General features: G+C 50.3%; 56 protein-coding genes (2 of these 56 only partly in view). 6 read left to right on the top strand and 50 right to left on the bottom strand.

Annotated elements, in window-relative coordinates:
- The 14 genes from GI364_RS15185 to rpsU form a co-directional block, all read right to left on the bottom strand.
- Positions 1-445, bottom strand: the 5' portion of a protein-coding gene (locus GI364_RS15185; RefSeq protein ID WP_198850100.1) for a pyruvate, water dikinase regulatory protein. It extends 380 nt beyond the left edge of the window; 445 of the gene's 825 nt are visible here — the first part of the coding sequence; the start codon lies at positions 443-445; its stop codon lies beyond the left edge, outside the window.
- A 51-nt stretch (positions 446-496) separates the two neighbouring features.
- Positions 497-1,126, bottom strand: coding sequence for a transcriptional regulator CcpN (locus GI364_RS15190; protein WP_198854047.1), 630 nt, complete (start codon positions 1,124-1,126; stop codon positions 497-499).
- 100 nt (positions 1,127-1,226) lie between these two features.
- Complete coding sequence (gene recO / locus GI364_RS15195; RefSeq protein ID WP_198850101.1) at positions 1,227-2,090, bottom strand: DNA repair protein RecO; 864 nt, start codon at positions 2,088-2,090, stop codon at positions 1,227-1,229.
- A gap of 15 nt (positions 2,091-2,105) precedes the next feature.
- Positions 2,106-2,261, bottom strand: coding sequence for a YqzL family protein (locus GI364_RS15200; RefSeq protein ID WP_198850102.1), 156 nt, complete (start codon positions 2,259-2,261; stop codon positions 2,106-2,108).
- A gap of 167 nt (positions 2,262-2,428) precedes the next feature.
- Entirely contained in the window at positions 2,429-3,331 is a 903-nt protein-coding gene (era, locus tag GI364_RS15205) for a GTPase Era (RefSeq protein ID WP_198850103.1), read from the bottom strand.
- Positions 3,324-3,851, bottom strand: a complete 528-nt coding sequence (locus tag GI364_RS15210; protein WP_198850104.1) for a diacylglycerol kinase — start codon at positions 3,849-3,851, stop codon at positions 3,324-3,326. Before GI364_RS15210 ends, era begins: the two co-directional genes overlap by 8 nt.
- A gap of 3 nt (positions 3,852-3,854) precedes the next feature.
- The gene (gene ybeY, locus GI364_RS15215; protein ID WP_198850105.1) at positions 3,855-4,367 is read right to left on the bottom strand and encodes an rRNA maturation RNase YbeY; all 513 of its coding nucleotides are present in this window, start codon (positions 4,365-4,367) and stop codon (positions 3,855-3,857) included.
- Positions 4,367-6,487, bottom strand: coding sequence for an HD family phosphohydrolase (locus GI364_RS15220; protein ID WP_198850106.1), 2,121 nt, complete (start codon positions 6,485-6,487; stop codon positions 4,367-4,369). The genes ybeY and GI364_RS15220 overlap by 1 nt, the downstream gene beginning before the upstream one ends.
- A gap of 50 nt (positions 6,488-6,537) precedes the next feature.
- The gene (locus GI364_RS15225; RefSeq protein ID WP_198854048.1) at positions 6,538-7,515 is read right to left on the bottom strand and encodes a PhoH family protein; all 978 of its coding nucleotides are present in this window, start codon (positions 7,513-7,515) and stop codon (positions 6,538-6,540) included.
- A 172-nt stretch (positions 7,516-7,687) separates the two neighbouring features.
- Positions 7,688-8,929, bottom strand: a complete 1,242-nt coding sequence (gene yqfD, locus GI364_RS15230; protein WP_198850107.1) for a sporulation protein YqfD — start codon at positions 8,927-8,929, stop codon at positions 7,688-7,690.
- Positions 8,926-9,219 carry a YabP/YqfC family sporulation protein gene (locus GI364_RS15235; protein WP_198850108.1) on the bottom strand — a complete coding sequence of 98 codons (294 nt, stop codon included), beginning with the start codon at positions 9,217-9,219 and terminating at the stop codon, positions 8,926-8,928. Before GI364_RS15235 ends, yqfD begins: the two co-directional genes overlap by 4 nt.
- Positions 9,220-10,217: 998 nt before the next feature.
- Positions 10,218-11,885: an IS1182 family transposase gene (locus GI364_RS15240; protein ID WP_198850109.1), complete on the bottom strand. Its 1,668-nt coding sequence runs from the start codon at positions 11,883-11,885 to the stop codon at positions 10,218-10,220.
- Positions 11,886-12,939: 1,054 nt separating this feature from the next.
- A complete protein-coding gene (locus tag GI364_RS15245) occupies positions 12,940-13,380 on the bottom strand; it encodes a GatB/YqeY domain-containing protein (RefSeq protein WP_198850110.1) in 441 nt (146 codons plus the stop codon).
- Positions 13,381-13,450: 70 nt separating this feature from the next.
- On the bottom strand, positions 13,451-13,630 hold the full coding sequence (rpsU, locus tag GI364_RS15250; protein ID WP_198850111.1) for a 30S ribosomal protein S21: 180 nt from the start codon (positions 13,628-13,630) through the stop codon (positions 13,451-13,453).
- Between the two features lie 125 nt (positions 13,631-13,755).
- On the opposite strand from rpsU, the gene GI364_RS15255 reads away from it, so the two are divergent.
- A complete protein-coding gene (locus GI364_RS15255; protein ID WP_198850112.1) occupies positions 13,756-14,691 on the top strand; it encodes a Na/Pi cotransporter family protein in 936 nt (311 codons plus the stop codon).
- Here GI364_RS15255 and deoC read toward each other — a convergent pair.
- The 11 genes from deoC to GI364_RS15310 all read right to left on the bottom strand — a co-directional run bounded on the left by deoC (position 14,668) and on the right by GI364_RS15310 (position 28,109).
- Positions 14,668-15,954, bottom strand: a complete 1,287-nt coding sequence (deoC, locus tag GI364_RS15260) for a deoxyribose-phosphate aldolase (RefSeq protein ID WP_198850113.1) — start codon at positions 15,952-15,954, stop codon at positions 14,668-14,670. The two genes, GI364_RS15255 and deoC, sit on opposite strands and share 24 nt — an antisense overlap.
- Positions 15,954-17,405 carry a tRNA (N(6)-L-threonylcarbamoyladenosine(37)-C(2))-methylthiotransferase MtaB gene (gene mtaB, locus GI364_RS15265; protein ID WP_198850114.1) on the bottom strand — a complete coding sequence of 484 codons (1,452 nt, stop codon included), beginning with the start codon at positions 17,403-17,405 and terminating at the stop codon, positions 15,954-15,956. Before mtaB ends, deoC begins: the two co-directional genes overlap by 1 nt.
- Before the next feature lie 7 nt (positions 17,406-17,412).
- Complete coding sequence (locus tag GI364_RS15270) at positions 17,413-18,324, bottom strand: RsmE family RNA methyltransferase (protein WP_198850115.1); 912 nt, start codon at positions 18,322-18,324, stop codon at positions 17,413-17,415.
- Positions 18,291-19,235 carry a 50S ribosomal protein L11 methyltransferase gene (prmA, locus tag GI364_RS15275; protein WP_198850116.1) on the bottom strand — a complete coding sequence of 315 codons (945 nt, stop codon included), beginning with the start codon at positions 19,233-19,235 and terminating at the stop codon, positions 18,291-18,293. The genes GI364_RS15270 and prmA overlap by 34 nt, the downstream gene beginning before the upstream one ends.
- Before the next feature lie 113 nt (positions 19,236-19,348).
- Positions 19,349-20,476 carry a molecular chaperone DnaJ gene (gene dnaJ, locus GI364_RS15280; protein ID WP_198850117.1) on the bottom strand — a complete coding sequence of 376 codons (1,128 nt, stop codon included), beginning with the start codon at positions 20,474-20,476 and terminating at the stop codon, positions 19,349-19,351.
- Between the two features lie 104 nt (positions 20,477-20,580).
- On the bottom strand, positions 20,581-22,428 hold the full coding sequence (dnaK, locus tag GI364_RS15285) for a molecular chaperone DnaK (RefSeq protein WP_198850118.1): 1,848 nt from the start codon (positions 22,426-22,428) through the stop codon (positions 20,581-20,583).
- Positions 22,429-22,490: 62 nt separating this feature from the next.
- On the bottom strand, positions 22,491-23,186 hold the full coding sequence (gene grpE, locus GI364_RS15290) for a nucleotide exchange factor GrpE (RefSeq protein WP_198850119.1): 696 nt from the start codon (positions 23,184-23,186) through the stop codon (positions 22,491-22,493).
- A 62-nt stretch (positions 23,187-23,248) separates the two neighbouring features.
- Positions 23,249-24,271, bottom strand: coding sequence for a heat-inducible transcriptional repressor HrcA (gene hrcA / locus GI364_RS15295; protein ID WP_198850120.1), 1,023 nt, complete (start codon positions 24,269-24,271; stop codon positions 23,249-23,251).
- 104 nt (positions 24,272-24,375) lie between these two features.
- Positions 24,376-25,587, bottom strand: a complete 1,212-nt coding sequence (gene hemW, locus GI364_RS15300) for a radical SAM family heme chaperone HemW (RefSeq protein WP_198850121.1) — start codon at positions 25,585-25,587, stop codon at positions 24,376-24,378.
- Between the two features lie 9 nt (positions 25,588-25,596).
- Positions 25,597-27,399: a translation elongation factor 4 gene (gene lepA, locus GI364_RS15305; RefSeq protein WP_370541786.1), complete on the bottom strand. Its 1,803-nt coding sequence runs from the start codon at positions 27,397-27,399 to the stop codon at positions 25,597-25,599.
- Between the two features lie 146 nt (positions 27,400-27,545).
- Positions 27,546-28,109 (bottom strand): hypothetical protein, encoded by a 564-nt coding sequence (locus GI364_RS15310; protein ID WP_198850123.1) that lies wholly within the window; start codon positions 28,107-28,109, stop codon positions 27,546-27,548.
- Positions 28,110-28,420: 311 nt separating this feature from the next.
- On the opposite strand from GI364_RS15310, the gene GI364_RS15315 reads away from it, so the two are divergent.
- Positions 28,421-29,329: a lytic transglycosylase domain-containing protein gene (locus tag GI364_RS15315; RefSeq protein ID WP_233095813.1), complete on the top strand. Its 909-nt coding sequence runs from the start codon at positions 28,421-28,423 to the stop codon at positions 29,327-29,329.
- A 48-nt stretch (positions 29,330-29,377) separates the two neighbouring features.
- Here the strand turns inward: GI364_RS15315 and gpr are convergent, their stop codons facing one another.
- A complete protein-coding gene (gene gpr, locus GI364_RS15320) occupies positions 29,378-30,436 on the bottom strand; it encodes a GPR endopeptidase (protein WP_233095814.1) in 1,059 nt (352 codons plus the stop codon).
- A gap of 364 nt (positions 30,437-30,800) precedes the next feature.
- On the opposite strand from gpr, the gene rpsT reads away from it, so the two are divergent.
- The gene (rpsT, locus tag GI364_RS15325; protein ID WP_198850124.1) at positions 30,801-31,070 is read left to right on the top strand and encodes a 30S ribosomal protein S20; all 270 of its coding nucleotides are present in this window, start codon (positions 30,801-30,803) and stop codon (positions 31,068-31,070) included.
- An 873-nt stretch (positions 31,071-31,943) separates the two neighbouring features.
- Here rpsT and holA read toward each other — a convergent pair.
- The 5 genes from holA to GI364_RS15350 all read right to left on the bottom strand — a co-directional run bounded on the left by holA (position 31,944) and on the right by GI364_RS15350 (position 38,614).
- Positions 31,944-32,981: a DNA polymerase III subunit delta gene (gene holA, locus GI364_RS15330; RefSeq protein WP_198850125.1), complete on the bottom strand. Its 1,038-nt coding sequence runs from the start codon at positions 32,979-32,981 to the stop codon at positions 31,944-31,946.
- A 282-nt stretch (positions 32,982-33,263) separates the two neighbouring features.
- Positions 33,264-34,445 (bottom strand): NAD(P)/FAD-dependent oxidoreductase, encoded by a 1,182-nt coding sequence (locus tag GI364_RS15335; protein WP_198850126.1) that lies wholly within the window; start codon positions 34,443-34,445, stop codon positions 33,264-33,266.
- Between the two features lie 165 nt (positions 34,446-34,610).
- Positions 34,611-36,302, bottom strand: a complete 1,692-nt coding sequence (locus GI364_RS15340) for a ComEC/Rec2 family competence protein (protein ID WP_198850127.1) — start codon at positions 36,300-36,302, stop codon at positions 34,611-34,613.
- A gap of 113 nt (positions 36,303-36,415) precedes the next feature.
- On the bottom strand, positions 36,416-37,534 hold the full coding sequence (locus GI364_RS15345) for a transglutaminase domain-containing protein (RefSeq protein ID WP_198850128.1): 1,119 nt from the start codon (positions 37,532-37,534) through the stop codon (positions 36,416-36,418).
- Positions 37,535-37,828: 294 nt separating this feature from the next.
- A complete protein-coding gene (locus GI364_RS15350; RefSeq protein ID WP_198850129.1) occupies positions 37,829-38,614 on the bottom strand; it encodes a ComEA family DNA-binding protein in 786 nt (261 codons plus the stop codon).
- Between the two features lie 336 nt (positions 38,615-38,950).
- Between GI364_RS15350 and mntR the strand changes: the two genes are divergently transcribed.
- A complete protein-coding gene (mntR, locus tag GI364_RS15355; RefSeq protein WP_198854051.1) occupies positions 38,951-39,352 on the top strand; it encodes a transcriptional regulator MntR in 402 nt (133 codons plus the stop codon).
- A 166-nt stretch (positions 39,353-39,518) separates the two neighbouring features.
- Here mntR and GI364_RS15360 read toward each other — a convergent pair whose 3' ends face one another.
- The 15 genes from GI364_RS15360 to GI364_RS15430 form a co-directional block, all read right to left on the bottom strand.
- Complete coding sequence (locus GI364_RS15360; protein WP_198850130.1) at positions 39,519-40,265, bottom strand: class I SAM-dependent DNA methyltransferase; 747 nt, start codon at positions 40,263-40,265, stop codon at positions 39,519-39,521.
- Positions 40,262-40,609 carry a ribosome silencing factor gene (gene rsfS, locus GI364_RS15365; protein ID WP_198850131.1) on the bottom strand — a complete coding sequence of 116 codons (348 nt, stop codon included), beginning with the start codon at positions 40,607-40,609 and terminating at the stop codon, positions 40,262-40,264. The genes GI364_RS15360 and rsfS overlap by 4 nt, the downstream gene beginning before the upstream one ends.
- Positions 40,610-40,677: 68 nt before the next feature.
- Positions 40,678-41,253, bottom strand: a complete 576-nt coding sequence (gene yqeK / locus GI364_RS15370; RefSeq protein ID WP_198850132.1) for a bis(5'-nucleosyl)-tetraphosphatase (symmetrical) YqeK — start codon at positions 41,251-41,253, stop codon at positions 40,678-40,680.
- Complete coding sequence (gene nadD / locus GI364_RS15375; protein ID WP_198850133.1) at positions 41,243-41,881, bottom strand: nicotinate (nicotinamide) nucleotide adenylyltransferase; 639 nt, start codon at positions 41,879-41,881, stop codon at positions 41,243-41,245. Before nadD ends, yqeK begins: the two co-directional genes overlap by 11 nt.
- Before the next feature lie 60 nt (positions 41,882-41,941).
- Complete coding sequence (locus GI364_RS15380; RefSeq protein ID WP_198850134.1) at positions 41,942-42,793, bottom strand: shikimate dehydrogenase family protein; 852 nt, start codon at positions 42,791-42,793, stop codon at positions 41,942-41,944.
- Between the two features lie 31 nt (positions 42,794-42,824).
- A complete protein-coding gene (yqeH, locus tag GI364_RS15385) occupies positions 42,825-44,123 on the bottom strand; it encodes a ribosome biogenesis GTPase YqeH (protein WP_198850135.1) in 1,299 nt (432 codons plus the stop codon).
- Positions 44,116-44,682 carry a YqeG family HAD IIIA-type phosphatase gene (locus tag GI364_RS15390; RefSeq protein WP_198850136.1) on the bottom strand — a complete coding sequence of 189 codons (567 nt, stop codon included), beginning with the start codon at positions 44,680-44,682 and terminating at the stop codon, positions 44,116-44,118. Before GI364_RS15390 ends, yqeH begins: the two co-directional genes overlap by 8 nt.
- 60 nt (positions 44,683-44,742) lie before the next feature.
- Positions 44,743-45,447, bottom strand: a complete 705-nt coding sequence (gene sigK, locus GI364_RS15395) for an RNA polymerase sporulation sigma factor SigK (RefSeq protein ID WP_198854052.1) — start codon at positions 45,445-45,447, stop codon at positions 44,743-44,745.
- A gap of 130 nt (positions 45,448-45,577) precedes the next feature.
- Complete coding sequence (locus GI364_RS15400; RefSeq protein WP_198850137.1) at positions 45,578-47,239, bottom strand: penicillin-binding transpeptidase domain-containing protein; 1,662 nt, start codon at positions 47,237-47,239, stop codon at positions 45,578-45,580.
- A gap of 90 nt (positions 47,240-47,329) precedes the next feature.
- On the bottom strand, positions 47,330-48,430 hold the full coding sequence (gene mltG / locus GI364_RS15405; protein WP_198850138.1) for an endolytic transglycosylase MltG: 1,101 nt from the start codon (positions 48,428-48,430) through the stop codon (positions 47,330-47,332).
- A 129-nt stretch (positions 48,431-48,559) separates the two neighbouring features.
- Positions 48,560-48,991, bottom strand: coding sequence for a Holliday junction resolvase RuvX (gene ruvX, locus GI364_RS15410; RefSeq protein ID WP_198854053.1), 432 nt, complete (start codon positions 48,989-48,991; stop codon positions 48,560-48,562).
- Positions 48,957-49,229 carry an IreB family regulatory phosphoprotein gene (locus GI364_RS15415; protein WP_198850139.1) on the bottom strand — a complete coding sequence of 91 codons (273 nt, stop codon included), beginning with the start codon at positions 49,227-49,229 and terminating at the stop codon, positions 48,957-48,959. The genes ruvX and GI364_RS15415 overlap by 35 nt, the downstream gene beginning before the upstream one ends.
- Before the next feature lie 139 nt (positions 49,230-49,368).
- Positions 49,369-51,999 carry an alanine--tRNA ligase gene (gene alaS / locus GI364_RS15420; protein WP_198850140.1) on the bottom strand — a complete coding sequence of 877 codons (2,631 nt, stop codon included), beginning with the start codon at positions 51,997-51,999 and terminating at the stop codon, positions 49,369-49,371.
- Positions 52,000-52,464: 465 nt separating this feature from the next.
- Positions 52,465-52,752, bottom strand: coding sequence for a hypothetical protein (locus tag GI364_RS15425; protein WP_198850141.1), 288 nt, complete (start codon positions 52,750-52,752; stop codon positions 52,465-52,467).
- A 147-nt stretch (positions 52,753-52,899) separates the two neighbouring features.
- The gene (locus GI364_RS15430) at positions 52,900-53,973 is read right to left on the bottom strand and encodes an AI-2E family transporter (RefSeq protein WP_233095815.1); all 1,074 of its coding nucleotides are present in this window, start codon (positions 53,971-53,973) and stop codon (positions 52,900-52,902) included.
- A 155-nt stretch (positions 53,974-54,128) separates the two neighbouring features.
- Here GI364_RS15430 and crcB (GI364_RS15435) point away from each other — a divergent pair, with 155 nt between their 5' ends.
- Together crcB (GI364_RS15435) and crcB (GI364_RS15440) are read left to right on the top strand one after the other, a co-directional pair.
- Positions 54,129-54,533, top strand: coding sequence for a fluoride efflux transporter CrcB (gene crcB / locus GI364_RS15435; RefSeq protein ID WP_198850142.1), 405 nt, complete (start codon positions 54,129-54,131; stop codon positions 54,531-54,533).
- A gap of 3 nt (positions 54,534-54,536) precedes the next feature.
- Entirely contained in the window at positions 54,537-54,908 is a 372-nt protein-coding gene (gene crcB / locus GI364_RS15440; protein ID WP_198850143.1) for a fluoride efflux transporter CrcB, read from the top strand.
- A 91-nt stretch (positions 54,909-54,999) separates the two neighbouring features.
- Here the strand turns inward: crcB (GI364_RS15440) and GI364_RS15445 are convergent, their stop codons facing one another.
- From GI364_RS15445 to GI364_RS15460, 4 genes are all read right to left on the bottom strand, one after another.
- A complete protein-coding gene (locus tag GI364_RS15445; protein ID WP_198850144.1) occupies positions 55,000-55,191 on the bottom strand; it encodes a hypothetical protein in 192 nt (63 codons plus the stop codon).
- 222 nt (positions 55,192-55,413) lie between these two features.
- Complete coding sequence (locus GI364_RS15450; protein ID WP_198850145.1) at positions 55,414-56,547, bottom strand: cysteine desulfurase family protein; 1,134 nt, start codon at positions 56,545-56,547, stop codon at positions 55,414-55,416.
- Positions 56,548-56,632: 85 nt separating this feature from the next.
- On the bottom strand, positions 56,633-57,043 hold the full coding sequence (locus tag GI364_RS15455; RefSeq protein ID WP_198850146.1) for an RrF2 family transcriptional regulator: 411 nt from the start codon (positions 57,041-57,043) through the stop codon (positions 56,633-56,635).
- Positions 57,040-57,671 carry the 3' portion of a replication-associated recombination protein A gene (locus GI364_RS15460; protein WP_198850147.1) on the bottom strand. 661 nt of this gene lie beyond the right edge of the window, so the window shows 632 of its 1,293 coding nt (coding positions 662-1,293); its start codon lies off the right edge, out of view; the stop codon is at positions 57,040-57,042. Before GI364_RS15460 ends, GI364_RS15455 begins: the two co-directional genes overlap by 4 nt.

Raw genomic sequence — 57,671 nt, forward strand, 5'->3', positions numbered from 1 at the left:
AAATAATGTCCGCTCTTTCCAGTCCCCTGGCATCTCGTCCGTCGTCGTATTTGACGGCGAACTCAACGGCGTCTACCCGACGGAAGTAGTCTTCGTCCAATTGATGAACCAACCCGGCCTGACGGATAGGGGGTTCACCGACAACACTTTCAAATGCATCAAGCATCGGGCCCATGATGTCAACGGTTTGAAGACCAGCTGTTTGTGCTTCCGTCATCAAGTATTCACGCAGACTCGGCAGCACAATGGTAAAGGCAATCATCGCATTATCATCGACTGCAGATTGAACGACTTCATCAATGACACCTTTGTCCTGCACATGGGAGACCCGCCGCAAATCACAGTGTCCACCGTCAAACTGACTAGCGGCCGCACGCACGACAAATTCTGCAGTTTCTCCTACTGAGTCGGATACAACATAAACTATTGGGGTTTCGTCTGTCATGAACAACTCTCCTCTGTCCATCGTCACCATAAGCAGTCAAGCTTCAGGTGATCATACTTCTCGATAGTCGCCGAGTTCTGCAAATGCCCGCGTGATAGTGGTTTTCGAGACACGCCCCACAATCTCTTGTTCGTCAGAGCTTTCTCCTCGGACAACCGGCAAAGCATCCACTTCGTGCCGATTCATCCGATTGGCCGCCTCAATCAACGTGTCTTCCGGACCTACCGTAATGACATGGGGTACACGCGTCATGGCCATATTCACCGGTATTTCGTGAATATCCCCGCCGCCCACAGCAACTTTAAGCAGGTCTTTTCTGGAAATCACACCGACGAGCACCTTGTCTCTGGCTGCGAACAATGTCCCGACATCCTCCATAAACATCATGACAATGGCGTTATAGACAGATTCGGTCTCGGAAATGACAGCTGGTATGGATTTGTAGTCTTTGACCTTCATTCGACGCAACGAATCTCCAAACAAGTCTGCATTTCTTTTGCCGCTGTAGTAATAACCCACGCGGGGTCTTGCGTCAATAAAGCCTGCCATTGTAAGAATTGATAAGTCTGCACGCAGTGTGGCACGGGTCAACGAAAGCTTTTCTGCGATTTGTTCACCTGTGATAGGACCGTTACTCTTGACGATTTCCAGAATCGTCTGTTGCCGCTTTGTTAGTTCGATTGTCTCTCACCACCAAAAATGTGCCATACTAATTCGTTTCATACCACAAATAATATACACTATTCAAACGATGTTTGCACAGTATAACCAAAATTTAAGGTCAATTTTTGTCGTCACATTTTTCCTGTACGCCACGCTTTGATACCTTGGACGCCTTTGACACCCTGTCCGAACTGACAGGAGTTTTTTCGGTAGATAAAAATTCTTCAAGTAAGTTGTCTGATTCTAAGTCATCGAGGAATTTTTGCGACTTCAGATGAATTCCGCCGTACTCCTGCAACTGCATCCGAAGCACCAATGCTGCGGCTTTCGTCACTTCTTCGGATAGACGGATAGAGCCAATTCTCTGTGCGGGAACCTTGCGGAGGTTTTCTAAGACATTGGGCAATTTAGCCGGGGTAACAATACTATGTTCAGACTTGGTTGCAAAACAAGACTCACAGAGCAATCCACCCTCGCTGGGACTGTATGCCACTAGTGTGTTATCCTCATGGCCGCAATGGATACATTTCGTCCATTGCGGACTTGCTCCGACCTGCATAAGAACTTTTACTTCCCACAAGATACGCGTGGTGAGGGCTTCGTCAGGTAGGTTCGTGAGCCTGTCCAAAACTGTTTCAAAAGTGCGGTACAGACCTTCACTGCCATCCGGCCTGTCAGCGGCAACCGCCAGCACCAGCTCACAAAAATAGGAAGCGTACGCAGCCAAAAAAAGGTGCTCGCGCAGACCTCTGCGCGAGTTGGTGACTTCCGCTTGTTGTAAAGTGCCCATACCTGTATTTTGATATATGGAATACTTACCTTGTGCGCAAAGCTGAATAGAGGCAGCCAAACGGCTTTGCGGCTTCTTTGCACCTCGGGCCATCGCAGCGACCAAACCAGTCGGTGTCAATAGGTTCACAATGGCGTGAGTTTCTCCATAAGTGAGATTCCGAACTACAATCGCATCTGTGTTGTAGAGCATTGACTCCACTCCGATTCATATCTGCGTCGAATCAATCAACGCCTGTACTACCTCTGTATCCTCCTCTTCATTGTGAACAGCGTGCGGTTGCACTTCGGCTTGTCTGCGATACAGTAAATACGCTTCGATATTACCGGTTAATGTGAAGTAACGCCATGAAAACTCGCGCACTCAAATCACCCCTTAGAGTTTTGACTTGAGCTGCGTGGTTCGTCGGGTGCCTCACTTATATAGTGCCGCCGTCCCGTTGCTGTATACTATGAAGAAGTTGGGAAAGAGGTGCTTAAACCTCTACTCTATGATGCAGACTATATAAAAGTGTCTACACAAGCGCCCAACTACATGTCGTCAAAGCCAAACTTGTGCAAAAGCCCTTGCTGATTGCGCCAGTCCTTCTTCACTTTCACCCATAAATCCAGGTATACTTTGCTCCCAAACAGAGCCTCCAAGTCCTGGCGAGCCAGTTGTCCCACTCGCCGAAGTACGTCTCCGCGTTTTCCAATGAGAATGCCTTTTTGGCTCTCCCGTTCGCAGTAAATCACAGCATTCGCATAGACAACACCGTTGGAGCGATACTCCAATTGTTCAATATCAACCATGACGGAATGAGGAACCTCTTCTCTTGTCAGCCGCAAAACCTTTTCGCGCACAAATTCCGCAATTACGAACTGCTCAGGGTGGTCCGTGACCATGTCGTCCGGATAGTATTTTGGGCCTTCCGGCAGAGCACCCGCAATCAGATGTTTGAGTTCCTCAAGTTGGGTTCCGTCTTTCGCCGAAACAGGAATAATTTCCTTGAACAAGTGTTGTTGATTCATTTTATCAATCATCGTCAAAACTGCCGTTTTGGGCACAGCATCCACTTTGTTGATAATTAGAAAGGCCGGAGTTTTGGTCTTTTTCAGTCGTTCAAGAATAGCCTTGTCGCCTGGATGGTTCGGTTCTGTAGCATCACATACAAACAGCACCAAGTCGACCTCGTTCAGGGTGGATTCGGCAGCCAGCACCATGTACTGCCCCAACTGATGCTTCGGTTCGTGAATACCTGGTGTATCAATGAACACAATCTGTACTTCATCTGTCGTCAATACGCCCCGGATACGATTTCGTGTTGTTTGCGGGCGATTAGACATAATTGCAACCTTTTGTCCGACCAAAGCATTTAGCAAGGTCGATTTCCCCACATTTGGTCTCCCAATCAATGCAGCAAACCCGGAGTGGTAAACCGATTTTTCACTCACCTAAATTTCCTCCCTTGCTCTTGTCACCATCTATTCCGTATTTCCTGTACTCTCTATATTGCCTCTCCGACAACACAATTGTCGTCAGCGTCGTACAGGCAATGACTACATTAATCAATGCCCCGCCCAGATGGCGGAGTGATAACATGCGAAACTGCCACGGCCACATCTGCACGAGGAACAAAATGCCAACCATGACGGCCGCAAAGGACGCAACCAAGGTTGCACCAGCGGCTGCATCTTTCGCCGCTTTGGCAAGGGGATGGTACTGCTGCCCAATCATTAAATCAACGGCATTTTCAATTGCAGTGTTCATCACTTCAGCAGCAATGACAAACGAACTGGCACCAATAACCATAACCACAGTAGACAGTGTCGGGCGCAACACAATCTCAAGTATGGATACCACTGTCAGCATCCACAAGTGAATTCTCATATTGCGCTCATGACATACTGTTCCCCAGATGCCCGCTAGCGCGAAGTGGGCAGCCTGGGGCCAGGTGGAATGGGTTCTACTCATAAATCAGTCTGACGTCCTCTGCTCTGCAGTTCGTCCAGCATCCGCCGAACGAGTAAGGCCTAAATCGGTAAGTACTTGTTCCTGAATTGCGAACATCTCTGTTTCATCTTCGACAGTCTGATGATCATATCCGACTAAATGCAGAAAACCGTGCACCAACAGGAAGGCAAGTTCCCGTTTCACACTGTGGCCGTATTCTTCTGCCTGCCTGAGTGCCGCAGGCCAGCTAATCACAATGTCTCCCAGCATCTGGGCAGCAGGTATGCCGACATCTACATCATTACCCTCCAGCATAGAAAATGAGAGCACATCTGTGGGGCGATTGACATCTCTGTAGTCCCGATTCAAAGTATGAATCTCTTCGTCAGACACCAAAGAGACTGAGACTTCACCAAACTGTTGAACGGACTCAGCCGCCGCGGATAGCACCTGCTCTACAAAAACACTATCAAAACCCGTATCTGCAGGAAGTGGATAGCGAACATCCAAATCTGCGGTTAAGGTTCCTTCACTCATTATTTCGCTACTTCCTTCCTTATCTTATCCATATCTGGATACTCAATCCGTGAGTGATATATACCTTTGAGCGTCTTCATGAAGGCACCCACCATCACATCCAGGTCTTGCAAGGTCAAATCGCATTCATCCAACTGACCATCTTCAAGTCTGTCCCGTATAATCTTCCGAATGACGCCCTCTACTCTGTTGGGTGTAGGCCGAGACATACTCCGCACAGCGGCTTCAACAGCGTCACAGATCATCACAATTGCATTTTCCCGGGTCTTTGGTTTCGGACCTGGATAACGGTAGTCATCCACCTTCACGGTACCGTTTTTGTCCTGTTCCCGAGCCTTGTTGTAGAAGTACCACAAAATTGTAGTCCCGTGGTGGGTCGCACAAACATCCCGAATCGGTTTCGGCAGTCCTGCCTCTTTCAGCATGGCCAGCCCGTCCGACACGTGAGAGGTAATAATTAAGTGACTCAAGCTGGGGGCTATTTTGTCATGCGGGTTTTCCTTTGTCATTTGATTCTCAACAAAGAACAGCGGCCGGCGCGTTTTCCCGACGTCGTGGTAATACGCACCTACGCGGCAAATAAGGGGATCGGCCCCGACAATCTCTGCAGCGGCTTCTGCCAAGTTCCCGACAATCAGACTGTGGTGATAGGTACCAGGCGCTTCCATCAGCACTTTTTTCAGCAACCGATGGTTTGGATTGGATAGTTCAAGTAAACGAATAGCCGTTAACAAACCAAACGCGCCCTCAAAAAACGGTAAAATGCCCATCGTCAGAACGGCACTGAAGATCCCGTTTAATGCACCGAGACCAAAGTGCAAAGAAAAGGTCTTCAGCCCGGAGCCTGCATCATTTTGCACAAGGTGCATCGAAGTAATTGCGAGCACGTTGACCATTGCCACGAGAAACCCGGCACGCATAAAGGTACCGCGGTGCATGACCTTAGCAACACCGTACGCACCCGTCAGAGAACCTACGAATCCAATCAAAGAAAACCAGTAGTTGTAATCCAGGGCCGCACCAAAGAACAGCGAAAGAAAGAACGAAGCCACAACGGCCAGTGATGAATCCATTAAGACGGTAATTAACATGGCTCCCACCGAGATGGGCGCCAAGTAGGCAATCCACTGCGGTCCGCCAGCATTGATGACACTTTTGACAATGGCGATTAAGACACCCATTAGCACGATAATAATAGCAAGCAGTAACAACATCAGATTATCCAAATTTCGTCGCGGTGACCGCCGTTCGATATAGGACGCCAGCAGTCCCTCGGAGAGAGCAACGAACAGCGCAAATCCGATGGCCATTCCATACCTTGGCTGGGTTCTGAGCAACCCGACATCTTTCAACCGATCGAGGACTCGCTGTGTAATCACACCGTTCTTCGAAACAATCAGTTGCCCTTGATGAATCATAATGTTCGACACAGACTGTGCAGCTGCTTGCCGTGCCTGATCGGTCTTTTTCTGTTGATAGACCATATTCGGTTTGAGCACGCTGACGACTAGGTTCTGCACCAGAACCCGATTTGCACGGTTCAAATCGTAATTACTCACAAGCTGCCTGTCCACCAGCAAGTTAGACTGAGCTGCAGACTGTTCATTAAAAGGGGCACCCAAGAGATTTGACACAATCTTGTCTGATACACTCTTGACTTGCGTAATTTCCCTGGGATTCATACTGGCCAGCGTCTTTAATGACGCAGTCGTCACCTGTCTTGGAGCTACTTGACCGAGTGCCTTGATTTTGTTGGCAGCCGACATGGATTTGGTAGAATCCACGGTCACTGCCTTCGCAAACAGCGTGTCCAAGCTCTTGACTGCATCTTTCTCAACATTGGGATCCATCGCGTACTGCTTTGCAACCTTGTTCTCCGCTGCTTGTTTTGCAGATTGGGTAGCTTGCGTATCAACAGCCGTCATTGGAGCTCGTACCGTTACCGGACTCGTCTGCCCAACTTCAAAGTTATAGCTTGGAGGCAATATGCTTCCAATTAACACCAAGTAGAGTGCCAATCCAAGCCCTACAAAAATACCGATTCGAATACGCCTGTTCAATCGGAATTTTTCATTATCTAAAAAATCGCGAATGGATTGGCCCCACTTGCGGAAATTCATCCTTCTATCCCCTTCAAATTTCCAATACACAACGTCACCAGCGTGGCAGCTTATCTATTTTCGGGCCCGTTGTCTGGTTTCCCCTCATATGCATCAATAATTCTCTGTACTAAGTGGTGACGCACGACATCATGTGCGGTGAAGTAATGAAAACCCACACCGGATACACCCGTTAAAACCTGTGCAGCATCAATGAGTCCGGACAACCTGCCGCGCGGCAAATCGACCTGTGTCACGTCTCCAGTGACAACCATTTTTGAGTCAAAGCCAAGCCTCGTAAGAAACATCTTCATCTGCTCTGGTGTGGTATTCTGGGCTTCGTCAAGAATCACAAACGACGATTCCAAGGTACGTCCCCGCATATAGGCCAACGGGGCAATCTCAATATTATTTCGTTCCATCGCTCGGATTACCTGCTCCGGTCCGTATACGTCGTACAATCCGTCGTACAGCGGTCGCAAGTACGGATCAACCTTTTCCTGCAGATCTCCCGGCAAAAAGCCCAAGCTTTCACCCGCTTCAACGGCAGGTCTGGTTAAAATGATGCGCTTGACATCTCCGCGTTTTAGAGCCATTACAGCCATTGCTACAGCCAAATAGGTTTTTCCTGTTCCCGCAGGACCAATCCCAAATACAACATCCAGCTTGTTAATCGCTTCAACGTAACGCCGCTGCCCCAAGGTTTTGGCCCGAATAACTTTACCTTTAAACGTCGTTGCGATTTCTGCAGAGTACACTGCAGGCAACTCTTCTATTTGATGATTCTTTGCCAAGTCTATTGCGTAGCGGTAGTCATTATCAGACAAACGCACACCCATTTTGGTTAGTTTCGCGATGACCTGAACCAAGGCGTACATTTGATTGACTTCGTCTTCATCACCGCTAAAAGACAATTCTGTTCCACGAATGACCACTTTTGCCTGATAGGCTTTGTCCAGCAAACCAAGTAACACATCATGTGGACCAAGAACAGACATAGACTCTTCATTGTTGGCAAATGCCCACTTACGAACCGCTTGGTTCTGCATCAAACAACAACCATCTCCTCAGTGCATACACAATTAATCAGGGTTTTCGTTTTCATCGATTCGGTCTTCAGTTCACATCTTCAGTTCACATCTTCAGTACGCATTTATGTCGCTTTCATGTGCTACGTCGCTTTCGCTTCGCTGCCCGGTGGCCTTTTAATTGCCCCGAACTTCAGCCCTGCTTTGCTTTGTTGGAAGTGGGCTGATTACCTGTCTTTGTCTTATCTTCGCTCTGCTGTGGAATCGGCTTTGCGACGCCGATATCCTCCTCTGCGCGAATCCATACTTTTGCGTATAGCTTACCACGGGAGACTTCGGTGTGTAAAACTGTCTTAGACAAAAGCGATCCATCCGATCCTATTTTACTCCGCACATCCTGCTCCGCCAACTTGATTGCCTTCGCCTTTGCCGCCTTCTCAGAGTCCGTAAAAGCCAATTTCTGAACCTGATGGTGTGTAACGATGCTCCATTGCAGAGGCAGTTGATATTTTCCCAGATGCCAAGATGTCGATTCAGTTGTTTGTAACTGCTCTGCGTAATGAGGCGTTTTCCAGCCCCACAAGTGCAATCCTAGCCCACCTATCATTAAATAGTCCTGCTTGTATTTCGATCCGGTGAGCCCCTTTCTCGCAACCTTCAACGGCACCGTCACATCCGAGGTGTACCATACCTCAGCCATGACTTTGCCGGCTGCGGGCACCTGAGCAGCCCCATCCCCCATCGCACCAGAGATAATGACTTCACCGGAATGGACAACCTGCCCCGGTTTTACGAGAACTTGTCCTCTGGTAGCTAGAACCCGTTGAATAACCGCTGGCTTGGATGCCACAATGTTATGCGGTTGAGTCGACTTTTCGTCAACGCCTTTAATTTTTTCAATTGCCTTTATCGTAGCCTTACTGCCGCGAACATCGACACCAACCCAAATCAGCGACGGAACTTGATTTAATATACTGTCTTGAACTTTCTCTAATCTACCTTTCGTCAGACCTTTCCAAGCACCCGTATACAACCCGGTCTTTGCGGCTGCCTGACGGACCGCGGGTACTGTGTCTTCTTTCACACCCGAGATTGAAATCTGCCAGATTGTCGAACTCAGTCCATAGATGATAGCAAAAAATAAGACAGGCCCCATCAGCATTGTTTTTCTGCGTAACAGCCGTTTCAGCAGAAACGGGAGACCGAGCCGCTCAAGAAAGCGGATGCGCACGTGGAAATGTCGGCATGAAGTATAGACCGTGTCAAAGTCGCGCAATCCAAATACTAATCGAACAGAGGATTGACCATACTGAATCTGCCGCAGCACGACCCCTTTTCGGTGAAGGTCTGTAATTACAGAATGCGTCTCGTCGCCCCGAAGCTCGACATACAGTGCTCCAAACCAAGTGTATTCAAATCCGCCCCATCCGTTCACTTGGACGCACCTCTGGAACTGTAGGATAAACTGGACACACTGCCTCGCAGATGCACCTCTGTAGTCGATGCCAACGTCACGACAAAAGACTCACCGTGAACATGTAAAACCGCGTGACCCACGTCAATATCCACCTGTGTGTCTGAGACCCGCAACAAGGACTCTATGTTCTCAACGATGACTTCATTCCCGTTCAGACAGGTTACACGGGAGACATCCTGTAACGCGTCCGGCGGCAACGAGAGCCATTCTGTAGCAAGCTGCTTCCACCGTCGTTTCATTGAAGGCATGGCTGTCCCTCCTCAAGTCCATTTTTATGATGGAATGAGCCAAGCTATGCCGGTACGGAGTGTCAGTAATCTGAGGGCCGCGCTTTGCCCTTAGCCCCCTGTCCCTGTTGTGCTGCCAACTCCGGTGCTTATTCACTCTTTTGAGCCACAATTCGCCCGAATAAGCTCCTCTGGGATCTCTATTGTCGCACCCCGCACGCGCCCCGCTTGATTTCGGGGAGCCGTCGAGAATTTTGCGTAAGCAGACATGTAAGGTTCCATGCGTTTTACAGTCGTTTGTATTAAAAATAGATTTGGAGGAAGGCGTCCCTTCGGACGCCTTCATACCTTTTCCTACGTATTGTCATTGTCCCTTCGGTTCCCCGTGCGTCTCCCAACCTCATTTCCGGGGGCCAACAAACCCGCGCGGGCCTGGCTAATGTGGGGCCAACTGGGCAATAGACCCCTGACAGGTGCTTATTCACTCGCTCAAGCCACAGTTTGCCCGAATAAGCTCCTCTGGGATCTCTATTGTCGGTCTCCACCCCGGTTTTCGGGGGCCAAGTGGACAATAGACACTTGGCAGGTGCTTATTCACTCTCTTGAGCCACAGTTTGCCCGAATAAGCTCCTCTGGGATCTCTATTGTCGGTCTCCACCCCGGTTTTCGGGGGCCAAGTGGGCAATAGACACTTGACAGGTGCTTATTCACTCTCTCGAGCCACAGTTTGCCCGAATAAGCTCCTCTGGGATCTCTATTGTCGGTCTCCACCCCGGTTTTCGGGGGCCAACTGGGCAATAGACACTTCGCAGGTGCTTATTCACTCTTTTGAGCCACAGTTTGCCCGAATAAGCTCCTCTGGGAGACAGTCTATTAACAGGAGCTGTAAGGCTCCTGTTTTCCTTCGTTAGGGAATTTTTTCAAAGGAATTGGATGCAAATGGTATATTTTTGGTTGTCAGTAACAGAAATCGTGGGATTTCCACTGTCAATCCCTCCATTTTTTACTCTCGCTTTCTTCTAAGAGCAGACGGGGGCCTCTAACGGTTTACAACGTTCCACCAGGGTCTTTACCATGACTTTGACGTTGACGACCATGGACGTAATTTTGACGTCAATTCGCAATTTCTTTCGGCCACGGGTTCGCGGTCTTTCGAGCCCGTGGTGGCGTTTCATCTCGTTATTGGTGCGCTCAATTTCGTACCGAGCTCGTAACGCCTCTTGCCCTTGCGCGCTCGCATTATACTTCTTTGCCTCTTGCAGCAGTGCCCAATAGTCACTTACAAATACAGTGCGACCTTTGGCATGGTCGGTACACTGCCCACGTAGAGAACATTGTCCACAAACTTGTTCGGCAAATCCATATTGCGAACCCTTAGATTTCTTAATGTGAGTCCTGCGAACCGATCTCTGCCCTTCAGGACACACGACCACGTCATCTTCCGGTAAATATGTGAAGTCCTCCGTTCGAAATGCCTTGCCAGAAGGGTTGGTGACTTTAGTCAATGGTGCGGTCAGATGAATGTGTAACCCGTTGACAAGTTTATCGCGATTCTCCCCGCTTCCGTAAGCTGCGTCTGCCACCACTTCCTTGGGGCGTTTGTCGAACTGCTCCACGACCGTCTTCACCACGTTTTCCAGTGTAACCCCATCCGCTTCATTACCAGGGATCGGCTCTGCATTGAGGACTAAGTGAGAGCTTGCAGATTCCACTACTTGCGTCTTGTCACCCAGAAACGCCAGCTTCTTGGATTTGTGCCCTATACGTACCTCTGGGTCATGGGCACTGACTACGCGGTCGGCGGGTTTCTCCTTTTGACCCAGTTCAGCGTATTGAAAGCCTCTATTCTGTGGTCCACTGCTGTCAGATGAACCGGATGAGTCCTCATCCTGTTCCTTTGAGTCCACATTTTCACGCAAAATGCGCAGCAGCACCTCGCATTGTTGCTCTGCCGTCTCCTGTTCACTGGGGTCTTCCCATTTTGTAACCCCCTCGTCAGCCTCTGTGCGTTTCATCCATGCCACCAATCCAAACCCTAAAACGCATAGGTTACTGAAGGCGAGATTCCTTTCAGTCCCCCGAACATCACGTTTGAGCTTGCGGAAGAACACCCCCACATCCATGTCTGCTTTCAGTTGTGCATAATGTGCTGGGCTCCTACGTTTCAGGTGACGTACAAGCTTTTGGGCAGCCTGTTGAATAAGCTCGTATGTACTTGGCGCGGCAACATTGGCATAGGTGTGGAACGCATCCACCAACCAACGGTCATCGTCTTGGCCCCACATACCGTGGTTTAGGGCTTGAGCAAGGATGTTCATATGACAGGCATGAAATATGTCCGCCCCAAGTCGACTCCTGTCTAATGCAATTGTGCTATGGTCAAATTTGGCGAGCGAAACCGGAACACCCAAGAATCGCTTGATAAAGATGTCACCGACGATCTTTAATTCCATCTCTCGGTCGGAAATATTGTAGTATCGCTGTATGAGATGGATTTTCAGTTTCAACGACGGGGCGTAGGGGTGCTGGCCGAGCGGCGAGTACAAAGGAGCACACAGCTTATTTGCGAAGGAAAAGTCAATGTGTTTCGCCACCATATCCCAGAATGGGTGAGGTGGTATCGCCGAGTACACCATTAGGTCTTCGAAGGAAGCCTGCTCAAAGTTCTTGTACTTAACCCCGCTCATATCTCCAACTCCCGCTTGTTTTTTGATAATTCAATTATACACGAAAACAAGCGAATTATGGATAAATATCAAGATATAACGAGTTAAATTCAAAAATTGGAGACTCTTATCCTATCTAGTTCATCGACAGTCTCTCTGGGATCTCTATTATCGCGCCCCGCACGCGCCCCGCTTGATTTCGGGGAGCCGTCGAGAATTTTGCGTAAGCAGACATGTAAGGTTCCATGAGTTTTACAGTCGTTTGTATTAAAAATAGATTTGGAGGAAGGCGTCCCTTCGGACGCCTTCATACCTTTTCCTACGTATTGTCATTGTCCCTTCGGTTCCCCGTGCGTCTCCCAACCTCATTTCCGGGGGCCAAGTGGACAACAGACACTTGACAGGTGCTTATTCACTCCCTCAAGCCACAGTTTGCCCGAATAAGCTCCTCTGGGATCTCTATTGTCGGTCTCCACCCCGATTTTCGGGGGCCAACTGGGCAATAGACACTTCGCAGGTGCTTATTCACTCTTTTGAGCCACAGTTTGCCCGAATAAGCTCCTCTGGGATCTCTATTGTCAGTCTCCACCCCGGTTTTCGGGGGCCAAGTGGACAATAGACACTTGGCAGGTGCTTATTCACTCTTTTGAGCCACAGTTTGCCCGAATAAGCTCCTGCGGGATCTCTATTTCATCCTGACGCTTTTCATCCTGACGCTTTTCGTCCTGACGCTTTTCATCCTCTCCTCTTCATCCTGACCCTCTTCATCCTGACCCTCTTCAGCCTGACCCTCTTCAGCCTCTCCTCTTCAGCCTGACCCTCGTTCTTTTCGCCCCGTGAAGATGTACGGTGCACGGTTCGTCACCGAGTTTCACCGAGTTTCACCGAGTTCACAATGAACATGAACGGCAGGTTCGGCTGCCGGGGAGCTCCACAAGGTACCACAAAGCAGCGTGCTACAAACCAGCACACCACAAAACAGCCTGCTCCCATTGGGGGCAGGCTGTTCTACATGTGAGAGGGAAAAGATGTTGGAGCTATAAGTGGAAAACCACTTCATGCAGGTCGGCTATGCTTAGAGTAACTTCTGCACAACGGACTGAACGGCCTTGCCATCAGCCCGACCCCGGACCTTTGGCATCAACTGGCCCATGACTTTACCCATGTCCGCCTTGGAGCTGGCGCCTACTTCCTGTATGATTTCCGCAGCCAATTTGGATAGTTCCTCTTCGGTCATCTGCTGCGGCAGGTATTCGTTTAATATAGCAATTTCCTGGTGCGCCTGCTCAATCAAATCAGTTCGCTGCGCTTGCTCGAAGGAAGCTAGGGAATCTCTGCGCTGCTTTAGCTCCTTTTGGAGTACGGCGAGAGTTTCATCATCTGTTATGGCCTGGCCGTGCTCTAGTTCCTTGTTTCGTACAGCCGACCGAACCATCCGTAAGACAGACAGGCGAATCTTGTCCCGGTCCTTCATTGCTTGTTTCAAATCCTCTGCTAACCGTTCCGACAAATTCATCCTGTCGCAGCCTCCCTGCATCAACTAATATTACAAGATTAGTATGCACACCTTGCGAGTGCACGCCTTATTAGTATGCACGCTTTTTCTTGCGTGCAGCTTCTGCCTTTTTCTTTCGTGCAACGCTTGGCTTCTCATAGTGCTTGCGTTTCTTTGCTTCAGCCAAAACACCGTCTTTGGCTGTGGCCTTTTTAAACCGGCGAAGTGCACTGTCCAAAGACTCATTCTTTCGAAGTTTGATTTCGGACATCTCTTTCCCTCCCTCCGACCCTTGCAATCATCAATCAGACGTAATTATATTACAGCCTAATAATGCAGGTCAAACCTGTCATGATTTGCATTCGGGTTCATAAGTGTAGATTGGGGGTGTTGTCCATGTTCTTCGGCTTGCTGTTTGCAGCTGCGTCTCTCGGTGCATTTCTTGCTGGTCTGCGCGTATTGAGGTACGGACTGGAACAGCTAGCATCAGGACGGTTGCCGCAACTCCTGCAATCTGCCGTTAAGACCCCGACGCGCGGGATTCTAACAGGCCTGATTACGACGGCCGCTGTACAGAGCAGTGCAGCAATTACAGCCATCACCGTTGGCATGACTGCGGCCGGAAGTATGGCATTCAAGGATGCGCTTGGCATTGTACTAGGATCCAATGTAGGATCTACTGTGACACCCCAGATACTTACTGTCAACCTATGGAGTCTAGTGTTTCCAGCTTTTGGACTAGGACTCGTAGGATTAATCAGCCGAAAGCCCCGTTTTTTTCATCCTAGCCTCGTTTTACTCGGCTTTTCGGTAATTTTTATATCACTTCACACCTTGTCAAGCGCGTTACAGCCATTGAGTCGCTCTCCCTGGTTTGCAACTATGTTGCAAAGCGCAGGTTCGAATGCGCTCATTGCGATTCTGGCCGGCTGTATTGCCAGCGCCGCCATTCAGTCGTCGACGGCTACGACCGTCGTCACCATGGCACTGGCTGTGGATGGACTCATCCCGCTGTACGGCGGTATCGCAATTGTTCTTGGCGCAAATATCGGAACGTGTTTTACCTCTGTCATCGCGGCCCTGGGACAGTCGCGCGCTGCACAGCAAGTCGCACTCTCCCACGTACTGCTGAATGTCGGCGGCGCAGTGCTGTTTCTTCCCATTATGGGGCCGTTTGGCCATCTGAATCAGTGGCTGTCAGGCAATCCAGCACAGCAGATTGCCAATGCTCATACAATTTACAACATTGTCTGCACATTGCTTGTATGGCCTGTCGTAGGGCCGTTTGGTAGACTTGTGCAGAGGTTGTTACCGGATCATCGATACGCCTGAACTGGTTCCAAGCCGCGCAGCGCCAAAACGCAGATAGTTTTCAGCCTGTTCTTTCGAGCGAATACCTCCGGCGGCCTTTACCTTTGCGGTACCGCCGGCGATAACAGACAATAAGGCTACGTCCATTATCTTTGCTCCGCTGGGTGCGAATCCAGTGGACGTTTTCAGAAAGTCCGCCCCTGCCTCAAGGGCTGTCAGTCCTGCTTTGAGGAGTTGATCGGAGGTTAGAAAGTGAGCCTCCAGTATCACTTTCACCTGCGCCTGCAACTGATGGGCTTCATCACACACAGCCTTCACACGGTGGTAGACACTCCAGACATCGTCTTCTCGCATGGAGCCCACTGGGATGACCATATCGACTTCTCTTGCCCCAGCTTCCACGACAGCTCTAGCCTCTGCGGCCAAAGCTTCCGTAACTGTGGCTCCGAGAGGAAAGCCGACTACGGCACAAGGAATGGTCTCCGTTCCAGCCAGACCCTGTGCGACCAAACCTGCATATTGAGGGTTCACACACACTCCGCCAAATTCGTAAGTTCTGGCTTCATCCACCAAGCGAAGGACATCAGGCACCCGTGCTTCCGGTTTCAGCAAGGTGTGTTCAATGGCTTTGGCAATCTCAGGCACAGACCCAGATGCTTTTGGTAAGTCATAGTCGGTTTGCTTAGGTGCACCTCGTTTAGACCACTCTGGCGCGGTCACTGCCAATTCATGTACGACGCTCTCCATCAGCCGAGTAACCAAGTCTTTGTGTGAAGACCACTCTTGGGCCAGGTCATCGAGGCTGGTAGATGCAGAAACCGATCTCCAGGCCTTCTCCATATCAAGCTCTGTCCATTCCCACAGAACCTTTGCCTTGGGCAGAACCCATGACCAGTTTTCGTATCCACTCTGGTGGTGCAGACTGTTTGCTTTCTCCCAGTCTGCGAAAAAAGCACCGTCTACCTCTTCCTCCTGTGCCACCGGACTTGCCGAGTTGTCTTCTGCGGCAAGCAGGAATAAACGGACCTGTTTGCGAACTTCCTCACCGTCTCGCGTAATGAGGTATTCAATTCGTCCCAATGGGGACACAATGCGAGAAGCTATGCCCGTCTCCTCACGAATTTCCCGAACTGCTGCCTCTTCCCACGTCTCGCCCGGTTCAAGGTGTCCCTTCGGAAACGTAACATGTCCGTAGGCATCGTGAATCAGCAGCACTTCAGGTCCGCTCTTCGTCGTCCTCACAACCAGTCCACCAGCTGCTCGCTCAACCCTTTTCTCCGCCATTACAGAGCCTCCTGCCGTGATTTGGTGTCTGTGAAACGCTCCTCTGGGATCCGCTCCTCTGGGGTGCGCTCCGCAGTAATGTTGTCCGCAGTGATGACTGAAGTAAATTGGCCAACTTGCAAGGTGCTTGAGGCTTCAGTCAGTGTTATGGCGCACACTTCCCCGATGAGGCTCTCTGGCATCATGCCATCGGGCACCGGGAAGGTAACTTTCAAATAATTGTCAGCATGGCCGGTCAGCCAGAATCCGGGTTTTGCACCGGGTCCTTCGCCTGGATTGGCATCTTCAAGATGAAGCGGTTCCTCTGGAATGACTTCAAGCACACGTCCGCTAAACTGATTGGCATAGTCCTTTGTCAGTTGATTGGACAGATCAATCAACTGTGAGACACGTCTTTCCTTGTCTTCCTCAGCTACTTGCTGTGTGAATTTCGCCGCCGGGGTGCCGGTCCTTGGCGAGTATGGAAAGACATGCAATTGTGAGAAGCGCTGGTTGCGGACAAACTGCTCAGTTGCTTCAAAATACTCGTCTGATTCTCCTGGGAAGCCGACGATAATATCACTGGTTATGGCTAATTCGGGCAGAACCGTGCGAATCTTATCCAGCTTGGCCCCGAATTCTTCTACAGTATAATGCCGGTTCATCTTCTTCAGCACCTGATTATGGCCCGCTTGAAGCGGAATGTGCAGGTGCTTGCAGACTTTTGTGGACTGCCCGAGAACCTCAATCAACTCGTCATCAATCTCGCTGGCTTCGATGGAACTGATTCTTACTCTATAGAGTTCGTCAATCTGCTCCAAATCTCTTAATAAATTGGCAAGTCGGTAGTCTTGCAAATCGGCACCGTAGCCCCCGGTGTGAATGCCGGTAAGGACGATTTCCCGATAGCCAGCCGTAGCCAGTTTTCTTGCCTGGGCTACAATGTTCTCCGGTTTGCGGCTGCGAATTAAGCCTCTGGCATAGGGTATGATGCAGAATGTACAGAAGTTGTTGCAACCGTCCTGAATCTTCAGGTTGGCACGGGTTCTGTCTTCAAAATACGGCACGTCCATTTCTTCAAAATCCCGCGTCTTAAGAATATTTCCCACGGCTTGATAGGGATGCTGCTCCTGCTGAACTTCCTCCACCAATTCTACAATTTTGGACTTTCTGTCGTTTCCCACAACGACATCGACTCCAGCAATTGCAGCGATTTCCTGCGGCGCAATTTGGGCGTAGCAACCTGTTACCGCAACCACCGCATCCGGGTTGGTCCGCACCGCACGACGAATCATTTGTCGCGACTTACGGTCACCCGTATTGGTCACGGTACACGTATTAATCACATAGACGTCTGCTTGTTCGTGAAACTCCTTTTGCGCGTAGCCGGCGTGTTTGAACACCTGCCAGATGGCCTCTGTATCGTAGTAGTTGACTTTGCAACCAAGTGTGTGAAATGCAACGGTTGGCACGCTTGACTCAACCTCCTAAATCACCAAATTCATATAGTATTGCGGTCAGGGCCGCGACTCCGGCCGTCTCTGTACGCAGGATACGCGGTCCGAGTGTAACGGCTCTCGCATTGGCTCCGACCCACGTACTCCGCTCCTCATCTGACCAACCGCCCTCCGGTCCAATCACAATCACCACTGGTGTCTCGCCGGAATTGGCTGCTGGTTTCAATTCTGCGTCGGCCTTTGAACGCGATGAGGCTCCGTCTGCCCGGGTGCGCCGCTCGCTCGACTCGCTGTGCAGCCCGTTCATCTCAGTGCGCAGGCCGCTCGACTCCCTGTGCAGGCCGTTCAGAACGCTTCGCAGACCGTTCACGGACTCACCTTCATCGAGCAGCAGCAGATGTGGTGCGTGCATGCTATGAACCCATTCAAGAACACCTGAGAAAGCAGATGCATACTTGATTACTGGTATTGTATCACGCTGGCATTGCACTGCAGCCTCCTTGGCCACCTTCTGCCATCGTGCAAGTTTACCGGGGATCTTATCCTTCTTCAGCCTTGCCACGGACCGCTCGCTTTCATACAGCATCACCCCGGCTGCACCGACTTCCGTGCATTTCTGAATGACAGTATCCACTTTATCAGCTTTTGCCATGGCTTGCACTACGTAGACAGCATGCCTCGGATCCCGTTTCTGCAACTGCTCCTGAATCACAAGCACCACGCTTCCTGCCTGCTTGTCTACTGCCGTGACAACGGCCAGGTAGCCAGTTCCTGCCGCTGCTACAGTAGCCTGTTCACCTGGTTGTGCACGCAAGACACGCGCAAAATGGTGGCCGTCATCTCCAGCCACTGTAACTTTGTCTCCCACGGCAACTGCGCTATCCAAAAACACACGGGGCATCATACTGGTTTCACCGCCAGTCCAGCAACCCAACCATCACGCTCCAGCACTTTGGTTAACTCCAGGTGAACTGCGCCAAGTGCTGCTTGTACGACTGGAACGTCGCGTTCCAAAAAGCCTGACATGACAAATTGACCGCCAGGCGCCAACTGCCTTGCGACTGCGGGAGTCAGACTGACAACGATATCGCGCAGAATGTTCGCAACCACAACGTCGTACGTATCAGGCTGCAGTTCCTTTAATAAGTCGCTTTGCTGCACCTTGAGTTCCTCTGCCACGCCGTTGTCGGCGGCGTTCTGTGTTGTTACGTGGACGGCGACGGGATCGACATCGACAGCCATGACATCTGTTGCCCCCAACCGCAGCGCAGCAATGGATAAAACCCCGGTTCCGCAGCCCACATCCAGCACCTTTTTTTGCGGCTCAACAATCTCTTCCAAAAGTTCCATGCAGAGCTGTGTCGTTGCATGGACACCCGTTCCGAAAGCGCGCCCAGGTTCAAGGTAAATCGGACGTCGTTCCGCAGGAACGGGCTTGTCTCTATCCCATTTGGGTACAACAATCAACTGCTGACCAACTGGTATGGCGGAAAAATCCTGCTGCCAGACACTCTGCCAAGCGGACTCATCAACAAGCATATAGGTCCAGGAAAGTGCACTGATTTCTGCCTCGGCCGTCTCCGCCGATGCGACCATGTTGGTAAGCCGCTGTTCAATTTGAACTTCGGTCACCCAGTTAGGGAGATAGACTTTCACCCGCGTCTCTGCGGCATCCTGGTTCTGTAATTCCTCCGAAAACCATTCACCGTATTCAGGATGCAAAGGACCTCCCGAGATGTAACCATCGTAAAATACCCCCTGTACCTCCGGCCATTCCATCAACAATGCCGCAACTGTCTCTGCGTCCTGCGGCAGACACTTCACCGAAACTTCCCACCACTGCACGACAGGCCCTCCCTTTTTCCGTTGATTTCAGTCAGCTTGCATGAGAACTGACAGCATAAACTAAGAAACGGGCAACCCACGACCGGGCCGCCCGTTCTATTCTTCAAGGTACCTCAGTTGTCGCCGAGAAAAGCACTGCGCATACGCTCCATAAAACTCCTGGTCTGCTCATTCGGGTTTTGACCGAGTTCCCTGCCGAGCTCACGGAGTAAGTCTCGCTGAGCTTCGTTCAAATTGGTGGGGGTGACCACATTCACGCGAACGTGCTGGTCTCCTCGGTGGGACGAGTTCGGGCGAACAACTCCCTTGCCGCGTAATCTAAACGAAGTGCCTGTCTGCGTACCTTCCGGGATTCGCAGTTCGACTTTTCCGTCCAACGTGGGAACTTCAATTTCATCACCCAGGGCCGCTTGGACAAAAGTAATGGGAACATCTACATATACATTCGTGCCGTCCCGTTCAAACAAGTCATGCTCTTTCACACGAATGAGAACGTACAAATCCCCAGGCTGACCGCCCGAAGCGCTGGTTTCACCGGCACCTGGCACGCGCAGGCGCATACCTGTGTCCACGCCCGCGGGAACATTGATTTTCACCTTGCGTCGCACGCGTTTTCGTCCATTGCCATGACAGTCGGTGCAAGGATGTTCAATCACTACACCTCGGCCGTGACAGGTGGAACAAACCTTACGATTCACCATTCTTCCGAAGGGCGTATTCACCACTTGCTGCTGCTCGCCGCTGCCGCCGCACACGGTACATTTTTCTACTTTTGTGCCAGGTGTTGCACCGTTTCCTCCACAGGTTGGACAACTCTCAGTTCTCGGAATCTGAACTTCCTTCTCAGCTCCGAAAGCTGCTTCCTCAAACTCAATTTGCAATTCGTACTCCAAGTCTTCGCCGCGTGCCGGACCGCGTTGACGCCCGCCGCCAAAAAACATATCGAAAATATCGCCAAAGCCGCCAAAGTCCTCGAATCCGGCACCACCGCCGAAACCGCCGCCACCCATGCCTTGGGATGGGTCTGCATGACCGAATTGATCGTAATTCGAACGCTTCTGCTGGTCTGACAGGACATCGTACGCCTCTGAGACCTCTTTGAACCTGGTTTCAGACTCCGGATCTTCCTTGTTTACGTCCGGATGATACTTACGAGCGAGTTTTCGATACGCTTTTTTTATTTCTTCGGGGGACGCATTCTTGTCCACGCCCAGCACTTCATAATAATCCCGCTTGCTCACGGACGACCTCCTCCCGCCTTGTACGCCTTGTAACAAGAGACAGGGATACCGCTAGTGCGTGCATCCCTGCCCATATATTTCTAAGCACTCAAGCCGTCAAACGCTTATTTCTTATCATCATCGACTACTTTGTAGTCCGCGTCAACGACGTTGTCGTCATCGGACTTGCCAGACTGGCCGTCTGCGGCACCCGCACCGCCGTCTGCACCCTGGTCCTGACCTGCTTGCTCATACAGTTTGCTGGACAGCTTGTGCAGCACTTCTGTCAGTTCATCCGATGCAGTCTTAATAGCATCTGTATCGTCGCCGGATAATGCATCGCGAAGTTTTTGTTGTTTCTCTTCCGTTTCTTTCTTCAGTTCTTCATCTGCCTTGTCGCCCAAGTCTTTGAGAGACTTGTCAGTCTGGTACAAGAGCTGGTCTGCCTGATTGCGAATTTCAACCTGCTCACGGCGCTTTTTGTCTTCCTCAGCGTGTTTTTCTGCTTCGTCCATCATGCGCTCGACTTCGTCATCTGACAAACCGCTGGAAGCTGTAATGGTAATCTGTTGGCTCTTACCTGTGCCCATGTCTTTTGCAGAGACATTTACAATACCGTTGGCGTCGATATCGAACGACACCTCAATTTGCGGTACACCGCGGGGCGCTGGCGGAAGGTCCGTCAGGCTGAACCGACCCAGTGTCTTGTTGCCGCTGGCCATTTCCCGTTCACCTTGGAGAACATGAATTTCAACAGATGTCTGGTTGTCGGCCGCAGTTGAAAAGATCTGACTCTTCGATGTCGGAATCGTGGTGTTGCGATCAATCAAGCGTGTAAACACACCGCCAAGTGTCTCGATACCAAGAGACAGAGGGGTTACATCAAGAAGCACGACGTCTTTCACGTCGCCTGTCAGGACGCCTGCCTGAATGCCTGCACCAAGAGCAACCACTTCGTCAGGGTTAACACCTTTGGAGGGGTCTTTTCCAATCAACTTTTTGATGGCCTCTTGGACGGCTGGAATACGGGTCGAACCGCCGACCAACACAACCTTATCCACCTGGCTTGCAGAGAGACCGGCGTCTTTGAGCGCCTGGCGTGTCGGACCCAGGGTTTTTTCAACGAGATCGGCTGTAATTTCGTCAAATTTTGCACGGCTGATATTGACTTCCAAGTGCTTCGGTCCGGTGGAATCTGCTGAAATAAACGGCAGAGACACAGTCGTTGTCAGGGTAGAAGACAATTCTTTCTTGGCTTTTTCACCAGCATCCTTCAAACGCTGCATCGCCATGCGGTCCTTGCTCAGGTCAATTCCGGTGTCCTTTTTAAAGGAATCAATCAGGTAATCCATAACACGTTGGTCAAAGTCATCGCCGCCCAAGTGGTTGTTACCGCTGGTGGCTTTTACTTCGAACACACCGTCGCCCAATTCGAGCAGAGAAACGTCAAAGGTACCGCCGCCAAGGTCGTAGACCAAAATGGTCTGATCGCCGTCCTTGTCAAGACCGTACGCCAGCGCTGCCGCCGTCGGTTCATTCACAATGCGGAGGACTTCGAGTCCTGCGATTTTACCGGCGTCTTTTGTAGCTTGGCGCTGGCTGTCACTGAAATACGCGGGCACCGTAATAACGGCCTGAGAGACAGTCTCGCCCAGGTACGCTTCTGCATCAGCTTTCAGCTTCTGCAGTATCATCGCGGAAATCTCCTGCGGTGTGTACTTGCTGTCGTCGATTGCAACCTTTCGGTCTGTACCCATATCCCGCTTAATGGAAATAATCGTACGGTCAGGATTGGTAATGGCTTGCCGCTTTGCAACGTCGCCCACCAATCTTTCTCCGTCTTTGCTGAATGCAACAACGGACGGCGTCGTCCGATTTCCTTCTGAATTCGGAATTACGGTGGATTCTCCACCTTCCATAACAGCTACGCAAGAGTTTGTGGTTCCCAAGTCAATCCCAATTACTTTTGCCATGTGACGATATCCTCCTCATGAAAAGTTGACGCTTTGCGCCAAATCTTGATGGCGTAATTTAATTAGCTGGTCACTTTGACCATTGCAGGACGCAACACTTGCCCGTGAACTGTGTAGCCTTTCTGCAGTTCGGCTAGAACCACTCCCGGTTCTTTCCCTTCTGCGGGCTCCTGCATGACTGCCTCATGTACCTTTGGATCAAAAGGCTGGTCCACAACATTCATCGGCTCTACGCCGTGTTTCTGTAAAACATCCACCAATTGTTTGTGAACCATTTCGATACCCGTCTTCAATTCAGATATATCGCTATCGCCGGCAACAGCGTCCAATGCACGCTCAAAATTGTCAACCACCGGCAGCAGCTCTTCAAGCAACTTTTTGGTTGCAAACTGCTTTAAATCTTCTTTTTCCTGGCGAGTCCGCCGACGGAAATTGTCAAAATCGGCTTTTGTACGCAGAAGTTGCTGCGTCAAATCATTGATTTGAGCATCTTTCTCATCAGGCTGAGCAGACTTTTCTTCTGACGATTCACCAGTTTCATTCGACGCATCTGATCCGTTTTCTACACCAGCGCCCTCGTTCACACCCGACACATCGTCGGTATCGTCTGACTCAGTTACGATTTCTGCTTCGAAAACCTCAGCTTGCTCCTCTGTGGAGGCATTGTCATGTTCTGAGTCTACACTTTTTTCACCATTCACTGGCTGAGACGTTTTCTTCTCGGTGCCGGCGTCCTGCTTTTTTTGTTTGGATTTCATGAAAAGCCATTACCTCCCAAGACAAGTCATTGCCGCAAGAACAAAGACGGATACCTGCCTATTTACAAGAATTCACGAAACAAGCGCGACAATGAACCAGACGTGTAGTTCAAAATCTGCATGACCCGCGAGTAATCCATGCGAGTTGGACCGACAATTCCGATTCGGCCTACCGGCACACCCGAGAGTGTATAGTCCGCTGAAATAACCGTACAGTCCTGCAGGGTCGGGAACGGATTCTCCTTACCAATTCGCACTTGGATTCCTGTTTGTTGCGGCAGCAATTGTTCAGCTGCTTCAGCCCGCTCGAGCAGTTCGAGCAAAGGCCTCACTTTTTCTACATCCCGAAATTCCGGTTGAGCCAAAATATTTGTGGTTCCATCCACGTACACCTTGGCATTCTGATCTGGAATATTCGTGAATCCATCCAAAAATTCCAGAGCCCCTTCATACCGCTCCATAACAGCTGATAGTTCGGCTGATAATTCACGGTACATTTTTGAGCGAACCTTTGACAGCGGCGTGTCTGAAATTTTGTCATTTAGCAGATTCATAATCTGGACCACATCGTCCATATCCATATCAGGTGGAATTCGGACATGCTTGTTCAGTACATTTCCCGTATTGGTAACCAAAATCGCCACAGCTTTCCCCGAAGCGAGAGGAATTAACTGCAACTCACGAATGGTTTCCTCCGACATTTTCGGACCTAATACAATGGAAGTATACTGAGTCAACTGGGAAAGGACTGTCGCTGTCTGCTGCAAAAGCCGCTCAATCTCATCAATACGCTGACGAAACAATTCACGCAGAGCGCCTACGTTGACGATGTTCAACGTATCCTGAGCCAACAGGTTATCGACGTAGAACCGATACCCCTTCTGCGACGGAATGCGCCCAGCAGATGTATGAGGCTGGTCCAAGTACCCCAGTTCCTCTAAATCCGCCATCTCATTCCGAATGGTAGCGGCACTAAAATGAATTTGATGGTGCTTTGACAACGCGCGCGAGCCAATCGGTTCAGCGGAGAGCACATAGTCCTGGACAATGGCGCTCAAAATCAGTTTCTGGCGTTCTGATAACACCGCTGTTCCCCCTCACGTCAGCCGTCCCTTTTACTTTCGTTAGCACTCTCTGTCGTTGAGTGCTAAGCTGACACTTTTGACAATAGCAAGTCACTGGCAAATTGTCAATTGTCCAACAGGGCCCCCACAAATTCTTCAAAAACCAAATTTGCGATGGGCCAAGCCATGGGCGTGAGGCGGAGCGTATCGTCCGCCCATTCAAGCAAACCTTGACCTTCCAGTCGTTCAATCACACTGCGGAACAACTCCAACATGCCAGTTCCGTGTAAAGCTCGAAAGCGACTGTCTGAAACACCTTCTCGAAGCCGGAGACCCAGCATCATAGTGTTTTCTGCATACTCCTCCGCCGTAACCTCATGACTGTCTGCCACAGGGCGTTTCCCGTTTCTCACGGCATCAATGTACTGAGAGAGGTGTCTCGTGTTTTCATACCGCGTTTGCATCACATAACCGTGTGCACCCACACCGGCAGCCAGGTATGGTTCGTTGTGCCAATAGACCAAATTGTGAACAGAGGCTGCCCCAGGCAGAGCAAAGTTACTGATTTCATAGTGCTCGTACCCTGCGTCTGTGAGGAGTCTGCGCACCTCTTCATACATATCTGCTTCCGCATCTTCACCAGGCAAGGGCAGCATCCCCTGCTCCTGCCAATCGTGAAAGGGTGTCCCTTTTTCAACCTTTAACCAATAGGCAGACACATGTTCAAGGTTGTAATCCAAAAAGCGCTGAATTGATGCTCTTACATCCAACAAAGTCTGGTCCGGCAGACCGAACATCAAGTCGATGCTAATCCGTTTAAAACCGGCACTTTGCGCCATTCTGATGCTCTTGTCCACAGTGTCTGCATCGTGCAGCCTGCCAATGGCCAGAAGCAGTGTATCATTGAAAGTCTGCGCCCCAAAGCTGATTCGATTGACGCCGTACTGCCGCAGCATCCGCAGTTTCTCTTCTGTGACTGTCCCTGGATTCGCTTCAATCGTAAATTCTGCGTCCTCCTTTAACTGAAAGGAGTCCTGAATCCCCTTCAACAGACGCTCCAACTGCTCCACGGACAGCAAAGTGGGGGTTCCTCCCCCGATGAAAACCGACTTAAGGGGGGTTGTGTGCATTTCCGACAACCACTTCAACTCTTGAAGCAAAGCATCCAGATACGTCTCACGAACGGGATGGGGCGCGACAAAAGTAGCAAAGTCACAGTAGTGACACCGACTGCCGCAAAACGGAATGTGAACATACAGGGCCGTGGGTGCGGCAGTTTGCTGAAGCAGTGTTGAACGTACAGAAGAAGACAAAATCACCACAATCCCTTGCTCCATTTTGGGCTGTTACTCCATTTTCAAGACAGCCATAAACGCCTCCTGAGGCACCTCAACGCGCCCCACTTGTTTCATGCGTTTTTTTCCTTCCTTTTGTTTCTCAAGCAATTTCCGTTTTCTCGATATATCGCCGCCATAACACTTTGATAGAACGTTCTTGCGCATGGCTCGAATGGTTTCACGAGCCACAACCCTGTTGCCGATTGCAGCCTGAATAGGAACTTCAAACATTTGCCGAGGAATCAAATCCTTCAGCTTCTCACATAAGGCTCTTCCGCGGTAAAAGGCTTTGTCCTTATGAACAATGAAAGACAGTGCATCCACAACCTCGCCGTTCAGCAAGATATCCATCTTCACAAGTTGGGATTCCTTATAGCCCACAAGCTCATAGTCGAAAGAAGCGTAGCCCTTGGTTGACGACTTGAGCCGGTCAAAAAAGTCGTACACAATTTCGGACAGAGGCAGTTCATACACAATTGTAGCCCGATTCTCGTCCAGGTACTGCATATCCTTAAACTGTCCGCGTTTCTCTTGGCACAATTCCATGACAGCTCCAACAAAGTCGTTGGGGACAATGACAGACGCCTTCACATACGGCTCTTCCACCATCAGAATTTTATCTGCACCAGGCATCTCGCTGGGATTATCAATCTCAATCCTGGAGTTATCAGTCAATGTGACACTAAATACGACACTCGGTGCTGTCGTAATCAGCGTCAAACCGTATTCCCGCTCCAGGCGCTCCTGAATAATCTCCATGTGTAAAAGACCCAGAAACCCGCAACGAAAACCAAAACCTAGAGCAGACGAAGTCTCGGGCTCAAAGGTCAGCGCTGAATCGTTCAAACCGAGTTTTTCCAAGGCATCGCGCAAGTCGTGAAAATCGTTGCTGTCTACCGGGTAAAGACCGCAAAAAACCATTGGATTCACTTTTCTGTAACCTGGCAGAGGGAGTTTCGCCTGACGCGCAGCCTCTGTCACTGTATCGCCGACGCGAGCCTGCTTGACATCTTTGATACTTCCAAACAGGTAGCCCACTTCGCCCGCAGACAGGGTGTCAACACTTGTCATGGCCGGCCGAAAAACACCGACTTCGGCCACTTCGAACTCAGCTCCGGTTTGCATCATATGAACTTTCATGCCCGGTTTGATCGATCCGTTCATCACACGAATATACACAATGACCCCGCGGTAGGAGTCGTAGTGTGAATCAAAAACCATAGCCTGCAGAGGCTCTTGTAAATCTCCCTGCGGCGGCGGCACTTTTGTAACAATTTGCTCAAGGATGTCTTCGATGCCAATCCCCGCTTTAGCCGACGCAAGCACCGCATCACTGGCATCAAGCCCCACAATATCCTCAATTTCCTGACGGACCTTGTCAGGCTCGGCACTGGGTAAATCAATCTTGTTGATAACGGGCAAAATCTCCAAGTCGTTCTCCAGCGCCAGGTACACATTGGCAAGGGTTTGTGCCTCTATGCCCTGCGCGGCATCTACAATCAGCAGTGCACCTTCACAAGCCGCCAGACTTCTCGAGACTTCATACGTGAAGTCCACATGGCCAGGCGTATCGATGAGATTCAAAATATATTCTTCGCCGTCACGGGCTTTGTAAACAAGCCGAACCGCCTGCAGTTTAATGGTGATTCCCCGCTCTTGCTCCAACTCGAGCTGGTCGAGCAGTTGATCGTGCATCTCCCGCTCTGTCACCGTATGAGTATGTTCCAGGATGCGGTCTGCTAAGGTTGACTTTCCGTGATCGATATGCGCAATAATAGAAAAATTTCGGATGCGCTCCTGTCCACTCGGCACGCACGCAGCCTCCTCACAAGTCATAAATAGGCCGCGCTCACAGGCGCGGCTATCACACGTTTAAGGTCAACGGTCATTATATCATTGCCAGGTTCTCTAAACAACAGATACAGCATAAATCTACTCGCAAGGACCCCTGCAACAGGTCACTGCAGAACATTTGTGCCTGAACCTTGCAATCCGGTGGACGTTCGCGTGTTGCCGGAACTCTGCGGTGTAGTGGAAGCCTGAGGGCGCTCAAGAAACAAAATCCGAATCATGCCCGACAAGACATTTCCGAAGGCCTGTTGAACGTGTTCTCCCACCACGACGCCGCCCCGATCCAGAGCCTGCCCCACGGGACTTGTCATCGTCACAGCCTGACTTTGTTCTGATGGCACAGCACCGGTGTGAGAGGCTGACCCGACACCGCTGGAAGTGCTGTTTGTCCCGCCAGAACCGGCTTGCCCTTGCCCCTGCGAAACGTGGTTGCCTGTTGAACCCGGGTACTGAGCGTTGGATCCGGTGGTCCCTGAAACCCCTGCGGCAATACCGGACGGACCCGTCGCTGCATGCACTGCTGACAACGAGGGCTTGGTCGACAGAGTGTTGAGACCTGCAGCCAAGACCGACAATACAGCCGCTGCACCGCCGGTCAGGAGCAGCAGAAACAAGCCCGCGGCTACCAGCTTTTTCGCAAATTCCGAAACCCGCCTAATCTCTTCATTCATGGGATCATCCCTCTTCTAACGGATTTGACTTTCATCACATCACTGGGTCATATCATCATTGGGTCATTGCGTCATTGCGCCATCGCATCATCACATCACTGGGGCATCGCGAACCAATCTGTCTATCAGAAAACCATCATCAAGAACTCATCTGTCAGCTGATTCATCTGTCAATGAATTTGTTGTTAAGCGATTTATTTTTAGCGGATTCATATCAGTGTTAGTCGAATATATGAATAGAACTCGTAGATTATGACTCATAGAAATGATAGACTGAGAGAGTAAAAATTAGGAACAAAGAGGGGACGAGAGTGACAAACTCCGTAAACTGGCAAACGCCGGCAAATCTGTGGCCCAGCCAATCGAATCAGTTTCAGGCGGCCAAGACGAACAGTCTAAACAACACAAGCAACCCTAGCTCAACTGGATCTGCGTTCAACAACCTGCTAGCTACTTTGGTACAAGAGGAAACAGCTCTTCTGCAAACTGAGGCAGCAGCTTCAGGAAGCATGGGACTTGGCGCGGGATTAGCGTCCACATCGGCCCAATCCAGTGGTTCCCTCATGCCCGCAAGTTCCTTCATGCCCGCAAACAGTTCAACGGCGCTATTGTCTATGCTTTTAGGCCCTTCTTTTTCGTCCGGAACGACAACCGCAGTATCGCCGTTTACATCCGGAAACTTCGGAACAACCAGCCCAAGCTGGATTGGGAACGCATCCATTTCAGGTTTTCCTGTCACTTCGTCAAGCAACCCTGTCACTTCTTCTAGCAACAAAGCAATCAAGCAAGCTGTAACAGCCGCTGCAAATAAATACGGATTGCCAGAGCAACTGCTAAATGCGGTCATTCATCAAGAATCCGGCTTTAATCCAACAGCTACCAGCAAAGTGGGGGCAATGGGATTGATGCAATTGATGCCAGGCACAGCGCAGGCACTTGGCGTACAGAATCCCTATAGCATCCAGGATAACGTCGACGGCGGTGCAAAGTACCTGTCCCAACTGCTCCATCAATTCAACGGAAACGTGCCTCTGGCATTGGCCGGTTACAACGCTGGCCCCTCAGCCGTAAAGCATTACGGCGGTGTTCCACCGTATCCTGAAACTCAGCATTACGTTCGCAACATCTTGTCGGCCTTGTCTTCCTCCTCGTCCGTGTTATCTTCGTCGGCCATGTCATCTTCCTCGCCGTCTTCAACGCAAACGCCGGCCCAGTTATAACCAGTTATAATCAGGACATGCTATTGGGCCGTGCGTGTAACCAGCCTCTCAGTGTGTCAAAAGATTGGCTTCCTCCATGGACATTCCGCTGTGAAGGGCTAAATTCAGCCCTTTGGCAATAATGTTGGCAACGTCCTCCACGAATTCGTCAATTTCCTTCGGCGTGACCATCAGATTGTTTCCCAGCGGTTCAAGCAGCTCCTTCACCATTTGACGCTTTTCCGGTCCGCTCAATTGGCCGAGGATCTCACTGGCACCGTTTCCCGGCACAGACTGCTGCAGTTGCTGTACGACTTTCTCAATCGCGTCGCCTGCAATCGTTGCGGCATCAAGCACGGTGGGTACGCCAATTCCTATCACAGGGACACCGAGGGTCTGCTCAGTAATGCCTTTGCGATGATTCCCGACTCCTGACCCAGGATGAATGCCATTGTCGGCGACTTGGATGGTTGCGTTAACGCGAGCGATCGATCGCGATGCCAACGCATCAATCGCCACCACCAACCCCGGCTTTACATGCTCAACAATTCCTCTGACAATCTCCAGCGTTTCAATCCCTGTGATGCCCAAGACCCCCGGAGAGACCGCCGAAACCACACGATATCCTTCACCCGCCAGTTCTGGCATCATGGACATCAAGTGTCTCGTCACAAACAGGCGCTCCACCGCTAACGGACCCAATGAGTCCGGTGTGACTTGAGCATTGCCTAAGCCCACAACCAAGACCGGAGCCTCCTCGTCCGCGGGGATAAGCTTTCGCATTTCATCTGCGAAGCGTTCTACAACTCGGCCTTGCAAATCGGGATCATGGCGCCTCAACTTTGGTGCTTCCAGAGATATGTAGGTCCCCATCTCTTTGCCAATTTCCCGCTCACCTTCAGGCGTCTCCACAGTGACACGAGTCACGGTAAGGTCCTCGTCGTCCGTATCCGTCGCCATCGTAACACCGTTAAACTCCCTGGCATCACGCTGCCCCCGAGCCAGTTCGTGTGCCTCAACAGCCAGGTCAAGCCGAGGACTGGCGAGTCTGTCCGCAGGCTCTCGCCACTTGTTGTTTTGGATGTTATGTGCAGATTGGAACCAATGGTATTTGCTGTAGGCCATCATAAATCCCTCCGTAGAACCATGTTCAATCTCTGTGTAGGAGTAGTTATACCCAAATAGGCTTCGCTTCTTGTACACCTGCTTATACTGCAGCCAGCGGTGGTGCGGTGCGGGTGCGGGTGCGGGTGCGGGTGCGGGTGCGGGTGCGGGTGCGGGTGCGGAAGGGCGCAAGGGCGCAAGGGCGCAAGGGCGCAAGGGAAAGAGGGAAAGCTTACTCAAGGCTTTCCGCACAGTTTATTTACCAATTGCGATAGAATCAGTCAGAGAATAACGTCCAACCGTTAAGGCGGATTGAAAACTTGTTGCAGCACCTAGTACCGTGTGGTAAACTAATTGCCGTCTGTATACGGAACAAGGAGGTGAGACTGTGCCAAATATTAAATCTGCTGAAAAACGTGTTCGCATCACGACTAAACGCAATCTTCACCAGGTTGCCCTTCGTTCTGCACTCCGAACTACTTTAAAGAAGTTTGAAACTGCAGTTGTAGGGAACGATGCCGAACAAGCTCGCCTAGCCTTGAATATTGCGACGCGCGCGCTCGACAAAGCAGCTTCCAAAGGCCTTATCCACAAAAATAAAGCCAGCCGGAAAAAGTCTCGCTTGACGCGTCGATACAATACGATGGCTCAAGCATAAATGACAGCACACGAAACGACCCTGAACAGTTATCCAGGGTCGTTTTATAGTGGAGAAACTTCATCACACTTAAGTTCTTTTACCATAGCAGGACTACGGTTTAGTTTCATAAGGAAATCTTGCGTGCGGGACGGTTCAACCGCCGATTGTACTAGGTACTGGGGCCTTCGAGAGTGCTGCCGCTTTAGCTGGCCGGCGCACTGGCACCTTTGGACCGACACCTTTGGACCCCTGGCGCAAGTTAAGCTCCTTAGACGAGCTTATTCATTCCAAGGGTTTGCCTAGGGCACAAATAGGCACTCCACAAGCGCTTATTTGCTGCTTTGCAGCCGAAATCCAACGAAAATCCCAGATTAAGCTCTTCTGAAGTGCTTATATGGCACAGAGCAGCGGAAAATTGTCAAATAAGCTCTTCTCGGATGCTTATTCTCCTCAATCCTCATGCTATTTCAACGTTTGGGTCCGCGCGAACCTGGCGCCAACCGCGCCAACCGTCGAGTTGCCGCTTTTGGACCGACTCCTTTGGACCGCTGGCTCAAGTTAAGCTCCTTAGACGAGCTTATTCATTCCAGGAATTTGCCTAGGGCACAAATAGACACTCCACAAGCGCTTATTTGCTGTTTTGCAGCCGAAATCCAACGAAAATCCCAGATTAAGCTCTTCTGAAGTGCTTATATGGCACAGAGCAGCGGAAAATTGTCAAATAAGCTCTTCTCGAATGCTTATTCTCATCAATCCTCAATCCTCAATCCTCAATCCTCAATCCTCAATCCTCAATCCTCAATCGCCCTCGCACACCTGCGCCCCCGCACCAATCCATACCCACCGCTGCGCCGTCTCTGCAGGCCTATCCGTCAGACTCATTCAGCCCTCTCATGAAACAGAAGCACCAAAGTTGCCTTCTTTGGCACCTCCGCAGCGCAAGACAATCCAGTCAATCGCCTGATCCAAAGCCTGCCGACCGCTTTTCACCATAAACTCGGTATCAGCGATCACACATAACAGGTCTTCAATCCTCGAAATCGACAGGTTTTTTGCTTGTTCTGCCGCCATTTTGACCGAGTACGGATGTGCCCCAACTCGGCGAGCAACATCTCGTTGACTTTCACCCTTCGCTAAATATACTTTGGCAAACCACATTAATCTAAGCTGTCTTGCCAACAACGAAAACAAAGCAAACCCATCATACCCGCTAATCTCGATTTCCCTTAATGCCTGAAATGACAAAGACAGTTTTCCAGCAATGACACCTTCAATCCAACGAAAAACATTATCCTCAAGCGGCACAGGCGTAATTTCTGCCACGTCCCGTAACTGAATGACACCATCGGTGTAAGACGAGAGTTTTTCAATTTCTCGCTCAGCCTGCGTCACTGACTCTGTTCTTCGCCACAATTCACCGAGAGCTTCTCTGTCGGCCCTCAATCCGTGTTCTCGTACAAGAGCAGACAAGAATTTAGAGGCTTCATTCGCTTTCGGCGTATTACAGTTAATTACAGGGAACTTTTTTAGAGCCTTGACGGCTTTTTTGCGTTCGTCCAACTTTTCAGCAAGACAGGTAATGACAAGAGTGTGTTCAGGCACCGGACTTTCGAGGTACTTTTCCAACGCCGTCAAATCGTGTTTTCCTCTTGCACCTGCAGTTAGTCCCACACAGTTATCCAGTACAATCAGCGATTCCTGTGAGAAAAGAGATACGGTTTGACATTCTGCTAGGGCAGCGTCAACTCCAGTCTCTTCATAGTAGAAACGGTGTATATCGATGGAAGTGCCACCTGTTTGCTTCTCAAGTTGACTCTGCAACTGCTTCACAAACCTATGAATCAAGCTGAGTTCCGTGCCAACCAAGGTATATACTGCATGCTGCGGATTCTCCGCCATTGACTCCATCGCATAATTCCATTCGATCACGTTTGCACCGCCCCTAACCACTCAGTATACCAACCGCAGCACTGCTCCAACTGGGAACTCTGCAAAATGCCTCTATTGCGCAGCTCATAAAAACAGTGCAACGCCTCCCACTCAGTATACCAGTCGTAACACCGATACCAAATGGGAGGCGCTGCAAACCGCATCAAATTTCGTTCAGTCGTTCAGTCGTTCAGTCGTTCAGTCACGTACGAGTACACACGCGCCGCAAACACCTTTTGGGCAGACAACAGCAGCGCTCGCTTAGTAGATAAAAGCGGGGTGCTAGTGACTTACTATTTGTCCTGTTTTCTCTGCAGCCAGACGAGCGCCGCCGAGTTCCCACAGGTATTTGACCTTTGTAGCTTCTTTTGCCAGGCCTGCGACCATGCCGCGTACCGGAAGCCCTGCTACATTTCCTACGCCAACCTCACGTCCAATGGACGCCAGCGTTCCTTTGAGACTTCCGTGAAATGGTTTCATTTCCTTATCGTGTATAGCTGAAATCAAATTATCTCCAATAAATTTACCCATCTGTGTAGCAATCTGAGCTGTTGGAGGGAAGGAATTGCCGTCTTCTGTTTCAAACCAAGCAGTGTCTCCTCCAATAAATACATGACTGTCATCCACAGATCGCAGATATTTATCTACCTTTGCACGACCGCGTCGGTCAACGGTAAAACCAGCCTCTCGCAACAAAGGATTTGCCTGCACACCACCGGTCCAGATAATCGTCTTAGCGTGGACTACATCTCCGCCTTCGAGATGAACCTCATTCTCTTCCACTTTGACAATCTTGGTATTTGTACGGAGTGTTGCTCCCTTTTCCCGAAGTACTTCTGCTGCATTTTCACGCAGCGACTCAGATACTTGCGGGAGGATGGTCGGCATCGCCTCAATATTTTGAAGGTCCACCTTGGATGCATCAATACCGTATTTTACGCACAGTTCAGGAATCCAGTCGAGCAATTCTCCAGCCAGTTCTACTCCGGTTAAGCCCGCACCACCAATGGCGATACGCAACCGCTCTTCGTCACCGTCTTCCATATACGTCTGAAACTGTTCTTCTATATGCCTGCGAATGTGGATTGCTGAATCCACGTTGGTGAGAACCATGCTGTGTTGATCCAAGCCTTCGATGCCAAAATAAGCAGGCACCCAGCCCAAGCTAATAATGAGCCATTCGTAGTCAAAGTCACCTTGTGTCGTGTGCACAGTCTTTTTGTCCCTGTCAATACCCGTTACTTCTGCAATTTCGAGTTCCGACGACGGCTCTTTCAGCAGTTCATCCAATGAGACGGTATAGTCCATCGGGGTTCCGCGTCCGCCTGCCGCTTCGTGTAACAATGTTGTGAAATAGTGATACTGATACTTGTTAATGAGAGTGAACGGTTCTGAATTTCTGTCTAATCGGGTCGCGGCCATGATCCCTGCATAACCTGCTCCCAAAACCAATGTTTTTGCCATTGTAGACTCTCCCTCTCCAACGGTTTGTCCAGTGTGATTCGGCGTGTTGTCTCTAACGTACGCCCAACCTCACTTTGCAATCCACCATCTTGGTGCCAATTGATGGTCCAATCGGTGTCTTCGATCCCTCATCAATAAATTATACCACTTTTCACGATCTACGCTTCACATATTCGTGTAGTCCAATATCTTTTTCGCAAGGTACGCAGTACCGAATATCACAATATAATATGACAAAACGTCAACAAACGGTAGTGGACTGGTTTTGTAGAGTGCTTCAGGAAAGCTGCCCATAAACTTGGTCTCAGTCAGCAGCAAGTGCAACAGGTGAATTACAAAATTAGAAAGTGTCATCGCGATGAGATGAAGGGCCTGCCCACCAATGAGGTTTGCCGTCGCTGCGCCTAACATAAGGAATGCAGTCGAAGGCAATAACAAAGTCACCAGAGGCTCTGCTAACAAATTGGAGACCACTGACAATGGCGTTAGCTGCTGAAACCAATATAACAACAAAGGAAGCAAATAGATTTCTACAAAAATGGACGTCTTGAGAACTTCCACAATGCGCATCAATGCCGTGAAGACCACTCTCACGATGAGGCTGCGTTGGGCAAATGGGGATCGCCTGATACTTCGGTTGCCTGGATACATTGAAGTCATCGCTGTCTGAACTGCGGCGGTTGCCGCAAACGACAATACGGAAGCGGGATCCAACAGCGTGCCCGGATTTACAACGGACATGACAATACCAGCAAACAACAACCCATTCCATGACGAGGAGACTCTGCCCGCTGCAGTGCCCAATGAGCGATAAGAGGACATGATAGCGGCTCTAACGATGGAAGCGTCAAGACCGCACATCCAGGCAAACACCCAGACAAATGCTACAGATGAAACCAACAGCGTGCGAGTATTTACCCGAAGGATTCGTTGCTGACGCAACGGCCATACTGCGATATGAAAAAACCACTCCATAATAAACACATTGGCACCGCTGGCCGCGAGCACATGCAGTAGACCGGATCGCAGAAACGACTGTTTGGTCTGAAAATCCAAAGGCGCATTTGTGTCACCAAACACTATACTTAACAAAAGTCCTTTGTCGCTGGTATTGATGTTCCCGACTTTACCCATGGTGTAACTGATATACGATAACACTGCATCTCTGGCACTCTGTGTGGCGGAGCAGGTCTGAAGTGTCCGACCTTCAAACTCGTACTGAATCCCCAATTGATGAAGTACGGTTCGAACAGGACGTCCAGTTGAAGACTTTTTCGGCGGCAAATTGAGTACGCCGGCAAGAAGAACTTGGCTACCTTTCGCGATGGTCGTTGAAGCACCCCCGTGCATCCATTCTGCCTGAAAGTGAACACGAAAAAACTTCGATTCAGTGACTGGGGAAATTTTACTTACTTCCAGAACTATCTGCTGCCCATGTGAAAGCGGCTTCGTCCGAATAACGGTCGCAACTAGATGAACCGCGGACCCCAGCGGATACGGTGTCAGTGTCGGGTCGGTTCTTTGCCGCACAGCTCCAATCCACGTCCCGGATGCAACAAGTATGAGCATTAATACGCCGCTTCCTAGAACTCGCTTGAAAAAATGGGTCGGTTCACGGTAGTCACGGTGTTCGCGTGCACTCGTATGACTGCCTCCATTCAGACCTCCATTCAGACCTCCATTCAGACCTCCGTTCAGACCTCCGTTCAGATTCAGGTCCGCGTCTTGGCCATCCGACTGGGCATCACGATGAGACTCATGGTAGTTCGCCTTACTGAACTGCTGATGCGCGTTTGTGCCGCTTTTAGCAGTCCTGTTCCTGTAGTACCGTGCCGCCGGAATGGCAATGAAGAACATTAGAAGTGTGCACGTAGAAATTAGCACTGCGGGGAATTTTTGCTGAAGATAAAAACCACATTCTATGGTAACAATAAGAAGGCCTGCGAAGGCTCTCCATCGCAGGCTCCTTGTCAGCTCTTGCGCTCCGAAATGACGATTGTTCGCTGAGTCTGATGCGTTCGACTAAAGTGCGGCGGATCAAACCACTTGTCTTGGACTGCTCCCCAAGTTGTGTCAACCGGTATCCAGCCCTTCTGTTTACCCAAATACACCTGGTTCCAGGCATGGGGGCCATTTTCCGATGGCGTGCCGCCAATCCCTTCCACAATAGCTACTTTCAACCCCACAGAGTGGGCCATCTCCGCATACAACAGCGCATAGTCGGAACACACGCCTTTGCCTGTATGGAGCGTCTGAAGTGGGGTCTGAGCATCCCATTTGTGCTTGTTGACGTAGTCGTAATACTTTTTCCAATTGTAACTGACATGATGGATTTCCCATTCGTACAAGGCATAAGCCTTCGATCTCGGTGTTTTATCGTTAGCAGTTATCTTTTTCGCCAGTTGTGATATAGGTTTTGGTACAACCAACAGCCCTTGTTCCTTGCCGCCGTTGATGGACGGTACAGCCACAAGATTAATGTTGTCCGTCAGCGGTTTGAGAGCACCGTTGGCAAGTACCGGCAGTTCCTTGTTTAACAGCGGATTTAGCCACGGTTTATAGACAGTCTGTTTTAAATACTGGTATGGCTTCGAGTTTTGAACCGCCTTTGTCACGGCTGGTATCGAAAAGTATTGAACTACAACGTATACCAGCGCACCCAGGACGAGCACCCGCGCAATCCCCATAGCGCCCCCGAGAACGGCGCCTAAGGACTTACTTCTGCCAATCACGGCAGGAATCAATCTGGCCGTCAATGTCGGGAAGATACGCAGCAGACTTTGAATAATGGTTGATACAACAAAGTACAACAGAACGAAGACAATCAAATGAGCAATGTTCGGTGCCTGCTGCCACGACTGCACAAGTTGTGCCAGCCAGTGCGGAAGCTGCTTCGCTTTGGCATGCAAAACCGTTTGGCCTAATTTATCACTTGCCCACCATGCCGCGAGAATGGCCGTCAGACCAGCAACAATCGATACAAGCTGTGCTACCACATAGCCTGCTTCTGCCGCAAACCCGCGGCGCAGCCCATGTACAATCGGCCACAACACCAAAACAATTGCTACTAGTGAAAACCAGTCAAACATGGAAGTATCTCCTTCCCGAATACACCCTCGATGTTATGGCTTTAGACCTATTATACTGACTCGCCGCCTTGAGTCGAAGGAAGAAAATGCTACTTTCCACAGGGAGGAAATGTTGCTTCCGAATTCGACCCAAAGTACAGCAGCGATACAGTCGCCGTTATAGTTAATTCGTAAACGCTGTGCAAATTACGTCGCAAAGCCTAATGCGGCCTCAAAAGATAGACAAAGAACTCTTTCATCCGGACTTGTTAGGAGTTCGCTATTACTTGTTTGTTAGTATGGGTTGTTTTTATCTTACTTGTTACTGACGAGCAAATAGGATTTCACATGGGAAAATATCTGCGGCCCAATGCCGTGTACTTGCTGCAGGTCTTGCACTCGATGAAACGGCCCATGTTGTTGCCGGAAGTCGACAATAGCCTTAGCTCTGCCCGGGCCAATCCCGGGCAAGGTCTCCAGTGTAGCAGTGTCTGCAGTATTGAGGTCAATGGTGCCGTGCACAGAAGTCGCAGAAGAGGGAGAACTCGAACCGTTGGAATCCCCGAGACCCTTACCCTGAACATGGGTAACACTCCCACCGTCGCCAGTAGTGCTGGGACTCTTGTTCTTGTGTGCCCCATAATCAGATATACTGTTCCCATCTCCCGAGTGGACCGCACTTGGGATCACAATTTCCTGACCGTCGTCAACAGACGCTGCCAAATTCACAAGATTTGCATCCTCTGTATGCATAAACCCGCCTGCTGCCTTGACAGCGTCCTCGACTCTAGAGGTTTGAGCAAGATGATAAACACCTGGTTTATGTACGTCTCCATGAATATCCACCACGATGGATAGGCCTTTGGTTGCAGGCCCCTTGGCAGGCAGATTGGAAGATGACGCTGTTGAGTGAGATGAAGCAGTAGAGGAAGGTGTCGCTTTAGGGTGAAGTGTGAGAGCGGATCGTACAGCAAAGCCTGCGGCAAACATGACAGCGCCCGTGATAATTAGTATCATCGCCAGGCTCCGGTGTTTACGGCCACTTTCGCCTTCCAGCACTTGTCCTTCCCACTGTATGTCCAGTTCCTGCGGCTCTTCCATAGAGGACCCTCCAATGGCTCCGAGTGTACTTTACCAACTTCAATATTCGCTTTCGAGACGCCCTGTTCCTGTTGTCCATACATACTTTGGTTTACCGTTTTGGAGAAGGAAAAAATGGGCTGACCAGAGAAGAAGAGGGTACAAATGACGAAGCTTCAGTCCATCTGAAGACATGTGAGCGATGGATCAAAAGCCCAAACTTTCAATCTCAAGCCGATGCTCATTCATACTGGAATAAAAGCGGAAATCATTGTCAAAACCATTGTCATTCAAAGGCGCACATTGTAAGATAGAGAAGCACTTTATCGGAGGTTATGCGGATTGTTAACGCCCAGTATGGAAGACTATTTGGAGAAAATATACGAACTAATGCAGGAAAAAGGGTATGCGCGTGTGTCCGACATTGCGTCATCTCTTGAAGTGCAGCCATCCTCTGTTACAAAAATGCTGCAAAAATTAGATGAAAACCAATATGTGACGTATGAGAAATACCGCGGCATTTTGTTAACGCACCGCGGACAAAGAATGGGAAAACTGATGAAGCAACGGCACTTGATGCTGGCGGAGTTCCTGCGGTTGTTAGGGGTAGAAGAAGACATCATACAGCATGACGTGGAAGGGATTGAACACCATGTCAGCCCGACCACGCTGGAGTCCCTGCAATCTCTGGTGCTCTTCTTTGAAGAGCACGACGACTGCCGAAAAGTGTTTCAAAAGTTTCAGCAGGAACGAAACTAGAGAACCACGAAACTAGAGAACCAAACCGCTATTCAAATTTACAAATTTATGAATTGACAACGAAGAACAAACTGCGAAATGGAAAAAGTCAAAAATCTGCGAAGACGGGGACCTAGCCCGCTGATATTGGTGATACTTGCAGACTGCCGTGCAAACCTGATGGATTTCACCCCGCTGAATCAAGAGGCTTCCTGGCTGAAAACACCATTCTGTTGGAACCTTCCAAGCTTGTCTCACCAAAGTCCCCCTGAAGGTACCACACCTCAAATCCTGTTTGTTCAAGCCACGCGGTAATATCAGAGGCTCGATAATACTGTTGCTGATGTGTTTCTTCAAATCTCTCATACAGCCCATTCTCAGTTTCGATGAACGCATGCAGTTCATAAAATATCTTATCTTCCGGTTCAACCCTGGTTTCAAACAAGATGGCTTCGTTTTCTCGAAAGTCGTATGACAGGCCGTTCTTCAGGTGCTCCAGACGTCCTGCTCCGATGACATCGAAGGCAACTGCCCCGCCAGGCTTCAGGCTCCTCCAGAAGTTTGAGAGCGCACACTTCACATCATTGCCGGTCAGCAAATAATTGAGTGCATCGCAAGTCGAGACAAGCAGGTCTACTGGCTGCGGTAATCTCAGAAATCTCGCATCCTGACAGAACCACTGGACTTTCCTGCGTTCCTCAAGTGCCCGTTCGGCTGCCACTCCCAGCATGTAGTCAGACGGTTCAACCCCAAAGACATTAGGGGAATGGGACGCCAACTGTCTCGTTAACGTCCCTGTACCACATCCGACATCCGCAATTTGCATCGATGCCAGGTTTGGAAACTGACGCAGCAGCCACTTCAGCCACTGGTCATACGGAGCATCCTGCATAAAGTCTTCGTAAATGAGGGCGAACTTCTCATAACTGTTCATGAAACAGAATAGGGTACTTCCACCGCATCTCCCCACAGCCGTTCCAAGTTGTAAAATTCCCGCTCTTCTCGACGAAACACATGCACCACAACATCGCCAAAGTCCATCAGAACCCATCGAGCCTCTGCCAGTCCTTCCGTTGCATGACAGGGTGTACCGGCCGCCTCCATTTTTTCGCGTACGGCTTTGCTTACAGCCTCTACTTGTGTGCCGGAGTTCGCTGAACAGATGACAAAGCAATCTGCAACCGGGGTTAAGTGATGAACGTCGAGAATGATGATGTTTTGTGCCTTTTTATCGTCTGCGGCACCCGCCGCTTCCTTTGCCAGTTCCTGAGATGTCAATGCCTACAATCCCTCCTGAGTATGCATAATGCTTCAATTTCAACTATTTGCGGGCTTCTTGCTCCTCATTAATCATCATACCCATTTTCAACTTGCCGCCACAAATCGTTTCGGGTTGTTACTGTCAGCGGAAGGATAATTCGATGCTCCTCCAGCAAGAATCGAATCACTGAGTCGAAGCTCTCAGCCAAAGCACGGTTAATATCCCTAGTTGCTAAGTCTCTGATTTTTGGAACGTCAGGAAAGTCTCTTCCCGGCTCAATGGCATCAGCAAGACAAACGACTTTCTCTAAAAGTGACATTCCCGCTCGACCTGTCGTATGGTACTTGACGGCATTAGCCGTATCTTCGTCTTTTAAACCAAAGCGATGCTGCAACATATAGGCAGCAATCGGGCCGTGCAGCAACGTTGGAACCTGTGAAAACCCTTGTGGAACATCAATTTTTCGAGCAAAGTCCTGTGCCCTGTCAACCGACCATTCTCTGGCGATATCGTGAATCCACCCGGCTGTTTTTGCTTTCTCTGGATCTGCCCCAAAGCGTACAGCGAGGGCTTCGGCTGTCTCTGCAACACCGCGGGTGTGTGCGAATCGCTGCACACTCAATTCATCCTTGACCGCGTCTATAATGTCTTCAAGTATCATCGCCCGCAGTCTCTCCTTTACGCGAAAGCTGTGTCCTCCTCCACACTTCGAGTACCCTTTCCGGGACCAGACCGCACAGAGACAACCCCTGTTCCGTCCGATCGCGAAGCCACGTCGAGGAGACGTCCAAAATAGGCATCTCCAAAGCCCGAGCGCGTAAGTGAGGCAGCTCTCGCCGTGCCGCGGCGTAGGTTTCGTGAAACGGGAACCCTTGCCGAACAGCTACCAGAAAATCAATTGCTTGCGTCAACTGCGCTGCCCTCTCCCAAGTACTCAGCGCTGCCAAGCTGTCGGATCCGATCAAAAACTCAAAATATGTATTCGGCTTCTTGTGTTGAAAGGTCTGCACAGTATCCACGGTGTAGGACGGTTCAGGCAAGTCCCTTTCAACACTTGATACAACGAAGTTTTCATTGTCTGCCACTAGCGTTTTCACCATGTTTACGCGCACGTCATAGTCAACGGCTGTTGAATCCTTGTGCGGCGGAACCCAGGCTGGAACAAACCACACTTCATCCGCTCCGGACTGTTCCAACGCAAGTGTCGCCATAGATAAGTGGCCGACGTGAGGCGGATCGAAGGTGCCGCCGAACAAGATAACATGCGATTGACAGTCTTTTTGCAACACTCGCATCAACCTCGCAGTGCTGTACATGAAAAGAAGGTTTCGTCCAAGTATATCACAGGGCTACACCTCATCATCCAAAAATGATTTTGCAGCCGCCATCATGACATCTGCAGGCGCAGGGGATCTGAGCCAGTACTCCAAGGCTGCAGCCCCCTGACCAACCAACATATGCAATCCGTCCACGGTCTGGGCCCCCATTTTTTCAGCCTGTTGGAGAAAGCGCGTTTTCCGTGGACGATAAACCGCATCCTGTACTACCTGTCCCGAGTGAAATGCTTGTGTCCCATCGGGCAAAACAGATTGATGGCTATTCGGCCACATCCCTACCGACGTCGCATTGACAACCAGTGACGATTGCGCTACCCACCGCTCTCGGTCATCCCAAGATTTTGGAGTGACTTCAATTGTCTTGCAAAAATCTTGTGACAGTGCCTGTGCAGACTGCGGATTTCGCGCCAACACATAGACCTTAACCTGAGGCTGATGAATACTTAATGCAGCTAAAACAGCCCTGGCTGCTCCGCCTGAGCCAAATAACACGACTTCCGAAATCGGGTCTTGCAGATGGGGATGCACACTCTGCCACCAGCCCTCTACATCCGTATTATGGCCGATGCGAACATTGGAGTCTGTCTCGAAGCGGATGGTGTTGACCGCCTTAGCCAGCGCGGCGGCTTGAGAGACTTCAGAAACGCTTTTCCAAGCCGCCTGCTTATGTGGAATGGTTACATTAACACCTACTGCACCAAGCGCCGCCAGACCGTTTAGACCCACTTCAAATCTGTCCGGTGCCAAGGGGAACGGGAGGTAAACTGCATCTAATTGAAGCGCTTTAAAAGCCGCTGCCATCATTACAGGAGAGGCAGAATGCCCAACCGGCCATCCAAGCAACCCGAATAATTTTGGTGCCATCCGCTTCACCTCCATTTCAACTGGTAAAGTCTTAGCTACGGCGGCTTAACTCCCCGACCAGACGCGGACGTACTTGAGCAACTAATTGTTGAGGCAGCCACAATGTCCCGGAAATCCATTCACCAGAGAAGGTCATCCACCCCAGGCCAGGCAAGGTGATATCCCCTCCGCCTGCGGGGATCTGAATCCATTCTGCACCTTGATGTTTGACGGACTCGTTTGCTGGTGCACTCACGGGCTCCTTGACTGATGCACTCATGGACTCCCTCGCTGACTCCTGACCGTATCCAGCATTACGAAGTCCAGCATTACGAACTCCAGCATAACGGCGGGAATTGCGGGCACTCGTCACACCTCGTTTTTGCAGAGGTCCCACCGCTTCTCTACACGAGGGGCACGGAACCGCCAGAATGTCGTCTGCGTGGTCTTCCATGAAGTCGTCTGCCTTCTCCAGCTTTGTGCGATGTACAACCAGGTCGTTGCTCACATAGCACAAGACGGATTGAGAGGGTCCCTTTTCGAAATCGAAGCGAACGGCATTCCCCAAAAACAGCGTCTGTCCCTCATTCAACTGATAGACCCGAGGCCGAATTCTTGCAGAGGGTACCACGGTCTTCAAACAAGAGGGACACAGCATGTCACCAATGCGATTAGAGTGAATCAGTCCCGGGGTATCTGTTACTTTGACGTCTCGTTGTGACGGCAGGGCAAGAGTAAACTCCGTCAAACCAAGTGTTGTGCCAGGTACCTTCGAAACGGTAAAGACGGGCTTGTGTCCTTTGCCTCCATGCTGCAACAAACGATTGAGCACGCTGGATTTCCCGACATTGGCCATGCCCACAACATAGACTCTGTCCGAACGGGACTCATCAATCGTGTCAATGACAGGATAGAAGCCTATATCGGAGTGAGCGCTTGTAAACAAGACGTCGCTCACATGAATTCCGGTCTTGTCCACCGTCCGTTCTATCCACTCGGTCAACCTTAAATAATTCACCTCAGCCGGCAGCAAGTCAACCTTGTTTACCAGCAAAACAACGGTGCTTCCTGAAACAAACCGCTGTAAATCAGGCACAAGTGAACCGCTTAAATCAAACACATCAAGAACGTACAGAACAAGACCCGGTTGTTCTTTAATGCGGCTTACCTGCCGCTGGTATTCCTCATCCGGGACAACATTTCTCGAAAATTCTCCATAATGTGTAATCCGAAAGCAACGCCTGCAAACCGGTAGATCCCTGTTTAATGCCGACTCAGGAACATACCCCGGTCTGTCCTTATCCTCTGTTTGCAAAAGGGCACCACAGCCGACACAAAATTGTTCAGCCATTGTTGTCCCTCCCGTCCGGCTCGTGACGTCTCGTCGGGCCTTCAGGCGGTTGCAACGAATGTCTGAGCACTGTACGCATGACAAGTCTTTCTATCATCCGATTGATTCTCGTTCCCCACCATTCCTTCTTGTTGATTGGTACAACAAGAATCGTATAAATACCGCAGCGATTGCCGCCGCGGATGTCTGTAAACAGTTGATCTCCAAGCATCACGGTCTGCTCTGAGGGAAACCCAAATCGATTCATTGCCTCTTGAAAAGCATCCGGACGAGGTTTACGGGCTGTACCAATCGCTTCAATCCCCATCAGCTCCCCGAACTCGCTGACGCGTTTTCCTCTGTTGTTGGACACGATGCACAGTCGAAACCCGATGTCTGTTGCTTGTTTGTACCAGCGTACCAGACTGTCAGGTACGTGGGGGTGGTTCCAGGGAACAAGTGTATTATCGAGATCGCTTAAAATCAATCTCTTACCCGATGCCCACAACTTGTCCAAATCGATGGTGAATACAGACTCTACATATTCATCCGGCAGTATTTCGTCAAAAATTTTTCTCATGAGAGCCTCCGCGTAACTGTGTGTCCAAACTGTACCACAGTACGCGGCAGCTCGCCAATGTTAACCAATTCGACTTCCCGTCTTCATGTGAGTATTCAATTTATCCAGAGCCTTCCGCTCAATGCGCGACACGTAAGACCGGGATATCCCGAGTTCCTTGGCAATTTCCCTTTGTGTGTACTCCCGGCCGTTCGGTAATCCATAACGCTTGCACAGCACCTCTCGCTCTCGCGTAGCAAGCATAGGCAAAATTTCATACATTTTTTGTTTTTCCCAAGACAAATCCACCGTGTCGACAACATCGTCTGGGTCAGATCCCAGCAAATCCGATAAGGTCATCTCATTTCCTTCCTTGTCAGCGCCAATCGGGTCTTCCAGGGAAACATCCTTTTTCCGCTTCTTATTGCTTCGCAAGTACATGAGAATTTCATTGTCAATACACCTGGCTGCAAATGTAGCCAGCTTTGTGCCCCTGTCCGGAGTGTAGCGTTCCACAGCCTTTATCAGGCCGATAGTACCGATAGAAATCAGGTCTTCCGAGTCTTCTCCAGTTGTATCAAATTTTTTTGCCAGGTGTGCTACGAGGCGCAGGTTGTGTTCTATGAGATTGTTGCGTGCAGTCTCGTCTCCCTGCTGCATCCGCTCAACCAACTTTGCCTCTTCTTTACCAGAAAGGGGCTGTGGAAAAGCATTGTGCTTGACATACGAAACAAACAGCGAGATGTCCTTCAAAATCATTGTCAGCACCGCAAATAGTCCAGTCAGAATCGTTCACCTCCGTCGCTGAACTGACACAGGCCGGGACTTCTCTTTACATTCGTCCTCTTCTTCTCGCCCTTGCACTCTTTTTCGGATGTTTTTGGCACACGGCCGGCGCAAAAAAGGGGCGCTCAGTTTAGCCTATGACGTGAGGTGCTTGAAACTGCCTGTACGATGCCAATAAATCTTTTATCATGGCGTGAACCTGGCGATGGGCAGTGCTGTCTTCTTCAGACCCGACGAATATGCAAAAGGCGATTTCCGGCCGACGATAGGGAGCATATCCGGTTAGCCACGCATTGACCATGCCTCCGCTCACTTGTGCCGTTCCTGTTTTTACGGCCGGATTCGCTGCGTTGTCTGCAAGGTCAAAAGCCGTTCCGTTTTTCCAGTGAGCAGTCATGTACATGGCCCTGCCAATCCACGCTGCCGTGTTCTGTGAGACGGCGCGTTGGTTCCTTTGTCCTCCAAAATACCGTTTCACCTTATGATTTTTCTCGGCGTCTGTGACGAGTCGGGCATCTCGGTAGACTCCGCCTGCTGCAATGGTGGCAGAAAGGTTGGCTGCCTGAAGGGGAGATATTTTGACATCCTGCTGGCCAATGGCTGTGTGAGCAATCGCACCTTTCTCGGCCGGCCGATGCTTACCGCCAATGAATACATGCGCAGACTCCGCTTCAATCAGAACACTCTTTCCGTTCACGTGCTGCAACCCGTTGCCTAAGAGTCCAAAATTTCTGGCTGTCAAAGCCAGCGCCTTCTCACCGGCACTGATTCCAAGCTGTGCAAAGACCACGTTGCAGGAGCCTGCAAAGGCCTGTAACAGTGTCTCATGACCGTGCTTTCTCCAGCAATTGAGCGTAATTCCAGGCTCACTGAGACGTCCGTCACAATAGAAACTGTCTTGCGGGGAATTGCGATAAGAGTCCAAGGAGGCGGCTGCTGTAATCAGTTTGAATATCGATCCCGGAGTATGCACCTTTACAGCTTCATTACTTTCGGGTGCCAAAGTGTTGCGCGATGCCATCGCTAACACATCTCGAGTTTTCACGTTTAAGACAACCACTGCGCCACTTTTTATGCCATGTTTGTGCAGAGTGGATTCAGCGGCTTGTTGCCATGCGGGATCGACAGTCGTTCGAACGTCAATACCAGACCTGACTGGGAGCCAGAACAAACGGTGTGCCCAGTTCGTGTTCTCAGCCTCCGTCATTTCGCCCAAATAACCGGGATGACCCTGGCGCAAAAGATAGTCGAAAGTGTACTCGAGGCCGCTTCGTCCCTGCTCAGCCACACTTCGCACGCGGCTTGGCCAAATATCAGGCAGACCTACTCTGCCAACGACCAGAGCAGGTCTTGAAAGCGGAGCCGTTCTCTCGCTGTGGATGACAAAAGGCCCGCTTTTCGCCGATTTAACCTCCGCGACGTTGCCATTTCTCAATTTATGATTTCTGGACTTATCATTTGCAGGTTTGTGATTTCCAGCCTTGTCAGTTGTGGGTCTGTCGGCTGCAGATACAGGGCTGATATGGCCTGCAGACAGCCGGCTGATAGGAGAAACAGGTGAAGACGTAACTGTGCCGGACCATGGCAGTCCGTTTCTGTACAAGATGCGACCGCGACCGTCATCGATACGCAGGACACGCAGATGTTCCAAATCCGCTTGAATCCGCGGTGTGTGGCGGAGTGAATGCCGAACTACCTTCTCAGGAAACAGCATCAAGACAGCCAGACGGGTACTGAGAAGAAGCAGGACAAAGAAGAAAAGAAGTACGATTCTTGTAATTCTTGCTGACACCAGACTCATCCCCACTCACGTGATGGTCTGCTATAGCTTGCTTCAAAAGGTGGGGATATATGAGTGCTGGCGGATAAACAAAGGTAAGCCTTAGCCGTTCTTCTTATAATTTGCTCTGCTCTTCGCTTCGTTTTTCAGCTGCTGCTTGTAGGTTTTTGCAAAGTAGTGCTCTCCAGTGCCGTTGTATTTGGCTACGTAGTACAGGTACTGAGTGTGAGCAGGATGAATCACTGCGAGAATCGACTGCATACCCGGACTGGCAATGGGACCAGGCGGCAAGCCCGTATGAAGGTATGTATTATAGGGACTCTTAACCTTTAAATTCTTGTCTGACAGTTGTGCGCGATAACCAATGATGTATTCAATTGTGGAGTCAATCTGAAGCGGCATAGGAGGCTTGTGGTGTAAGCGATTGTTGATAACACTGGCAATTACGGGCCTCTCTGTTTCAACTTTCGCTTCTTTCACTACGAGAGAAGCTTTCGTTATCACTGTCCACAGAGGCTGATTTTGGGCCTGAATTGTCTTCATGTAGGGCTGAAGGTGTTTTTGAAAGTCCTGCAGCATCTCGTTCACAATGCGATGCGGGTCTTCATTTTTGTAAAACTGGTATGTATCCGGAAACAGGTAGCCTTCAAGGCGGTACCTGACGCCGCTTCGCTGCGGTAAATTCTTAACAAACGACTCGGTAAAAGTGCCGTGTTGAACTTGGTTGATAAAAGCGCTCTTTGAACAGATGCCGTCTTTTTGCAGTAAAGCACTCATCTGACTAACGGTATAGCCTTCAGGAATTGTGACTTTGATGGACCGGGTGTCGCCAGCCACCAGTTTGTTTAGAATTTCAGACAGGCTTGTCCCTTGGGAAATTTGATAGTCCCCTGCTTTAATTGCCGATCCCGCTTTAGACAACCGCACCCTAACCTCAAACATCAGCGCACTTTTGACTAGTCGCTTACTTTGCAAGTCTTTTGCTAGTTGCTTCACCGTTTCCCCACGCTTGACCGCAAACTGAATGGGCTTGCTGCCGGGCTCTGGCCGAGAAGCCTGATACGCCCAAACAAGGCCGGTCGCAACGGCCACTAAGACAACTCCAACCAGTATGAGGAGCCATTTTATCCATCTGCGTCTGCGGCGGCTGTGTTTCGGGCTATTGTTATTTTCCGGTGCATTTGCTGTCGTCTCGTCAGACAAACCACTTCTCCCCTTATTCTGTCAGACTCGTCCTCACGGCCTTGTGCCCAATGGGTTTGTGCCTGACGGTTTCGCGAACAGGTCGTCCGGTTTGTCCAAATCGCAAAGTTTGCGGTGAAGCCTTGCCGGTTATTTGTGTGCGGCTGCGTCAAGGTAACTCTGCAGCAGAACCGTTGCAGCGACCGCGTCCACTACCTTGCGTCTCTTCTTACGGCTCATGTCCGCTTCAATGAGCACTCGCTCTGCTGAAACCGTTGTCAATCGCTCGTCGTACATCTCTACGGGGAGTTGACTCTTGGCCCGAAGCACATCAGCAAACTGTTGGCACTGTAGAGCCCGCTCCCCCAGCGATCCATCCATGTTCTTCGGAAGTCCGACAACGATTTCTGTGACTTGTTCCGCTTGAACAACTTGCAAAATATCTTCTATTGCTTGGTTATCAGAACGTCGACGAATCACGCCGTAGGTCTGTGCTAAAATCCCCATAGCATCACTCTTCGCTAACCCTATTCGTGCCAAACCGTAGTCAATTGCCAGAATCCTCTTTGGCGTATTCTGCATACGCACGAACCAACTCCTCAATGAGTTCGTCTCGTTCAATACGGCGAATGGTATTGCGAGCATCCATATGACTCGTAATGTATGCAGGGTCACCGGAAATCAAGTAGCCTGCAATTTGATAGACAGGGTTATAACCCTTCTCGACAAGTGCGTTGTAGGCTAAAATAAATGCTTCCCGTGCGGCGTCATTTTCCGATCTGGCTTCAAATCGCATGGTCTCATCTGATCGAAAACCCATGGTTTTCACTCCTTTGTTCGAAGCCAAGCACTGCAACAAGAATGTTGCAGCGCCATACTTCATGATACATTCTCTATATCCCTTCGAAATTCCTCTATCTCAGACCCGAACTGGTCCTCACGACACCCATTTGCGAGAACTATACGACTGCTGCCTGCTGCACCAGGCTTGGTACTAATTCCACCGCTTCAGGAAGCTTCGACTCGTCTTTTCCGCCCGCTTGAGCCAAATCGGGACGACCACCGCCGCCGCCGCCCGTTACAGCAGCGACCTGCTTCACGATGTTGCCAGCGTGCAGTCCTTTTGCATGCAAGTCCTTCGACACCGCCGCCACGAGTTTCACTTTGTCACCACCGCTTCCTAACACAATTACGTAGCTTGGCATAGCAGATTTCAATTCATCCACTAGTTGCCGCAGCTCATCCATGTCTGTATCGGGAACAATGGCAGTCAGAACTGGTATGCCGCTCACGTCCTGAACCTGGTTTCGCAAATCGGTTGCTAAATTACGATTGAGTTGTGCCTTTAAGCTGGCAACTTCCCGGTCTAACTGTTTGTGTTCATCGAGGAGTCGTTCGATTCTCGCAACCAGTTCTGGCCTGGTTGTCTTCAAAAGCTCGGCGGCATCATTCATCACTTGTTGTTGTTCCAACGCATACCGATATGCGCCCTCACCTGTCACTGCCTCGATTCTGCGAACTCCTGAGCCAATTCCGGTTTCAGAGACAATGCGAAATTGTCCAATCAAACCGGTTCGAGCCACGTGGCAACCGCCGCAAAGCTCCATGCTGTAGTCTCCAGCTTTCACGACACGAACTCGACTGCCGTATTTCTCACCAAAGAGAGCCATGGCGCCAAGTTCTTTCGCGGTTTCCAAGTCTGTCTCAAGTGTCTCTACTTCATCATCCCGCCACACCGCTTGGTTCACGCGCAGTTCAACGTCAGCCAATTCCTCTTTACTTAATGTACCAAAGTGCGAGAAATCAAACCGCAGCCGGTTGGGCGTAACCAACGACCCTGCCTGCGTTACATGAGTGCCCAGCACCTCTCGCAACCCTTTGTGCAACAAATGCGTGGCTGTGTGGTTTTTAACTGTCCCGCGGCGAGCGCTTGCGTCCACCGAGGCTGTGACCCTGGACGCGGATGAAAGTGTGCCAGTTTCAACTTTCACTCGGTGCAGATTTTGTCCATGGGGTGCTTTCTGCACATCAAGAACGACGACTCGCAAGCCGTCTGCTTCCATCACACCCGCGTCAGCCACCTGTCCGCCGCTTTCAGCGTAAAACGGAGTCGTATCCAGTATGACATACGCTTCGTCGCCAGGGGAAACCGATTCGCAAAACTCTCCGTTCTGGACCAGAGCTGTCACAACACTCTCCGTATTTAAGGTGGTATAGCCCACAAACCGGCTTTCATCCGTAAAGGACTCGAGTACCCCCCGGTCCGTATTCATACCCTCAGTTGTCACTCTGGCATTGCGCGCGCGGCTGCGCTGCGCCTCCAGTTCTGCTTCAAATCCTGCTCTATCCACTTCTATACCTTGTTCTCGGGCCATTTCCTCTGTAATGTCCAGCGGAAAACCGAAGGTGTCATAAAGCTGAAAAGCATCTTTCCCCTCAAGCCTTCCCTTGCCACTGTTGCGGACTTCCTTAAGCCATTTTGTGAGCAGATTCTCGCCTTCCTCAAGTGTCTCGTGAAAGCGTTCCTCTTCGGTACGAATGACCTTTGTGATAAAGCTCAGTTTCTCGCGCACATCTGGGTAGTCGGCCCCCATTAGCTCGGATACCACGTCTGCTAGTTTATACAAAAACGGTTCATTCAAGCCAAGTTTGCGGCCGCTTCGTACGGCTCTTCTCAACAACCGGCGAATGATATAGTGACGGCCTTCGTTACCAGGCAAGACCCCGTCACCGATGGCAAAGGCCACTGTGCGAACGTGATCGGCAATAATTTTAAAATGTACATCCTTACCGTCTTCAGAAGTAAACTCCTGACCTGTGAGCTTCTGCGTTTCTCGAATCAGCGGCAGAAACAAATCCGTTTCGAAATTAGTATCGACGTCTTGCAGGACAGAGGCGACGCGTTCGAGCCCCATGCCCGTATCAATGTTCTTTTTCGGCAAGGGAGTGTATTCACCGCTGGCATCCTTGTTGTACTGAGTGAAAACCAGGTTCCAAATTTCCAGATACCTGTCACAATCACAGCCAGGCTGGCAAGTAGATTCACCGCAGCCGTATTTTTCGCCCCTGTCGTAAAAAACTTCAGAACAAGGTCCACATGGCCCTTCCCCAATCTCCCAGAAATTATCTTCTTCGCCTCTGTAGATGTGCTCGGCTGGTACACCCACGTCGTCGTGCCAGTGATGAAACGCCTCATCGTCCGAGACATGGATTGTGACAAACAGCCGTTGTGAATCCATCTCCAGATACTTGGTCAGAAATTCCCACGCCCAAGCAATGGCATCTTTTTTGAAATAGTCGCCAAAAGAGAAATTCCCCAGCATTTCAAAGAATGTCTGATGTCTCGCTGTGTGTCCCACATTCTCAATATCATTTGTACGGATGCATTTTTGCGAACTGACAATCCGAGGATTCTCAGGGATTTCTCGTCCGTCGAAGTAGGGCTTCAGCGGCGCCATACCGGCGTTGATCCAAAGCAATGTTGGGTCATCTTTTGGCACAAGACTTGCACTTGAAAAAACGGAGTGACCCCTCTCCTCGAAAAATTGTTTATAAAGCCTTCTGAGTTCCTGTCCTGATAGACTCTTCAACTTTTACACCCCTCATTTTGGCCGGTATTTTGCACAACCGCGGATTCACAACCCATAAAAGAACAAAAAAACCTCTTCATCCCAACAGGGACGAGAGGTATTTCTCGCGGTACCACCCTGGTTCAGAAACTGCTGAGGCCGCTCACCACCAACGGGCCCTTTGCAGTTGCTGCAACTCACAATCGCTGTAACGGGCGTACCCGGCGCTTTAGGCGCACTCCGGACTGGCTTCGATTTCCTCTACTCCGGAGCACCTCTCAGCCTTGGGTTTATATCCCGCTGGTACTCTCTCTGAACGGAGTCGCGTCAAGAAACCTACTTGGATCCGTCAACGTTCTCAACAGTTTAGATTGTACATCATTGTAGCCAAGTGCAAATCAGTTTGTCAAACACACCAACGGACAACCCCAACATCTTCAACTGAGTAACAGACAAAGTCACAGACTGAGTCACAGCAGTAGGTTCTTATACTGGGTGTCCGCCTACCACTTTCAACACTGCAATCAGCAGCGCTACGGCGGGAATGAAAGCAAACAGTACGAGCAGACCTGCACGACGCATGGTAGATTCTCCGCCCTTTGCCAAAACAACGAAACCGTACACCGACAGAATAAATCCAACGGCACCCAGCACAAAATACAGGGTGTCAGTAATTAGCGCAACAGGTTGTGACAGGGCTCTCCATACCCAAACGGCCAGAAAGGCAACCAAGTCTAATCCCGATGCAATCACTAAAAAGGCAGAGATACGCACGAATACACCTTCTCTTTGAGGTGTTGTCAAAATCGTTTTTTATTCTGCCACGTGCCAGCCGGTCTGTCCAGCACCCGGGGAAGAAATGTGCTGGTTTCAGTCCACTACGACTGCCAGTTTCGTCAGAACGCCTCAATCGCCTGCATCTTATTCGATGTGCAAGCGCTCTTCCCGAATCTCCTTAACCTGACGAATCACAACTTTCACCACAGCGACAATCGGAATTGCAACAATCAATCCGAGTACCCCGCCAAGGTTTCCAGCAACCAGAAGAGCGGCCACAATCAGCATGGGATGCATATCCATAGTGCGCCCCATAATCTGCGGTGACACGAGATTTCCCTCCAATTGTTGCACAATGATATTGACAATCAGCACCTTAATGGCCATTTGCGGGCTGATAAAAAGCGCGAGAATAACGGCGGGAACCGCCCCAATAAAAGACCCTATATATGGAATCAAGTCAGCGATACCCATGAAGGAAGCTAGTGTAATGGCGTATGGCATTCGAATCACCAGCAATCCTGCATAGGTCAAAATTCCGACTATCAACATAATTAAAAGTTGACCTCTAACATATCGGCCCAACATTTCATCAATGCCGATGAGCACCCGCTTCACGTCATCCTGGTAGTGCTTTGGCGCTAAATGAACTACGACTCTCCCTAGTGCTCGAGCATCCTTCAGCATGTAGAACACGAGGAAAGGAATGACGAACGCAATGAAAATCGCGTTGACGGTGCTTGTAATCATTTGCAGAATTTGCCCGGTCTGTTTCGTGATGCTGGTCTCAACTTGATTGATTGCGCCTTCTACACCCTGCCGCAGAGAATCAGGAAGGTACTGCTTTTGCGCTGTCAAATTGTCAATCCATTTGTCTGCCTGATGCACGAAGACAGGTGCGCGGTTTATCAGTTCTGTAACCTGGCGGCTTAACAACGGGATCAAGTTCATGACGACAACGACAAAGAATAACGCGAAAGAGAAATAAATGAGAAGGATAGCCACACTGCGAGGAACCTTTCGTTTCACCAAAAGCTCAACCACAGGGCGCAGAATATAAGCGACAACAAGTGCTCCGACAAAGGGAATGACCAGCACTTGCAAAACCGCCCAGATATCCGAAAAAAAGCCGCGGAGCAGGCCCACCAGATACAGGCAGACTAACGTCACCAGCACCGAAATGAGAACGCGAAAGTAACGGTGCGAGAACAGTTCCATGGCCTGAATCCCTCCTTGGCCAAAAAGTCTCTATATTCCTTCAGTATATGCAGACAAGCCGCATTTCATTTGTAAGCCGTGCGACGATTCATTGATACTCTGGGACAATCTCACGTATACTGTTGCAATGAGTATAAAAAAGGGGGAGAGGCGCGATGCCTTATCTTGCAGTTGCCGTCGGCGGGTTTATCGGTGCCATCCTTCGCTATGGTATTGGGGAGTGGATTGGTACTGTACAGGGATTTCCCATTGCAACCTTACTAATCAACGTTTTCGGGTGCTTTGCTCTGGCCTGGTTTTACACGATTACACTGGAACGCTATTTCATCCATCCGCACATTCGGCTGGGAGCAGGTACTGGACTCGTCGGTGCCTTTACCACCTTTTCTACCTTTTCCGTTGAAACCTGGGCATTGATACAAGGCGGGCTCTATGACCTCGCAGCAATTTACATCGTTGCCAGTTTTGTGCTCGGGCTGACTTTTGCCTATTTCGGATACGGTTTGGCCCGGCGTCAGGCACGCCTGCGCTTTGTCGGCAACCCGGAACGGGAGGGCTGACACATGGCGTTTTTGCTGGTGGGCCTGGGTGGTTCCATAGGTGCACTGTTGCGCTACCAGATTTCCAGATGGATTGACATGCGGGGTTTTTGGCTTTCATTTCCCACGGCCACTTTGATTGTCAACATTACAGGGGCGTTTTTACTTGGCTGGTTGACAAATTCTATAGCAGGATTGTTTCCAAGTCTGGGATCGGCGCCAATGCTCTTTTTGGGTACGGGCGTATGCGGTGCGTACACCACCTTCTCGACGTTCACTTATGAAGCACTCATGTTGTTTCAGGAAGGACGGGTGCTCGCAGGAATCACCTATATGTCCTTATCCTTCTTACTCGGAACGGCAGCAGCGGCAGTGGGACTCTTTGGATTCAAGTAAAAAATAAGCAATAAATAGGGCACCGCAAAAGCGATGCCCCGAATGTCGTCCACAAAGCACTTCAACTATGTGTACCTTGCAACACTATGTTCTAAATAACTTCGCTTCCACACTCCATACAATCAGTCATCTCATCCACCGAGACCAGCGACCCATCCTCAGCGACCTCGTAGACTTTGACTTCTTCACCGGCTACGTTGAATTCCATGAAACAACCCCAGCAATAGTACTGGTTTGCACCGATTTTGCCGATGTCGCGGCAGTTGCACTGTGGACATCTCATATTTCCCGTCTCCTTTTTTCATAAAGACTTGAACTACAAGTATCATTTCCAACGGCGTCCAACCGTAAACAAGCCATGGACCAAATAGTATCCCATCCCACAAAAATTTTCGTGTGCAGAAATAATTTTTGTGGACAACTATTATAATGAAATTGTATCGAAACCGCAGTATCGATGCAATGCAACAATTGTCAATGATATCTTCAATACCGTTATTGAATTTCAAACCAGTTGGTCTACGACTGATTGGACCACCTGTGCTGCTTCCCTTGCTTCGTCTGTCGTAGTCATGCCGGAAAAACTAAAGCGCACCGATTCACGCAGAACGTCCTCTGAAAAGCCGCATGCTTTAAGAACGTGACTTGGCTGTAAACTTCCGGCTGTACAGGCCGATCCCGCTGATGCCTCAACACCTTCCAAATCAAGCCTCATCAGCAGTACATCGTTTGCCACGCCGCGAAAGCCCACATTCAGAATTGACTTGGCCCCGCTTTCCGGACTGTTCCGGTACACACCTGGTATTTTACGAATTGCGTCCCAAAAAGCCAGATTGGCCTGCTCCATCTGCTGAAACTCGCGTTGTCGACCTGCTTTTAATTGACGCGCCGCTTCGCCAAAGCCTGCAATTCCAGGGACATTCTCCGTACCTCCGCGCCTTCTCCGTTCCTGATTTCCACCGCGAGCAATCGGTTTAAAAGTCCTGTCATTTCGGATGTACAAGGCTCCCACACCCTTTGGACCATGAATCTTATGAGAAGAAAAGGAGGCAAAGTCCATATGTATCTCTGCGACGTTCACTTCCTGAACTGGAAGTGCTTGTACCATATCTGAGTGGAACAGTACCTCAGGATGCTCCGTCTTAATCTGCTGAGCCAACTCAACGATGGGTTGGACAGCGCCAGTCTCATTATTGACTGCCATAACCGAAACGAGCAGGGTGTCTGTTCGAACGGCCTCCAGCACTGCCCTCGCGTTCACGCTGCAATCGTTCCCGACGGGGATGTAGGTGACCTCGACGCCAAGTTCCTCAAGCAGTTCACAGGTCTGCAGCACAGCATGATGCTCTATGGCTGTGGTAACCATGTGGCGTTTTTTCGGATTTGCCAGAAAGGCGCCGAGCAAGACCTGCTGCACCGATTCCGTACCGCTGCTGGTAAACACAATTTGGCTGCGTTCGGCCCCAATCAGGTTAGCGAAGTGTCCGCGAGCCGATTCAACAGCTGCCTTTGCCCCCCGGCCGCGGCTGTGCAGACTGGACGGATTGCCATACTCACCCTCCAAGTGCCGTCGCATCACCTGTACCACAGAAGGATACATCTCCGTCGTGGCTGCGTTGTCTAAATAGATGGCTTTCATATGCTTAACCTCATCACCTGCCAAATTTCAATATCCGGGTCAAGTGGCTGCCGTGCATCACGTTGCAACAGTGAGGCGGCAACACCTAGATATAATACATAAAAGCACCGTCATATTCTTGCTTCATACCAACCAAGTCCTCAAGTGTGATGGATTCCATCACATTCAGCAGGGACTTTCGTAAACGTCTCCATAACTCATCTAGTCCGTCTTCTACATCTTCGTCTACCAAAGTCAGGGGACCTTCCAGTGTAAGAATCAGGTCTGCCACGGTAATTTCCTGCTGGCTCTTCGCTAATACGTAGCCTCCGTAAGCCCCGCGAATGCTGCGCACAAACCCCGCATTGCGCAAAGGAGCAATGAGTTGTTCAAGGTAGTGTTCAGACAAGTGTTGGCGTTCCGCGATTGATTTCAAGCTGACAGGAGAGGTCCCTTCATTCATGGCCAGATCCACCATTAGCATAAGTCCATAGCGGCCTTTGGTCGAAATCTTCATCCCTGTGACTCCCCTTTATCCTTGGATTCCTCTGTGTAATAATGACGCGGTTCAAGGTCCTGAGGCCAATAGCTCTGCTCTACATAGTGCCCTGGGTAATCGTGAGGATACAAGTAGCCCTCGCCATGCCCTAACCGAGCAGCGCCGCTGTATCCTGTGCCTCGTAAGTGCAGCGGAACGGATAAGGAAACACCGGATTCAACATCTTCAAGGGCTTTGTTAATAGCAGTATACGCCCGATTGGACTTTGCAGTCGACGCTAAATAGGCCGTCGCCTCTGCCAACGGGATGCGTCCTTCCGGCATCCCAATTGCCTCAATTGCGTGATAGGCGGCCACAGCAATGGACAGTCCTTGCGGATCGGCCATACCAATATCCTCACTGGCAAGGATAATCAACCTTCGTGCAATGAATTTCGGGTCCTCTCCACCCGCTATCATTTTGGCAAGCCAAAACATTGCCGCATCGGGATTGGATCCTCGAACAGATTTAATGAACGCTGAAATTGTATCGTAGTGTTCATCGCCTGATTTGTCATACAACACTTGCTTTTGCTGCAAAATGGACTGAACCTGTTCCAGAGACACATCCACGCCGCCGTCCGCTCCAACGGGCGCTGACAATGCTA

Source organism: Alicyclobacillus sp. SO9 (assembly GCF_016406125.1).
Lineage (GTDB): Bacteria > Bacillota > Bacilli > Alicyclobacillales > Alicyclobacillaceae > SO9.

What these genes read in the sequence shown, in the direction of transcription:
- yqeH (WP_198850135.1), bottom strand. Translation starts at nt 44,123, where the DNA reads ATGGCTGAACAATTTTGTGTCGGCTGTGGTGCCCTTTTGCAAACAGAG.
- gpr (WP_233095814.1), bottom strand. Translation starts at nt 30,436, where the DNA reads ATGATGGCCTACAGCAAATACCATTGGTTCCAATCTGCACATAACATC.
- hemW (WP_198850121.1), bottom strand. Translation starts at nt 25,587, where the DNA reads ATGGAGCAAGGGATTGTGGTGATTTTGTCTTCTTCTGTACGTTCAACA.
- grpE (WP_198850119.1), bottom strand. Translation starts at nt 23,186, where the DNA reads ATGAAATCCAAACAAAAAAAGCAGGACGCCGGCACCGAGAAGAAAACG.
- GI364_RS15335 (WP_198850126.1), bottom strand. Translation starts at nt 34,445, where the DNA reads ATGGCAAAAACATTGGTTTTGGGAGCAGGTTATGCAGGGATCATGGCC.
- ruvX (WP_198854053.1), bottom strand. Translation starts at nt 48,991, where the DNA reads ATGCAGAATACGCCAAAGAGGATTCTGGCAATTGACTACGGTTTGGCA.
- GI364_RS15340 (WP_198850127.1), bottom strand. Translation starts at nt 36,302, where the DNA reads ATGTTCTTCATTGCCATTCCGGCGGCACGGTACTACAGGAACAGGACT.
- deoC (WP_198850113.1), bottom strand. Translation starts at nt 15,954, where the DNA reads ATGGCGGAGAAAAGGGTTGAGCGAGCAGCTGGTGGACTGGTTGTGAGG.
- rpsU (WP_198850111.1), bottom strand. Translation starts at nt 13,630, where the DNA reads ATGTCCGAAATCAAACTTCGAAAGAATGAGTCTTTGGACAGTGCACTT.
- GI364_RS15235 (WP_198850108.1), bottom strand. Translation starts at nt 9,219, where the DNA reads ATGCCTTCAATGAAACGACGGTGGAAGCAGCTTGCTACAGAATGGCTC.
- GI364_RS15390 (WP_198850136.1), bottom strand. Translation starts at nt 44,682, where the DNA reads ATGAGAAAAATTTTTGACGAAATACTGCCGGATGAATATGTAGAGTCT.
- GI364_RS15255 (WP_198850112.1), top strand. Translation starts at nt 13,756, where the DNA reads ATGTTCTTCGGCTTGCTGTTTGCAGCTGCGTCTCTCGGTGCATTTCTT.
- GI364_RS15450 (WP_198850145.1), bottom strand. Translation starts at nt 56,547, where the DNA reads ATGAAAGCCATCTATTTAGACAACGCAGCCACGACGGAGATGTATCCT.
- dnaK (WP_198850118.1), bottom strand. Translation starts at nt 22,428, where the DNA reads ATGGCAAAAGTAATTGGGATTGACTTGGGAACCACAAACTCTTGCGTA.
- GI364_RS15360 (WP_198850130.1), bottom strand. Translation starts at nt 40,265, where the DNA reads ATGAACAGTTATGAGAAGTTCGCCCTCATTTACGAAGACTTTATGCAG.
- GI364_RS15430 (WP_233095815.1), bottom strand. Translation starts at nt 53,973, where the DNA reads ATGGAACTGTTCTCGCACCGTTACTTTCGCGTTCTCATTTCGGTGCTG.
- crcB (WP_198850143.1), top strand. Translation starts at nt 54,537, where the DNA reads ATGGCGTTTTTGCTGGTGGGCCTGGGTGGTTCCATAGGTGCACTGTTG.
- mntR (WP_198854051.1), top strand. Translation starts at nt 38,951, where the DNA reads ATGGAAGACTATTTGGAGAAAATATACGAACTAATGCAGGAAAAAGGG.
- crcB (WP_198850142.1), top strand. Translation starts at nt 54,129, where the DNA reads ATGCCTTATCTTGCAGTTGCCGTCGGCGGGTTTATCGGTGCCATCCTT.
- GI364_RS15310 (WP_198850123.1), bottom strand. Translation starts at nt 28,109, where the DNA reads ATGAATGAAGAGATTAGGCGGGTTTCGGAATTTGCGAAAAAGCTGGTA.
- yqeK (WP_198850132.1), bottom strand. Translation starts at nt 41,253, where the DNA reads ATGATACTTGAAGACATTATAGACGCGGTCAAGGATGAATTGAGTGTG.
- GI364_RS15225 (WP_198854048.1), bottom strand. Translation starts at nt 7,515, where the DNA reads ATGCAGAACCAAGCGGTTCGTAAGTGGGCATTTGCCAACAATGAAGAG.
- GI364_RS15220 (WP_198850106.1), bottom strand. Translation starts at nt 6,487, where the DNA reads ATGAATTTCCGCAAGTGGGGCCAATCCATTCGCGATTTTTTAGATAAT.
- GI364_RS15415 (WP_198850139.1), bottom strand. Translation starts at nt 49,229, where the DNA reads ATGGGTTTTCGATCAGATGAGACCATGCGATTTGAAGCCAGATCGGAA.
- GI364_RS15455 (WP_198850146.1), bottom strand. Translation starts at nt 57,043, where the DNA reads ATGAAGATTTCGACCAAAGGCCGCTATGGACTTATGCTAATGGTGGAT.
- GI364_RS15245 (WP_198850110.1), bottom strand. Translation starts at nt 13,380, where the DNA reads ATGAATTTGTCGGAACGGTTAGCAGAGGATTTGAAACAAGCAATGAAG.
- GI364_RS15380 (WP_198850134.1), bottom strand. Translation starts at nt 42,793, where the DNA reads ATGGCACCAAAATTATTCGGGTTGCTTGGATGGCCGGTTGGGCATTCT.
- recO (WP_198850101.1), bottom strand. Translation starts at nt 2,090, where the DNA reads ATGCTCTACAACACAGATGCGATTGTAGTTCGGAATCTCACTTATGGA.
- ybeY (WP_198850105.1), bottom strand. Translation starts at nt 4,367, where the DNA reads ATGAGTGAAGGAACCTTAACCGCAGATTTGGATGTTCGCTATCCACTT.
- GI364_RS15240 (WP_198850109.1), bottom strand. Translation starts at nt 11,885, where the DNA reads ATGAGCGGGGTTAAGTACAAGAACTTTGAGCAGGCTTCCTTCGAAGAC.
- GI364_RS15210 (WP_198850104.1), bottom strand. Translation starts at nt 3,851, where the DNA reads ATGAGTAGAACCCATTCCACCTGGCCCCAGGCTGCCCACTTCGCGCTA.
- GI364_RS15350 (WP_198850129.1), bottom strand. Translation starts at nt 38,614, where the DNA reads ATGGAAGAGCCGCAGGAACTGGACATACAGTGGGAAGGACAAGTGCTG.
- GI364_RS15445 (WP_198850144.1), bottom strand. Translation starts at nt 55,191, where the DNA reads ATGAGATGTCCACAGTGCAACTGCCGCGACATCGGCAAAATCGGTGCA.
- GI364_RS15345 (WP_198850128.1), bottom strand. Translation starts at nt 37,534, where the DNA reads ATGTTTGACTGGTTTTCACTAGTAGCAATTGTTTTGGTGTTGTGGCCG.